This is a genomic window from Nocardioides sp. B-3 (assembly GCF_024703895.1).
Classification (GTDB): domain Bacteria; phylum Actinomycetota; class Actinomycetes; order Propionibacteriales; family Nocardioidaceae; genus Nocardioides.
The window spans coordinates 4,105,616-4,157,143 of record NZ_CP087968.1; the positions used below are offsets into that span (position 1 = coordinate 4,105,616).

A 51,528-nucleotide genomic window follows, 5' to 3' on the forward strand; every position below is an offset into this window, starting at 1 on the left:
GCCGCCCGCGTTGCCGCGGTGGGCGACGGCGCGCGCTTGCAGCGGTAGCCCCGGTCGACCCGACCCGACGCGTAGTCGATCGCGGGCACGCGGCCCCGGATGTCGGTCTCGGGGCGCGACCCCTTGCCGCACTCGGCGCGGGGCACCGGCTGCGGCTCCCGGCCACCTTGCGCCTGCCCGGTCATCGTGAGCGTGCCGACCATCACCACGGCGGCGGTCAGCACCGTCATGATCAGGCGGGCTCGTACGCGCGTGCGGTTCTGTTCCGTCATGTCACTCGCTCCCATGGTTCGGACAACGTCGACGTGTCCGCCGGGCTACGGAGCGTCCGGGTCGGCGGCGATCCCCGCGGCGCGTGCGGCTGCCTGCTCGAAACCGGCGACCGGGTCGGCCATCACGGTGGCGACCGGCCGGACCTCATTCATCGAGCCGACGATCTGGCCGACGGGCATCGACACCACGTCGGGGTCGCCGTGCGCGCTCATCCGACTGTGCGCATCGGAGACCAGCAGGTTCTGCAACGGCATCGGCAGCGGGGTCGGGGCGTCCTCCGACTCCCATGCACGGGTCCACTTCGTCTTCAGCAGGCGGGCCGGCTTGCCGGTGTAGATCCGCGTGCGGACGGTGTCGGCGCTGGTGGCACGCAGGAACGCATCGGTCATGCCGCGGTTGCTGTTGAGCTGTTGGTACTCCTCGGACGTCAGCCACACCGACCCGGTCCACACGCCCTGTGCCCCGAGCGCCGGGGAGGCGGCGACCTGCCGTCCCGTCCCGATGCCTCCTGCGCCCAGCACGGGCACGTCCGGACCGACGGCGTCGACGATCTCGGGGGTGAGCACCATGCTGGCGATCTCACCGGTGTGCCCGCCCGCCTCGTAACCCCGGGCGATGATGATGTCGACGCCGTTGGCGACGTGCGAGAGCGCATGCTTGGCGGCACCGGCAAGAGCAGCCACCTTCACACCCCTCGCGTGCGCCTGCTCGATCACGTCGACCGGCGGGGAGCCGAGGGCGTTGGCGATCAGCACCGGCCGGTGCGCCGGGGCGATGTCGACGTGCGACCGCGCGACCGAGTGCAGCCAGCCGAGCACGCCCTCGCGGCCCTCACCCTCCGGCAGCGGCGGGACGCCGAGCTGCTGGAGCGTGCGATCCACGAAGGACACGTGGTCCGGCGGGATCATCGAGGCCAGTCGACGCTGGTCCCCTCGGTCGGCACCTCCATCGGCATGACCACGTCCACGCCGTAGGGCCTGCCGTCGGTGTTGTCGTCGAGCCACGTCAGCGTGCGGTCGAGCTCGGCCGGGTCGTTGAAGCGTACGGCGCCGAGCACCCCGAGCCCCCCGGCGCGCGACACCGCGGCGGCGACGTGCTCCGAGGGCGTGAACGCGAAGATCGGGACGTCGATCCCGAAGAGGTCGCACAGCGCCGTACGCATCAGGCGTGAGCCCCCGGGGCCTGCATCGCGAGCTCCTTGGCCCGCGGGTAGTTGGCCTTGCCGGTGGCGCTGCGCGGGATCTCGTCGACGAAGGAGACCGAGCGCGGCAGCTTGTAGCCCGAGAGCTGGCCGCGGAGGAACTCGCGCAGCCCTTCGAGCGTGGGTGCCGTCCCCTCGCGCGCCCGGACGACGGCGCTGACCGACTGACCGTAGCTCTCGTCGGCGACGCCCACCACCGGGGCGTCGTAGACGTCGGGGTGGCCCTTGAGCGCCATCTCGACCTCTTCGGGGTAGACCTTCTCCCCGCCGGTGTTGATGCAGTTGGAGCCGCGGCCGAGCAGGGTGACCTTGCCGCCCTCCTCGATCCGGGCGAAGTCGCCGGGCACGGAGTAGCGCGTCCCGTCGACGGTGATGAACGTCTTGGCGGACTTCGCCTCGTCCCGGTAGTAGCCGAGCGGCACGCTGCCGGCGCGCGAGACGCCCGATCTGGCCGACGCTGGTCGCGGGGTCCAGCACTGGTTGGTCTCGTCGAGGACGACCGACTCGAGGCCGAGCGCGATCTGCGGCCCCTCGCCCTTGATGTTCTCCGAGTCCTGCAGGCCGGTGCCCCGGAAGCCGGTCTCGCTGGAGCCGACCGAGTCGGTGAAGAAGGTGTTGGGGAAGGCCGCCATCCAGCGTTCCTTCACCGGACGACTGAAGATCGCGGCGCTGCTGGAGACGGCGATCAGCTGGTCTGCCCGGTAGTCGCCGCGCTCTGTACTCCTCGATCAGCGGCCGTGCCATCGCGTCGCCGGTCATGAAGATCAGCTGCACGCCGTTCTTCTCGATGGTGCGCCAGACCTCCACCGGGTCGAACTTCGGCGCGAGGATCGTGCGGTGGCCGGCGAAGAGGTGCATCAGCATCGCCGCCTGCGCGCCGCCGTGCATCAGCGGGCTCAGCGGGAACGTCACCATCGGCTCACTGCTCGCCGCCGTCCTCGACTGGTCGAACTCCTCGAGCCGGTTGCCGGTCATGAAGTCGATGCCGCCTCCCAGCACCCGCCAGAAGTCGGCCTGCCGCCACATCACGCCCTTCGGCTGCCCGGTCGTGCCACCGGTGTAGATGATGTAGACGTCGTCGTCGGAGCGGGGCTCGAAGTCGCGGTCGGGGCTCTGATCGGCCAGTGCGTCGGCCCAGTCGATCCCGCCGTACGGCGATATGTCGGCGTCCGAACCGGGCTCGGCCGGGTCCGGGATCGCCACGATCGTCTGCAGCTTGGCGTGCTTGGGCGCGGTGGCCGCGACCAGCGGCGCGTAGGGGCGCTCGTGCAGCAGCGCGACGATGTCGGAGTTGTCGAAGAGGTAGTCGAGCTCGCCCTCGACGTAGCGGTAGTTCACGTTGATCACGACCGCGCGGATCTTGAAGATCGCCAGCAACGCGACGACGTGCTCGACGCTGTTCTTCGCGTAGATGCCCACGTGGTCGCCGGGTTGCACCCCGCGCGACTGCAGGAAGTGCGCGAGCTTGTTGGCGTCGGCCTCCAGCTCGGCGTACGACACGATGCGGTCGGCGACTCGGATGATGCCGCGGTCGGGGACGACGTCGACGGCGTGCTCGAAGAGATCGGCAATGTTGAGGGCCATGCTCGGAGACTAGAACACGTTCTTGTTTCTGACTAGGATCCCTCGCATGACGGACGAAGAACCGCACTGCTCAGTCTCGCAGGACGGTCATGTCCTGACCGTCACCATGAACCGGCCGGCGAAGAAGAACGCCCTCTCCAGCGAGATGCTGCAGCTGATGAGCGAGGCCCTGGGACCCGGCCAACTCCTCGGATTCGGTGCGGGTCGTGATCCTCACCGGGGCGGGTGGTGCGTTCTGTGCCGGCGCGGACCTGTCGGCGATGTCTGCCTCCCTCGCCCTCCACGAAGTTCGCGTCCGGGCGAGTTCGACCCAGCGGTGATCAAGCCGTTGCTGAAGGGCTTCCGCCTCACCAAGCCGCTGATCGCCGCGGTCGAGGGGCCGGCGATCGCGGGCGGGACCGAGATCCTGCAGGCCACCGACATCCGGGTCGCGGGTGAGTCCGCCCGGTTCAGGGGTGTCCGAGGTGAAGTGGGGGCTCTATCCGCTCGGCGGGTCCGCGGTCCGGCTCCCCCGCCAGATCCCCTACACCGTGGCCGCCGACCTCCTGCTCACCGGACGCCACATCACCGCGGCCGAGGCGCTGTCCTACGGCCTTGTCGGGCACGTCGTCCACGACGGCACGGCGCTGGCCAAGGCGCGGTCGCTGGCAGATCTCATCTGCGCCAACGGCCCCGCTCGCCGTCCAGTCCGTGCTCGCGACCATCCGCGCTTCGGAGGGCAAGCACGAGGACGAGTGCTGGGCCGAGGACGCGCGGCTCGGCGCGGCGGTGTTCGCCTCCGACGACGCCCGCGAGGGGCCGAGGGCGTTCGTCGAGAAGCGCGCCCCGGAGTTCACCGGGAACTGACGCTCACGACACCGCGAACCAGCGGTAGGGCAGAGATTGTTCGGACACCTCGAGTTCCAGCAACCCGAGAGATCGCACCGCGCTCGCGGTCTCGCTCTCGGCGTCCGAGGAACCGAAGCACCGCAGGCGCTGCGCCCCACTCCGCCACCCAGTCACGCAGGTGCCCGAGGATCACCACCCCGGGCGGTCGGCTGCCGGTGTCGTCGATCGCCCAGAAGGTGAGGATGGCGCTGTCCGCGTGAGCCTCTGCAAGCAGAGTGCCGGTGCGTGCCGCGTAGGCGGACATCGGGCGCAGGTAGGCGCAACCTAGCTCCCTGCTCGCGTCCGGCGACAGCAGTGAGCACGCGAAGGCTGCCCCGGATGCGTGTTCCCGCTCGTGCTCGGACAACAACGGCAAGTTGTCCTCCTCCGTGAAGCCGTCGGTCCGCCACAGTTCGGCGCTGTGTGCCTCGATCGCTCGAGGGCTCGACACAAAGGCCTCCGTGTCGCGCGCCAGCAGGTCCATCGTGAGCGGGACGACCGACAGGTCTGGAGTGTGGAACTCGCGCGGCAGCGGCCACGGGTGGGGGTTCACCCTGCCTATCTTCAGGCAGTGGGAGGTCATCCGCACCTTCGGGTGCTCCGAGTGCCCGACGCTGCCCCCGCCGTCAGGCTGCGGGGAGCAGCCGAGCCAGCAACCGCTCAGCTGGACTCAATGCGGCCGTTGCCCTCTCGACCCGCCTGACCTTCGCCTCGTGGATCGATGGTGCCCTCGAGACGTAGCGATGTCCCGTCGGGGTGACCATCTCGACGGTGTGGACCGGCCCGGGTCTCGGCCGGGCCTGCCAGCCGATGGCCTCCTTGGCGTAGTTGCACGCCTCGCAGAGTCCCTGCGCGTTGGCCGCGCTGGTGAGGCCGCCGTGCGCGGCCTTGACGATGTGGTCACGGTGGCGGACCGGGGCGTCGCACCGGGGAGTGCGGCACTGCTGGTCTCGCAACTCGATGAAGTCCGCGAGGTTGCCGTCGAAGGTGCGCTTCGTTGACTCCATGGCCACCAGCGCGCCGGTCCCGGGCTCCGCGAAGAGTCGCCTCAGACTGACTTCAACGCCGGCGTCCAGACCGTCGCGGATCCACTCACGCAGCAGGTCGGTCGGGATCGGACCGTAGCCCGGGATCGTGGCGGGCTCGTCACTTTCGCCCAGCAGCGTGTCGACGCCGACGACGACGTTGATGGCGAGTGCAGGAACGTTCGCGCCGCCCTCGCTCTGACCCGGGACGCGGGCGACCAAGGTGTCCGCCATGATCTGGCCGCGGCTGCGATCGTCGCCGTCGGCGACGAGTCGAGCGGCTTCGTGCTTCAGGGCCGCGAAGACGGCCACCCCGTCACGAACCGGTAGGGATGCCGTCAGCCGTGTCATGGTGTCGGGCGCGGGTCGCACGGTGACCGTGCGCTCACTCTCCGCACGACGTCGTCGCTCGGCCACGGATGCAGGGTCGAGACGAGACGCCAGCTTGCTGGCCGCTCGCTCCGTTTCGCGATCGCCCATCGCCGACAGACGGTCAACATCGGCCGCCAACTCCTCGTCGATCTCCCGGCGATGCTCGATGTCGAGGCACGCCGTCTCGCGAGCGAGGATCGTGGCACGCCATTCGGTGATGTGACCGCCGCGCAGCGTTCATGGTGTGCGGCATCTCGTTGGTGAGGACCTTGGCCAGCCCGAGGTGCCGGCTGCCTCGTTGCGGGGACACGCGCCTCGCGAGAGCGATCTGGTGGCCGATCCCCTCACCCTGCTTCTCCGGTCTGACTCCCCTGTCGGCGGCCCTTCGCCGCTGGGAAGAGTCGAAGGCAACGGCGATCGCGGCCTGCGCACCCTCGACCGCGCACTTGAGCTGCTCCAGCCCACGGAGCACGTCGATCCGCGTGGCGTCGTCGGTCGGGAGCGCGGTGGTCGTCACCTTTGCGAGCATCAGATCGACCTCGGCAGGCGCGAGCGCCGGGGGCGCGATGTGGCCTCTGGTGCTCGGCTTGTCCGTCGTCTCGATCATGTTTTCGACACTAGACGTGACCACCGACATTTGGATCTGCTGCGAGTTCTGGGGCCGACTCCCGGCCAGTGTTGATCTCGACCCAACCTCTCTGACTACTGTTCTCAGATGCTTGACACAGCAACGGGGCGCCCTTCGTCCGTCGTGTTCTTCGACATCGACGGCACCCTCGTTGCAGGGAACCAGTTCTGGCTCCTTTCTCGCTCAACGGTTGGGCCACGCGATCGAGGTTGACGCCGCAGAGAGTGCATACGCCGCCGGGACAATCGACAACCACGAGGTCTGCGCAATAGACGCGCGGGGTGGGCTGGAGCCGACGAGTCAGACGTCAGCCGGTGGCTCGGAGACCTCCCGCTCATCGCTGGGATCGACGAGACCCTCGCTTGGTGTCGGTCGCGTCGTGTCGTTCCAGTGCTCGCCTCACTCGCATGGGATCCCGTCGGCGCACACCGGCCAAGACGTTCGGATTCGTTACCCACTGTGGGCCTCGACTTCAGACCCGTGACGGCCGTTATACCGGGGAGGTCAGCCACCCCTTCGACGAGTTGGACAAGCGGGACTTCGCCCTCAGTTTCTGCCGCGAATTCGGTGCGGATCCAGCCGACTGCGTGGCCATCGGCGACAGCCGATCCGACCTGCCGCTGTTCCGATCTGTTGGATACAGCATCGCGTTCAACGCATCGTCAGAGGCCCGAGCGACAGCAACGGTTGCCGTGGACTCAAACTCCATGACAGATGCGATTCCGTGGCTTGACTCTTGGTTGGGTGTCGCCTCCGACGGTGCCGCCAGCACAGTTGACGAGGTGGACTCCGCCCATGGATGACGAGACGCTCGCGGGTGCGCTGCCGTCGCTGCTCGCCGATGTCTGGGGCATCGACAACCTCCGCGCACGGCCGCTGGGTGGCGGAATGAACTCCGCCACCGCCCTCGTCGAAACGAGTGATGGAGCGCGCTACGTCGCGAAGTGGTCGAGCGACATCGAGTCCCTGCAAGCAGGGTGCTCGACGGCGGCCGACCTTGCCGCGGGCGGAGTCCGCACGGGTGAGCCCGTCCCCTCCGAGGTCGGCGACTTGACCACGCCCTTGTCGGAGGGGGCGCTGGCGCTTCTTTGCCACGTTCCCCGGTCGCGAGCTGACCGGCGAATCGGCACATGAGCAGCTACTGATCGGAACAACGCTCGCCAAGGTCCACAACGGGGGTGCGCCGAGCACCTCACGTGGTCCGTTCATGAGCGAGTGGCTGTCCCCATCGAACGACGTGCTCGCGGTCGCGCACTGGCTCCCGACTGCACTCGCCGAGGTGAGGAGTGAGTACGACGCACTGCCGCCGCTCACCCGGACCCTGTTGCACACCGACCCCACGCCCGAGGCCTTCATCCATGAAGACGGCACCGGCGTCACCGGCTTGATCGACTGGGCGGGCAGCCGTCGAGGTCCGGCGCTCTACGACATCGCTTCGGCCGTGATGTACCCGGGCGGCCGGGAAGCGTCGCACCAGTTCCTGTCGTACGCCGCCTGTCAACGGCCCTCTCGAAGAGACAGAACTCGCGTGGCTGGACCCGTTCCGCCGGCTGCGTTGGGCGATCCGGGCCAGCTACTTCGCGAACCGCATCGTGGCAGACGACCAGACCGGGATCGCCGATGACCCGGAGCGCAATCACGAGTCCCCGGCGCGGGCACTGAGTGGTCTCGAGCACACCTGACCACCGACAACGGCGCTTGGGTGAAGCGTCAGCCCCCTCAGCCCACGCGAATTCCTTGGCCGGCGAGGAACGCTCGCGCGCGCCCCAGCTGGCGATCAGTGGAGAAGGCGTACCACTGATCGGCGAGGCCGTCGTCGTGGACCCGGTCGCGGAACCGCCGAAAGGCGCCCTTGCCTCCGATCGCCCGCAACAGCCGCTCCTGCAGCGCCTCGTCGCGCTGCCTCTCGGCAAACAGCTCCATGTCGCGCCATCCGTCTCGCGAACCAGTGCGGTGAAGGTAGATCCAACGGTCGGGCTCTTCCTCCACGTCGATCGCGGCGTCCTCCCCGACCATTGCTGCGTCAGCGGCGGATTCGCCGTAGACCACTCCCGTGTCGAGGTCGAGGTAGCCCCCGGACGACACGCTCACATCGCCCTCCAGTTCGGAGCTGAGCATGTCGAGGTCGACCGGCACGACTCGACCGACGAGCGGCTCACTGCGCAAGCAGGCCGGGAGATCCTCCGCCAGCACATCGTCACCGGTCCAGCCGCGCATGGTGAGCCGGTTGATCAGCGACAGCGACACGGGCTCGGCCTTCTTCCGATGCTGAGCCAGCGCCATCGGGACACCTGCCGCCAACTGTTGCAGCGCATCGTCCACGTCACGCCCGCTCACCGCGACCGGGGAAACGGGCCGCCTCTCCTGTCGCAATGGCTCCGCGCACCTCGGTCATGTCCAGCGCAGGCACCTGCGCCTGACCGGGCCACGCGTGCATCAGCATCGGGTCCGGCTGCGGGGGCCTCGGCGGTAGTGGGCTCTGCCCGTCGTCGTCCTCCCAGCGCCGCCCGTATTGGTCCGGGATGCCGCCCCAGCCCCAGTAGGGCAGGGGTTCGTCCGGACGGATGCCGAGCACCTCCATAGGGTCGACCTTCTCCGGACCGACGACACACCTGTGGACCCAGTCGTCACCGAGGTCGAACGTGAACTGGAACTCGTTTCCCGGCTGCAGCGTCCGGACGACCTTGGCCGACCTGATGTCCGTGTACACAGCCAACGGCCCGCCGGGCGATGCTGCGAGCTCCCTTCCGGTCTCCTCGTCGGTGACGACCCGCCCGTCAGCAAGGGTGAACATCGACAGGTGCGAGCGGTCCCACCGAGCGAAAGCGGCATTGACTGCGTCCGCAAGATCCATGAACGTGTGCGCTGGTCCCACCGCGAAGACGCGACCCGGCGGCGGCCACGCTTCCTCGCCGCGGCCACCGAGCAGCTCCACCGTCACCGACAACCGGGTTCGCGCCATCCCCCGAGGATGCCACCGCAAGGCAACGCTCGGCGAGGGGCCCACGTACGCTGAATCCCATGAGTACGCGTGAGCTGACCGCTGATTCCTTCGAGCAGACCATCTCCGGCGACGGCATCGTCCTCGTCGACTTCTGGGCCGAGTGGTGTGGCCCGTGCAAGCAGTTCGGGCCTGTCTTCGAGGCGGCCGCGGAGGCCAACCCGGACATCACCTTCGGCAAGGTCGACACCGAGGCCGAGCAGCAGCTCGCGGGCCGGGCGGGGATCCGTTCGATCCCGACGCTGATGCTTTTCCGCGACGGGATCCTGCTGTTCAACCGAGGCCGGTGCGCTCCCGCCCCGGGCCCTCGGCGACATCATCAAGCAGGCGCGCGAGCTGGACATGGACGAGGTACGGCGCCGGGCCGGCGCCGCTGAGGAAGCCGCCGATGCCGGCGAGGTCGGCCTCGACGACTTCGCGGCAGCGCACGCGGGTGGGGCCTTTGTGCTGGACGTCCGCGAGGACCACGAGTTCACCGCCGGCCACGTGCCCGGCGCCGTGCACGTGCCCATGAACGACCTCCCCGACGCGGGTCGCCGAGCTGCCGACCGACCAGCCGGTGTTCGTGATCTGCGCCGTCGGCGGTCGCAGCCGCCGGGTCGTCGACCACCTTCGCGCGCAGGGCCTCAGCGCGTTCAACGTCAGCGACGGCACCAACGGCTGGGCCCAGCGCGGTTGGCCGCTCGAGCGCTGACGGACCTCAGGAGTACCGGGCTCGCAGGGCCTTCTTGTCCGGCTTGCCGAGCCCGGTGAGCGGGATCGCGTCGACCGCGATCACCTGCTTGGGCGCATGCAGTGACCCCTTGCGCTCCTTCACCAGCGCGATGATCGAGGCGACATCGACCTCCGACAACGGAGGAACGCGGGGGCAACACGAGGGCAGTCACCGCTTCGCCGTACCTCTCGTGCGGGGTGCCGATCACCGCGACACGGGCAACGGCGGGGTGGGTCGCGACGACGTCCTCGACCTCGCGCGGGAAGACGTTGAAGCCGCCGGTCACGATCATGTCCTTGGTGCGATCGACGATGTACCAGAACCCGTCCTCGTCCTCGCGCGGACGTCGCCGGTGTGCAGCCAGCCGTCGCGAAACGTCTCTGCCGTCTCCTCGGGCAGCTTCCAGTAGCCACCCGCGAGCAGCGGTCCGGCCACGCAGATCTCCCCCGGTTCACCGACGGCGACCGGCCTGCCGTCCTCGCCGAGCAACGCCGTACGCACGAAGGCGCTCGGCCGTCCGCAGGAGGCGAGCCGCTCGGGGGTGTGGTCGCCCTTCGCGAGGTAGGTGATCGCCATCGGCGCCTCCGACTGGCCGTAGTACTGCGCGAAGATCGGCCCGAACCGGTCGATCGCCTCCTGCAGCCGCGTCGGGTTGATCGCGGAGGCGCCGTAGTAGACGGTCTCCAGCGACGACAGGTCGCGGGTGTGGCTGTCGGGATGGTCGAGCAGCGCGTAGAGCATCGACGGCACCAGCATCGTCGCCGTTATCCTGTCGCGCTCGATCGCCTCGAGCACGAGCCCCGGATCGAACCTCAGGGAGCACGAACAGCGACCCGCCCCTGATCACCGTCGGCACGAAGAACGCGGCGCCGGCGTGCGACAGCGGCGTGCACATCAGGAAGCGCGGTTCGCGGGGCCACTCCCACTCGGCGAGCTGGATCTGGCTCATCGTGTTCATCGCCTGCGCGGTGCCGATGACGCCCTTCGGCCTGCCCGTCGTCCCACCGGTGTAGGCGATCGAGACGACGTGGTCGGGCGGGAGATCCCTCGCGGTGAGGGGACGAGCGTCGTACGCCGCAGCACGAGCCACGAGGTCCACGCCGACGTGCGCCGGGGCCGGCGGGACGGGGCCGATCGTCAGCACCTGCCGCAGCTCGGGGCAGAGCTCGAGCAGGCCGACCGCCCGCTCCGCGAAGATGGGGTCGACGATCAGGGTCGTGATCTCGGCGTCGTTGATGACGTAGGCGTGGTCCTCGAGGCTGCCGAGCGGGTGCAGGCTGGTGCGCCGGTAGCCCTGCGTCTGGCCGGCACCGAGGATGAACAGCACCTCGGGCCGGTTGGGCGATAGCACCGCCGCGCCCCCACCATCACCGAGGGCATCGAAGGCCCGGACGTAACGACTGATCTCGTCGGCCGTCTGGCCACCGGTGAGGGTCACGTCGCCGAGGTGCATGACCGGCTTGTCGCGGTGCCGCTTGAGCGCGGCCACCATCAGGTGACCGTTGTGGATCGGCTCTCGCAGGGAAGTCACACCCCGCACACTAGAACAGGTTCTAATGTGCGGCCAGCCACTCGATCACGTAGGCCGTGATCTCGTCGCGGTTGGTCTCGTTGAAGATCTCGTGGCGCGCGCCGTCGTAGGTCTTGACGGTCACGTCCCGGACGCCGGCGTCGCGGTAGCGGTGCCCCGGGGGCTCGGACCAGCTCCCCGCCACCGGCCAGCGGGTCGGCGAGGCCGGACACGATGAGGATCGGCAGGTCGGAGCGGATGACGGAGAGCGCCTTCTTGTCCGCCAGCGTCGCCGCCGCGCCGAACAGTGCGGGCACCGTCTCGTCGGGCAGGTCGAAGCCGCACAGCGGGTCGGCGACGTAGGCATCGACCTCGGCCGTGTCGCGGGAGAGCCACTCGTAGCCCGTGCGGTGCTCGAACCCGGCGTTGAACGCCTCGAGCCCGACCGGTCCTTCCGAGGCGGCCAGCCCGGCGGCCAGCAGGTCGAGCGCCGTGGAGCCGGAGAGCACGACACCGGCATACAGGTCGGAGTGCTCCAGCAGCACCGACTGCGCGGCGAACGAGCCCATCGAGTGGGCGATCAGGAAGAGCGGCAGGTCGGGGCGGTCCTCGCGGAGCGTGGCGCCGTACGCCGCAGTGTCGGCGATCAGACCGTCGAACCCGACCTTGCCGAAGTCGCCGGGGCGGCCGGAGATGGACTTGCCGTGACCGCGGTGGTCGTGGGCGTGCACGAGGTAGCCGGCGCCGTTGAGCGCCCGGGCGAGCCGGTCGTAGCGAGCCGCGTGCTCGGCCGAGCCGTGCGCGATCTGGACGGCGGCGACGGGCTTGAAGAGGTTGTCCCACTCATAGGTGGCGAGGATCGTCGCATCGGCCGGCGACGTGAAGGTCGAGCCCTTGGCTGTCATGTCGTCACGCTAGGCCTAGGCGAGCAAATCGGCGATGGTTCGCACTTCATCGGCGGTTCGGCACGACAGCAGCAGGGTCGTGACGCCCGTGGACTCCCACTCGGCGACGCGTTCCTTGACGTAGCCGGCGTCGCCGACGATGTGCATGTCGTGCACGAGCTCGTCGGGGACCAGCGCGGTCGCCTCGTCCTTGCGACCCTCGAGGTAGAGCCGCTGGACCTCGTCGGACAGGGCCCGGTGGCCCATCCGCTCGAAGACCTGCTTGTGGAAGTTGGCGTCCTTCGCACCCATGCCGCCCATGTAGAGCGAGATCACGCCCTTCAGGGCGTCGACCACTGCGGCCCGCTCGGCGTCCGAGGCGGTGATCTGGAGGTGGCAGGTGGCGGCGATCTCGAAGTCGTCCCGGGTGCGCCGGGCGCCGGTGCGGGCGAAGCCCTCGTCCAGCCACGGCTGGTACATCGCGGCCGAGCCGGGCGTGTAGAAGATCGGGATCCACCCGTCCGCTATCTCCGCGGTCAGCGCGACGTTCTTCGGGCCCTCCGCGCCGAGCCAGATCGGGATGTCGGCGCGCAACGGGTGCACGATCGACTTGAGGGGCTTGCCCAGACCGGTGGCGCCCTCGCCGGCATACGGGAGCGGGTGGTGCGGGCCGTCGTTGGTGACCGGCGCTTCGCGTGCGAGCACTCGGCGGATCACGTCGACGACCTCACGCGTGCGCGCCGGGGGCTTGGAGAACGGGGCGCCGTACCACCCCTCCACGACCTGCGGACCGCTCACGCCCATGCCGAGGACGACGCGGCCACCGCTGAGGTGGTCGAGGGGTCAGCGCGTGCATCGCGATCGACGTGGGCGCGCGCCCGGACATCTGCACGATGGAGGTGCCGAGCCGCACGCGCGACGTCTCGCGGCCCCCACCGGGCCAACGGCGTGAAGGCATCGGAACCCCACGCCTCAGCGGTGAAGATCGCGTCGAACCCGGATTCCTCCGCCGCCATGACGAGGTCGGCGACGCCGATGGGCGGCTGCGCGCCCCAGTAGCCCAGTTGCAGTCCCAGCTTCATGGACTCACTCTCGCAGATCCCTTGTCGGCAAAACTAGAACGTGTTTCACTCTGGTCATGTCGCGCACGCTCTCGCAACCCGTGACCGTGGCCTTCGACTACACGCGCTCGACGGGTCCGGTGATCGGTCGCTTCCTCACCGGGCTGCGCGACGGCGTCGTGCTCGGAGGTCGTACGGCGAACGGTCGGACACTCGTCCCGCCGCCGGAGTTCGACCCGGAGACCCACGAGGCCGTCACCGACTTCGTGCCGGTCGGGCCGGGCGGCGTCGTCACGAGCTGGACGTGGGTCCCCGAGCCGGTGGCCGGGCAACCGTTCGACCGGCCGTTCTCGTGGGCGCTGGTGACGTTCGACGGTGCTGACTGCCCGATGCTGCTCGCCCTCGACGCGCCGCGCGAGGAGATCCGGACCGGGATGCGGGTCGCCGTCCGCTGGGCTCCGGAGCGGGTCGGCGCGATCACCGACATCGGCTGCGTCACTCCGGAGGCCCTTGGTTTCGACACGCTCGCTGCGCTCGCTGCTCAACCAGCGAGGGGTGCCGACGTCACCGGCATCGTCTCCCCTGTCTCGCTCGACTACCTCTACGCCGCGTCGCCTGAGGAGTCGGCCTTCTTCGCCGGCCTCGCGGAGGGCCGGATCATCGGGCAACGCTGCCCCGTCTGCCACAAGGTCTACGTCCCACCACGCGGCGCGTGCCCGGTCGACGGGGTGCCGACGACCGACGAGGTGCAGCTCCCGGACACCGGCACCATCACCACCTTCTGCATCGTCAACGTCCCGTTCCCGGGGCAGAAGATCACCCCGCCCTACGTCAGCGCCTACGTCCTGCTCGACGGCGCGGACATCGCGATCCAGCACCTGATCCCGGAGGTCCCGGCCGACGAGGTGCGGATGGGCATGCGGGTCGAGGCGGTGTGGCGACCTCGCGAGGAATGGGGCACGACGATCGAGAACATCGCGCACTTCCGCCCGACCGGCGAGCCCGATGCGGACTACGAGAACTACCGGATGCACCTGTGAGGGCCGAAGCTTGAGGGATTGTGCGGTCGTCGCCTTCGCGCAGCGGCAGATGCGGGAGTTCGACGGCTCCCCCACGTGCGTCGAGCTGCTGGTGCCGATCTTCGCCGAGTGCTACGAGCAGACCGGCTTCACCCGCCGGGACATCGGCTTCTGGTGCTCGGGCTCGAGCGACTACCTCGCCGGCCGCTCGTTCTCCTTCGTCAGCGCGGTCGACGCGATCGGCGCGCTGCCGCCGGTCAACGAGTCCCACGTCGAGATGGACGCGGCCCTGGGCGCTCTACGAGGCCCGGCTGAAGATCCAGACCGGCGAGGTCGACACCGCGCTGGTCTACGGGTTCAGGCAAGTCCAGTGCGGGCACGCTGCGCCGTACCCTCGCGCTCCAGCTCGACCCCTACACGATGACGCCGTTGTGGCCCGACACCGTCTCCATCGCCGCGCTGCAGGCGCGGCTCGGGCTCGACGCGGGGCTGTGGGACGAGGCCGCCCTCGCCGCCGTGGCGCAACGATCACTGACCAACGCCGAGTCCAACGAGTGGGCGATCCGCAGCGGCGGCTCGAGCATCGAGGACCTGCTCGCTCGTTCCCTGTACGCCGATCCGCTGCGCAAGCACGACATCGCCCCGGTCTCCGACGGCGCCTCCGCGATCGTGCTCGCCGCCGGCGACCGGGCGCGCGAGGCGTGCGAGCGGCCGGCGTGGATCACGCACATCGCGCACCACATCGACCCGTTGCACCTCGGGGCGCGCGACCTGACGACGTCCCCGTCGACCGGACGGTCCCGCTCCGACCACGCGGGTCGACGTCGCCGAGCTGCACGCGCCGTTCTCGCACCGGGGAGCTGATCCTCAGGCGCGAGCTCGGCCCGGCCGACGATGTGGTGATCAGCCCGTCCGGCGGCGCGCTCACCGCCAACCCGATGTTCAGCGCCGGCCTCAACCGGATCGGTGAGGCGGCCTCCCGGATCCGGGACGGCTCGGCGGGATCTGCTCTCGGGCACGCCACCAGCGGACCGGCCCTGCAGCAGAACCTCGTGTGCACGATGGGAGCAACGCCGTGACGAAACAGCCCGCAGCCGTCGTCGGCATCGGCCAGACCCATCACCGCGCCAAGCGCGAGGACGTCTCGATGGCGGGCCTGTGCCGCGAGGCGATCGACCGGGCGCTGCTCGACGCCGGCATGTCCTTCGACGACATCGACGCGGTCGTCGTCGGCAAGGCTCCCGACCTGTTCGAGGGCGTGATGATGCCCGAGCTGTTCCTCGCCGAGTCGATCGGCGCCGCCGGCAAGCCGCTGCTGCGGGTGCACACGGCCGGCTCCGTCGGCGGCTCGACCGCGATCGTGGCCGCGTCGCTGGTCCAGTCGGGCGTGCACAAGCGCGTGCTCACGGTCGCCTTCGAGAAACAGTCGGAGTCCAACGCGATGTGGGCGCTCAGCGTCCCGGTCCCGTTCGTGATGCCCGTCCACGCAGGTGCCGGCGGCTACTTCGCCCCGCACGTCCGCTCCTACATCCGACGCTCGGGAGCACCCAGCCACATCGGCGCGATCGTAGCGGCCAAGGACCGGCAGAACGCACTGCTCAACCCCTACGCCCACCTCAAGAACCCCGACATCACCGTCGAGTCGGTCCTCGCCAGCCAGATGCTGTGGGACCCGATCCGGTACGACGAGACGTGCCCGTCCTCGGACGGCGCCTGCGCCCTCGTCATCGCCGACGCCGACACCGCGGCCTCCATCACCGACCCGGCCTCGGATCCACGGCACCGTCATGCGCAGCGAGCCGACGACCGCGGCCGAGCGCGACCAGGGTCAACCCGCTGGCCGGTCGCGCCGCCGCGGCCGCCCTCTGGAAGCAGGCGGGGATCACCAACCCGCTCGAGGAGATCGACGCCGCCGAGATCTACGTGCCGTTCTCGTGGTTCGAGCCGATGTGGCTGGAGAACCTCGGCTTCGCCGCAGAGGGCACCGGCTGGCAGCTGACCGAGGCCGGGGACACCGCCCTCGACGGCCGGCTGCCCGTCAACGCGTCCGGTGGCGTGCTGTCGTCCAACCCGATCGGTGCCTCCGGCATGTTGCGGTTCGCCGAGGCCGCCCTGCAGGTCCGTGGGCAGGCCGGCGAGCATCAGGTCGACGGCGTACGCCGAGCGCTGGGCCACGCCTACGGCGGCGGATCGCAGTTCTTCGCGATGTGGGTGGTCGGCGCGGAGAAGCCGGCCTGACCCGCAACGTCATGAGGACTGCTCGTTCGAACGAGCAGTCCTCATGACATCCGCTGCGAGCTGGCCTCGAGTCGGTCAGGTCGCGTAGCGGACCGGGAGCTCCTTGATCCCGTTGATCCACCCCGACCGCAGGCGCCGCTCGGGCCCGGCGGCCGCGATGTCGGGCATCCGGTCGGCGATCACGTTGAACATGATCTCGACCTCGAGCCGGGCCGAGGTTGGCGCCGATGCAGTAGTGCGCACCGTGGCCGCCGAAGGCGACGTGCGGGTTGGGGTCGCGGGTGACGTCGAAGGTGTCGGGGTCGGTGAAGACCTCGTCGTCGTGGTTGGCGCTGGCGTAGAAGATCCCGACCCGCTGGCCGGCCTTGATCTGCTGGCCGCTGACCTCGGTGTCGATCGTCGCCGTACGCTGGAAGACCGTCACCGGCGTGGCCCAGCGGATGATCTCGTCGACCGTCGTCTGCGGACGCTCCTTCTTGAACAGCTCCCACTGGTCGGGGTGGTCGAAGAAGGCCTTCATGCCGTGCGTGATCGCGTTGCGAGTCGTCTCGTTGCCGGCGACCGCGAGCAGGATCACGAAGTAGCCGAACTCGTCGTCACCGAGGTGTCCGTGGCCGTCGATGTCGGCGGTGACGAGCTTGGTGATGATGTCGTCGCGCGGGGTTGGCGCGGCGGTCCTCGGCCATGCCCATCGCGCAGCCCGGGATCTCGGCAGCGGCGACGGCCGGGTCGACGTCGTAGTCGGGGTCGTCATAGGCGAGCATCTGGTTGGACCAGTCGAAGAGCTTGCGGCGGTCGTCCTGCGGCACACCGAGGAGCTCGGCGATCGCCTGCAGCGGCAGCTCGGCGGCGACGTCCTCGACGAAGTCGCCCGAGCCCTTCGCGATCGCGTCGTCGACGATCTTCTCGGCCCACTCCTGCAGCGTGCCGTGCAGGGCACCGATCGCGCGCGGCGTGAAGCCACGGCTGATGATCTGGCGGCTCTTGGTGTGGTCCGGCGGGTCCCGGTTGATCAGCATGACTCGCTGGAGCTCGACCTCCTCGCGGGTGATCTCGGAGTTGAGCCGGATGATCGCGGTGTTCTCGCTCGTCACGAAGTCCTTGGACTTCGACACCAGCGAGACGTCCTCGTGACGACTGATCGCCCAGTAGCCGGTGCCGCCCTCCATGCCGGCCCGCGCCTCCGGCGGCTGCTCGACCCAGAAGACCGGTGCGTGCTTGCGCAGCGCGAGGAACTCCGCGTGCGGGACGCCGATCTCGTTGATGGCCGGGTCGGTGGGGTCGAAGCCCTCAGGCAGGTTCTCGAGCTGTGCAGTCACGTGAGACAGACTCCCACGAGGCTTGTCGAATAACAAGAACGTGTTCTAGTTTTGGCACATGGGCACCCCTGTGATCGTCGAAGCCGTCCGTACGCCGCTGGGCAAGCGCCGAGGCTGGCTGGCCGGCCTCCATGCGGCCGAGCTGCTGGGCGCCTCCATGACCGAGGTCGTTCGCCGCTCCGGGGTCGATCCTGCTCTCGTCGGCCGGGTCATCGGCGGCTGCGTGACGCAGGCGGGCGAGCAGTCCAACAACATGGTGCGCCGCGCCCGGATGCACGCTGGACTGCCCAACGACGTGGCTTCCACCGTGATCGACGCCCAGTGCTCGAGCGCCCAGCAGGCGACCCACCTGATCAACGCGATGATCGCGGGGGGCGCCATCACGGCCGGCATCGCCTGCGGTGTCGAGTCGATGTCGCGCATCGGGCTCGGCGCCAACGTGCCGCCCGGGACCGGTGACCCACGACCGCCGTCGTGGGACATCGACCTGCCCAACCAGTTCGAGGGCGCCGACCGGATCGTGCGGGACCGTGGGTTCTCGCGCGCGGCCGTCGACGAGTTCGGTCTCTGGTCCCAGCAGAAGGCGCGAGTCGCCCCGGGACGAGGGCCGGTTCAAGCGGGAGACCTTCGCGGTGTCGGCGCCCACGCTGCTCGAGGACGGCAGTGTCGGCGAGACCACGACGGTCGACACCGACCGGGGCGTGCAGGACACCTCGCTCGACGCCCCGGCCGCCCTCAAGCCGGTGCTCGAGGGCGGCATCCACACGGCGGGCACGTCGTCGCAGATCTCCGACGGCTCGTCGGCGCTGCTGCTGATGGACTCCTCCCTCGCGGAGTCGCTGGGCCCTGACGCCCCGGGCGCGGATCGTGGCGTCCTGCCTCGTCGGGGCCGATCCCTACTACCACCTCGACGGGCCGGTCCAGGGCCACGGAACGCGTGCTCGCGGACTCCGGCATGGGCATCGGCGACATCGACATCTGCGAGGTCAACGAAGCCTTCGCGGGGGTCGTGATGTCGTGGGCCCACGTGCACGCCGTACCCCCGGAGAAGATCAACGTCAACGGCGGCGCCATCGCCCTCGGCCACCCCGTCGGCTCGACCGGGACGCGGCTGCTCACGACTGCCTTGCACGAGCTGGAGCGCCGCGACGCGTCGACCGCGTTGGTCTCGATGTGCGCCGGTGGCGCGCAAGCCTCTGCGACCATCATCCAGCGGCTCTGACTCGGCGGATCCCCCTCGTGGCCGCGGCGATCGACACACCCGGGCGGCTGAGAGGTTCAACCAGATGCGGGCAATCCTGATCAGCAGCGGGCTCGCGGTGGTCTTCTCGCTGCTCGGGACCCGCCTCGCCATCCGCTGGTTCACCGAGCACGGCTTCGGCCAGCCGATCAGGGACGACGGCCCCACGACACACCACGTCAAGCAGGGCGTCCCGACCATGGGCGGGCTGGTGATCTCGGCGAGCGCCACGGCGGCCTACCCGGCGGCCACGCTGCTGACCGGTGGACGCCCCAGTGCCAGCGCCCGGCTGCTGCTCCTGCTCTTCCTCGGCTGCGGGATCGTGGGGTTCCTCGACGACTTCATCAAGGTCTACGCCCAGCACAACCAGGGGGACTCACCAGCCGCGCCAAGATGGCCGGGCAGACGGTCGTCGCCCCGGCCTTCGGCCTCCCGGCCACGCAGTTCTTCGCCGACGAACGAGGGGTCAGGCCCGCGTCGCAGCACATCTCCCTCACCCACGACTGGGGGATCAAGCTGCCCCCGGTGGTGGTCCTGCTCGTGATCTGGTTCATCGTGACCGCGACCTCCAACGGAGCCAACCTCGGCTGACGGCGCCGACGGCCTGCTGGCCGGCACGTCGGCGATGATCTTCGGCGCCTACACGGTCGTGAACTTCTGGCAGAACAACCACCGCTGCGGGTCCCTACGGCCCTCCGTGCTCGAGTCGCAGTGCTACGAGGCGCGCGACCCCCTCGACCTCGCGGTGTTCGCAGCCGCCATCGCCACGGCCTGTGTCGGCTTCCTGTGGTGGAACGCCAAGCCGGCGCGGATCATCATGGGCGACGTCGGCTCCCTCGCCATCGGCGGCGCGCTGGCCGGTCTGGCCATCATGTCCAGGACCGAGATCCTGATGGCCGTCATCGCCGGACTGTTCGTCCTCGAGACGATGTCGGTGATCCTGCAGATGAGCTACTTCAAGCTCACCGGGCGGATCACCGGCACCGGACGCCGCATCTTCCGGATCGCCCCCATCCACCACCACTTCGAACACCCGGGATGGGACGAGGTCACCGTTGTCATCCGCTTCTGGATCATCGCCGGCCTGTTCGTGGTGTCGGGCCCGGGGATCTTCTACGCCGACTGGCTCGGCTGACCCCTCCGGTCAGTCCGTGTGCGAGATCGGGATCCGCACCTCGAAGACGGTGTGGCCGGGCTCGGAGTGGATCAGGATCTCCCCGCCGTGCCGCTCCACCACGATCCGGCGGGCGATGTCGAGCCCGAGGCCGGTGCCCCGACCCACGTCCTTGGTCGTGAAGAACGCCTCGAAGGCGCGTGCGGCGACCTCGTCGCTCAGCCCCGGACCGGTGTCGCACACCTCGATGACCACCCGGTCCTCGTCGAGCCGGGTCACCACGCGTAGGACTCCGGTGTCCCCCATCGCGTCGAGGGCGTTGTCGATCAGGTTGGTCCACACCCGGTTGAGCTCTCCGGGGAAGGCGTCCACCACCGGCAGGTCCGGGTCGTACGCCCGCACGACCTCCACTCCGTCGGGCACCTTGTGCCCCAGCATCACCAGGGGTGCTGTCGATTCCTTCAGTGACCGTGGTCGGCTGGCGCGATCCGCGATCCATCTGCGAGTAGGACCTGACCGCCGTGACCAGCTCGGAGACGCGCCGGGTCGACTCGCGGATCTCACCCAGCGTGGTGGACAGCGAGGTCGTCGCGGCCACCCAGCCGAGCCCGGCCGACACGGCGGGTCCGAGCAGGGCGTCGGTGCGCTCGCACCACTCGATGTCGGCCGCCGCGGCGGCCGGGGCGGGCGCGATCTCCCACCCGCGCTCGACACCGCGGCTCTCCAGCCAGCCGTCGAGGCGTTCCTCGGCGTCGGCTAGCTGCAGTGCGTCGAGGGATCGCGGCCGCTCGCCCAGCTCGCGTCGCAGCTCGTCGAGGCTGGCGAACTGCTCGGCCGAGATCCGCTGCTGGGCGAGCTCGCCCAGCGACGTCAACAGCGAGGTGCTGTCCGTCTCGAGGGCGGACACGGCGCGCACGGCCGCGGCGGCGGGGTTGTTCAGCTCGTGCGCGAGTCCGGCCGCGAGCCGGCCCGGGGTCACCGGGGGAGTCGCGCTGGCGGGCCGTCGCCTCGATCCGCCGCGCCGTACCGAAGATGCCGTTGACGATGTGGACGCCGAACGGGAACCACTCGTCCAGCAGCGCCCGCAGGGACGCTGACGGCAGGCGGAACATCCGGCCCGGCTCCACCCCGCGGGCGGTCGCGAGGTAGACGCCCTGCTCGTCCCGGGCCCGGAAGCCGCCCGCCCACAGCCCGGCCTTCGCCATCCGCCCGACCACGACGTCCTCACGGCCGACGTGGCGCACCAGCTCGATCGCGCCGTCGACCAGCACCCACCAGAAGTCCGCGTGCTCTCCCTCGCGGAACAGCTCGACGCCGTCGACGATCGCGACGTCCTCACCGGCCGCGAGCAGCTCGTCGAGCTGGGCGTCGTCGAGGCCGTCGAACAGCGCGATCGGCCGCAGGTCGTCGCGGCGCATCAGATCGTCACGAGGTAGCGGTGCACGTGGTAGATCGTCATCGCGCCCTCCCCGACCGCTGACGCCACCCGCTTCATCGAGTCCAGTCGCACGTCACCGGCGGCGAAGACCCCCCGGCACGCTGGTCTCGAGGGAGTACGGCGCCCGCTCGAGCGGCCAGCCCTCGCGCACGTCCGGCCCGGTGACGACGAAGCCGTGGCCGTCCCGACGGACCGCCTCCCCCAGCCAGTCCGTGCGAGGTTCGGCGCCGATGAAGACGAAGAGCCAGCTGGCGTACACGACCTCGACGGCACCGGTGATGCGGTCGGCGATGGTGAGGCACTCGAGGTGCCCGGCGCCGCCGACCGCCGCCACCTCGCTGGACGTGCGGACCTCGATGGTCGGGGCGGACGTGATCCGGTCGACGAGGTACTGCGACATGGTGGCCTCGATCGAGGGCCCGCGCACCAGCAGGACGACGCGCTTGGCGTGCTTCGCGAGGTTGAGTGCAGCCCGGCCCGCGGAGTTCGCGGCGCCCACGAGGTAGACGTCGTCGCCGTTGCACTGCGCGGCCTCGGTCGCGTCCGCGCCGTAGTAGACCCCGCGTCCGGTCAGGGCGTCGACGCCGTCCGCGGCCAGCCGCCGGTAGGACACTCCCGTGGCGACGATGACCGAGCGGGCCTCGATGGCGGCCGTCTCGCCGGCCTCCTCGTAGAGCACCGCCCGCGCCGGTCCACGCGTCTCCAGCCCCGTGACCTCGCGCGCCAGCACCAGCTCGGCACCGAAGCGGGTCACCTGTGCGAGTGCGCGGTGGGTGAGGTCGGCACCGCTGAGGCCACGCGGGAAGCCGAGGTAGTTCTCGATTGCCGCGCTCTGCCCGGCCTGCCCACCCGCGGCCTCCCGCTCGACGATCACGGTGCTGAGGCCCTCGGATGCGGCGTACACCGCGGCGGCGAGCCCGGCGGGCCCGGCCCCGACGATGCAGACGTCATAGACCTGCTGCTGCGCGGTGGTGCGCAGCCCGAGGGCTCGGGCCACGTCCAAGGGGTGTGGGCTGACCAGCGGATCGCTGTCCGGGACGAGCACGAGCGGCAGGTCGCTCGGGTCCACGCCCGCAGCGCTGCGCAGCCGCTCGCCCTCAGGGTCGACCTCGACATCGAGCCACTTGTAGGGCACGTGGTTGCGGGTGAGGAACTGCCGGAGCTCGTGTGCACCCTCGGACCACCGGTGGCCGACGACCCGGACCGCGACGGTGCTCTCCGGGTTCTCGGCACGCCAGTCCGCGAGCAGGTCGTCGATGACGGGATAGAGCCGGTCCTCGGGCGGGTCCCGGGGCTTGAGGAGGTAGTAGTCGAGGCCGATGTCGTTGATCGCCCGGATGGCCACCTCGGTGTCGGCATAGGCGGTGAGCAACAGGAACTTCGCACTGGCGGCGTGCACACGGGCGCCGGCCAGCATCTCGATGCCCGTCATCATCGGCATCCGCTGGTCGGCGGCGATCAACGCCACCGGCTGGTTGCGCAGGCTCAGCCGCTCGAGCAGGTCGAGTGCCTCCGCCCCCGGAGGTCGCGCGCACGATCCGGAAGTCCTTGCCATACCTGCCACGCAGGTCGCGGCTGATGGCAGCCGACACTCCCGGATCGTCGTCGACGGTCAGGATCGCGGGCTTGACGGAGTCCATCGCGGCGAGGCTAGGGCCGACGTGGCGGCGACCGGCCGGGATCGCACCGTCTTCCCCAATCCGGGTGAGGCGCTTGCTCGGCCTGCATCGGCCCTACTTGGGCAGCGTCAGGATCTCCCGCGCCGTCGTCGGTGATCGCGATCGTGTGCTCGCTGTGGGCCGTGCGGCAGCCGGTCACGCTGCGCAGCGTCCACCCGTCGTCGTCGGTCACGAGCTGGTCGGTGTCGACCATCACCCGGGGTTCGAGGGCCAGCAGGAGCCCCAGGGCGCAGCTTGTAGCCGCGGCCGGGCCGTCCGGCGTTCGAGATGTGAGGTTCCCGGTGCATCGTCGAGCCGATGCCGTGACCGCCGAACTCGGTGTTGATCGGATAGCCCGCCTCCGCGAGCACGGTGCCGATCGCGTGGGACAGGTCGCCGATCCGGGATCCGGGTCCAGCGGCCGCGATGCCGGCTGCGAGCGCTCGTTCGGTGGCCTCGATCATCGCGACGCTCTCCGGCGAACTGCTGTCGCCGACGACGAAGCTGATGGCCGAGTCGGCCGCGATGCCGTCCTTGAGCACGGCGAGGTCGAGGGTCAGCAGGTCGCCGTCGGCCAGCGCGTAGTCGTGGGGCAGACCGTGGAGCACCGCGTCGTTGACGGACGTGCAGATGTAGTGGCCGAACGGTCCCCGGCCGAAGGACGGCTCGTAGTCGACGTAGCAGGACTGTGCGCCGGCCTTGACGATCATCGCCTTGGTCCAGCCATCGATGTCCGGGAGGTTGGTGCCGACCTTCGCGCGGTCCCTCATCGTCTGCAGGATGTCGGCGACGAGCGCACCCGACTCCCGCGCCGGGGCCACCCGGGCCGGGTTCAAGATCTCGATCATCCGACGACCACCTTTCCTTCGTCGACCTGCCAGCGCTGGTCGAGCCTCACGTTGGCGAGGAGCCGACGGTCGTGCGAGACGAGCAGCAGCGTTCCGGCGTACGACTCGAGGGCCTGCTCCAGCTGCTCGATGGCGGGCAGGTCGAGGTGGTTGGTGGGTTCGTCGAGGACGAGCAGGTTGACGCCGCGGGCCTGCAGGAGCGCCATCGCGGCGCGGGTGCGCTCGCCGGGAGAGAGTCGCTCGACGAGGCTCGCGACCTGATCGGCCTTGAGCCCGAACTTGGCCAGCAGCGTCCGCACCTCCGCGGCCGTCATGGCGGGTACGGCGAGCTCGAACGCGTCACCGAGCGCCGGGTCCTCAGCGAGCGACGTCCGGGCTCAGTCGATCTCGCCGATGGCGACACTGGCACCTCTCGACGCACGCCCCTCGTCTGGCTCGGTGTGCCCGAGGACGAGCCGCAGCAGCGTCGTCTTGCCGGCCCCCGTTGGGCCCGGTGATCGCGACCCGGTCCCCGGCGGTGACCCGGAGGGAGACGGGTCCGAGCACGAAGTCGCCCGAGCGCTTGGTGGCACCGTCGAGGGTGGCGACGACGCTCGAGCCCCGCGGAGCCGCGGCGATGTCGAACTGGAGCACCCACTCCTTGCGGGGCTCTTCGACCTCCTCGAGGCGCGCGATCCGCGACTCCATCTGGCGCACCTTCTGCCCCTGCTTCTCCGACGACTCGGTCTGCGCCTTGCGCCGGATCTTGTCGTTGTCGGGCGACTTCTTCATCGCGTTGCGCACGCCCTGCGAGCTCCACTCGCGCTGGACCCGCGCCCGCGACACGAGGTCGGCCTTCTTGTCGGCGAACTCGTCATAGGCCTCTCGGGCGTGCCGCCGGGCGACGGCTCGCTCCTCCGGGGAAGGCGTCATATCCGCCGTCGTAGACGGCGACCCGGGTGCTGGGCGAGGTCGAGCTCGACGATGCGGGTGACGCAGCGCGCGAGAAACTCGCGGTCGTGCGAGACGAGCACGACGCCCGCGCGGAGGCCGCGCACGAACGACTCGAGCCGCTCGAGCCCGTCGAGGTCGAGGTCGTTGGTCGGCTCGTCGAGCAGCACGATGTCGAAGCGGCTGAGCAGCAGCGCGGCGAGGGCGACGCGGGCGGCCCGGCCACCGGAGAGGGAGGTCATCTCCGTGTCGAGGCCGATCTTGAGGCCCAGCTCGGCCAGCGTGGCGGGCGCGCGGTCCTCGAGGTCCGGCGCGCCGGTGGCGAGCCAGTGGTCGAGGGCTTGCGCATACGCGTCCCCTGCGTCAGGGGTCGTCCGACTCGAGGGCTGCGGCAGTGCGCTCCATCGCCTCGGTGGCGTCCGCCGCACCTGTACGGCGACCCGGGTAGCCCGCCACGGTCTCCCCGCGATCCGCTCGTGCTCCCGGGGGCAGCCATCCGACGAACGCGTCGGACGGCGCGGTGGACACGGTGCCGGCCATCGGCGTCGACTCCCCCGCGAGCAGTCGCAGCAGCGTGGACTTGCCCGCGCCGTTCGCGCCGACGACGCCGACCACGTCGCCGGGCGCGACCGTCAGGTCAAGGGACTCGAAGAGGGTGCGGTGACCGTGGCCGCCGGCCGGGTCCTTCGCTACCGGGGGTGCCGCTCACGGGGTGAGCCTAGGCGCCGGCAAGCGGCCCGAACTTTCCCGGTCGTTGTTCGAGGTGTCATCAGCCCGTCGCCAGTGGTGGGTGCACTCGAGGAACACATCCCGGAGACGTCCCCGCCAACCCCGCCTTCGGCTACCAGTACTTCGGCGAAGTCACCATCGACGCGAGCTCGCGGGTGATGAGCGTCAACCTGCGCGACATCGACGGTGTCGTGCTGCACACCACTCAGCTGCAACCCGCTGGCTGAGCGTCGACGGCGTCAGTGACGCGGATGCTGCCGTTGATCCGCGTCACTGCGTCGCCGGAGACCCAGACCCCGGTCGGTGCGGACTCGATGTGGACGCGACCGTTGCGACCGATGACCGACCCCTGCCGCGCGACATAGTTGTCGGGCAGGACGCCACTTCCGATGAGCCACTGAGCGACCGCGGCGTTGGCGCTGCCCGTGACCGGATCCTCGCCGAAGTCGCGGCCGTCGGCATAGAAGGCGCGCACCTCGACGTCGGCCCCGAGTTCGGCCGCGACCGCGTCGTCCCACCGACCGACGATCGCCACCTTCAGATCGGTGAAAGCCGCGATGTCGGGAACCACGCCGACGACCGCAGCGGCCGACCCGAGGTCGACGCCCACCCAACCCGGCCCGTTGTCGGCCCACGCCATGCCAAGGACCGCGGACTCGTCGACGGCGAGCGCCCTCACGATGCGCGCGCGCAGCTCGGGCTCCACCTCACCCGAGCGGCGCAGCGGCGGCGCGACGAAGCCGAGGCGCGGCTCTCGCCGGACCCGGACGAGCCCGAATCCGCACTCCTGCACGATCACGTCATCGCGAGGGGTGCCGCCGGCTTCCAGCCATGCGTGTGCGCTGCCGATCGTGGGGTGACCGGCGAAGGGCAGCTCTCCACTCGTGGTCCAGATGCGCACGCGGTAGTCGGCTGTCGGGTCCGTCGGGGCACACAGGAAGGTCGTCTCGGACAGGTTCGTCCAGCGGGCGATCGCCGCCATCTGCTCGTCACTGAGGCCGTCGGCGTCGTGGATGACGGCCAGCGGGTTGCCCAGCCACGGCTCGGCGGAGAAGACATCGACCTGTCGAAAGGGCAGCATGGCTCCACCCAATCACCACTCTGTTCGCCGGCAGCGAACTTCTCCACACACTGCTGTCAGGGCCTTCCCCAGGCGCTCGAACGGGCGTACGATTGCACTAGCAAACGGCCCAAAGCGGACCAGATCAGCGGGTGAGCAAACTGCGACTCATCCCGTCAGGGAACTGCTGATCGAACCACCACCCGGACAAGGCGCCCCGGACCCCGAGTCACTCGACTTTGGGGTTGGTTCGAGCCGATCCGGGGGGTGCCGATGTCGATCGATGAGGATTGGCGTGCACCCGGTGCCTCGGCTGTGCCGTCACCGGTCCTGACCTCTGTGCTGACGCGGTTGGAGACGGCGTATGACGATGTGGGCTCGATCCCGGTCACGACCCTGACTGACGAGGACCTCACTCGGCTGGTCGATGCGGCCACCCGGCTCGTGGACCGCTCCACGGGTGTGGTGATGGCTGCGGTCGGGGAGGCCGATCGCCGCCGTCTCGGCGACAGCATTGGTGCCCGGCACACGGGGCAGTGGTGGGCGCAGCGCTCGTTGCTGACCCGTCCGGAGGCGAACCGGCTGACCCATCTGGGTCGGCGGTTGTCCGAGGAGCTCTATTCACCGGTGCAGGCCGCGTTGGCCGCGGGTGGGGTGCATGTGGACCGGGCGTGGGTGATCGTGAAGGCCGTCGATGCGGTCCCGGCCGAACACGGCGACGTGAAGCCCGCGGCGGTCGATCACCTGCTGATCCCGGCGAAGGACCACGACGCCAAGGCCCTCAAGGTCCCGGGGCGGCGGATCCCGGACACGGTGGCCCCGGAGGTGGGCGAGGCCGCCGAGGCGAAGGCCCTCGCTGATGAGGAGGCCGCCGCGGCCCGCAAGGTCACCCTCACGCTGCGCGACCATCCCAACGGCACCACCACCGGCAAGTTCACGCTGCCCACCGCCGGCGCCGGAGAGATGCTCCGCAAGCAGCTGATGGCGATCGCCGCCCCCCAGCACCAGAACGCCACCCGGGACCCGGACCCCAAGGCCGAACGGGATGCGCGGCCGCTGCACGAGCGCCTCGGGTGGGCCTTCATCGAGTGGATCGAGCGCTACGCCGCGGACCGTCTTCCCACCAGCGGTGGGGTGTCGGCGACCGTCGTGGTGACGATGGGCCCGGGCACGCTGATGGGTGGCACGGCCGCCGCGTCGCTCGGACACCGGTGGCCGGATCAGCGCCGGACAGGCCCGGCGGCTCGCGTGCGAGGCCGGGATCATCCCGGCCGTGCTCGGCGGGGCCTCGGAGGTCCTCAACCTCGGCCGCACCCGTCGGTTCCACACCAAGGCTCAGCGGGTCGCGATCGCGCACCGTGATGGTGGCTGCACCGCCGAGGGGTGTGACCTGCCGCCCGCGGCGTGCCATGTCCATCACGACCTGCCGTGGTCCCGGGGCGGACCCACCGACACCACCACCGGCCGGTTGTTGTGCCACCGCCACCACCGCGTGATCCACGACGACCGCTACGAGACGACGCGCCTGTCCAACGGCAAGGTCAGCTTCCACCGGAGGACGTAGGCCGGCGAAAGGCGTTACAGGATCTCTGGGCTCGTGAAGGCCCAGTCGAGGCCGTCCTCCCCCCGGCAGTCCATCGCCGCATCGCGTTGTAGTCCGGCCTTCAGGGCCACGTTCTGGCTGAAGCGGTTGTCTGGTCGCACGCGCGACGATCGTCTCCGCCGGCATCTCGTCCAAGGCCCTCGACACAACGGCCGCGGCGGCCTCGGTGGCGAGTCCCCGTCCCCACACCTCCGGCACGAAGCGATAGACCCGGGTTCAACACTGGGCGTCCGTATATCAGCATCCGCTTCACGCCGGCATAGCCGATGATGGGGTTCGAACCGGACTCGCGGACGCACCAATAGCCGAAGCCGTGCTCGTCCCAGTGGCGGACCCACCGGGCCACCAGCTCAGCCGCCTCGCCCCGATCCTCGAGCCTGTCGGACGGGTTGTGCTCAACGGTTCGCGGGTCTCCGAGAATTGCGAACACTCCCGCCGAGTCGGTCGCGACGGGCCGGGTCAACCTCAACCGCTCGGTCCTCATCTCCCGGGCACCCACGGCTGGATGTTCCCACGCGCAGCCACGGACACACCGAGCGATCAACTCCTCCGCGCAAGGCCCGGCACGGATCGGAATCTCACGCGCGTGCCGCGAACCGCGCGCTCATGCCGATGAGCGGACCTGTGATGTCAAGACAATGCATGATGAAGGAACGGCTCAGGGAGGTAGGCATGCGACGGAGCGTTGCGGTTGGCGTCGTGTTGACCGCCGCCATCATGGGTTGTGGCGTGGCACCGACACCGACTGCAACTCTTGTCGGGCAGGTGAGCGAGCGCGACAAGTCAGTTACGTGCGTCGCTGCTCCGGAAGGAACGGGGCAGTGCTTCACTACGGACGACGTCACGTCCTCGCTGCGGGTCAACGGCTGCGTGGAGGTGACGTATGAAGACCCGAGGGACGCGTCGCTCGGTCCTTTCGTGGCGCGGAGCGTGCGGGAACTCGATGCGGGGTCGTACATAGAGGAGTGCTCCCAGCCATAACCGCCCGGATCTGCCGCTGATGGTGCGCGGATCTGCCGATGAGCGGACGGCAGGTCATCTGCTTTCGAGCGACGATGGCCGGTGGCCGAAGTAGGCCGGCGGCTGGGCAAGGAACGCTTGTAGAGCCGGTTCGACCCTTCGCGAGAGGAAGTCGGCCCAGATGGCCGCGTCGGTCTCGTCGTAGTAGGCGAACCACACATCGGTTGGGTCGACAGTCTGCGTAGTCGCGGCGAAGGAGCGGAGATAGTGCTCGCGCACATCTTCGGGCAACTCGCGCAAGAAACCCTCGTCTGGAGGAGGCAAGGTCTGGGCGCGGAGAACCTTGACCAGATGGGTGGACCGGAATGCATCTGAACGGGGCTCACGGCGGCTGAAATCGTTGCGGTCGCGCCCAAGGAATCCCACGGGGCTAACGCTATGCCTCCGTTGGCTCTCGGCGATCCATCTTCCATGAAACACGTCCGGAACTGCCGCACTCCGCGCGGGTTCCCGGGGGACGTTCAGGCTGCCAGTCGGAGGCGTTTGCTTGGATGGCGACATGACCAACTCGCTGCTGGCCCCGTCGACGCTGCCGTTCGACCTCCCCGACTACGCCCACGTGACCGATGCCGACTTCCGCGAGGCGATCGAGGCAGGGCATGGCCGCGCACCTCCCGGAGCTGGACGAGATCGCCAAGGACACGGCGCCCGCGATCGTCGCCAACACGCTCGAGGCGTGGGAGCGCAGCGGCAGCCTGCTGACCCCGTGCGATGAACGCGTTCTGGGTCGCCAAGGCGGCCGACACCAACGACGAGCGCGACGCGATCGAGGGAGGACATCGCGCCCGGGCTGGCCCAGCACGAGGACGCGATCCTGCTCAACGCCGCGCTCTACGCACGGCTGACCGACCTCCGCGACCGCCGCGAAGCCGGCGAGGTCACCCTCGACGCCCGGGAGGCGCACCTCCTCAGCGAGCGCCTGAAGGACTTCGAGCGCGGCGGCATCGCGCTGGCCGAGGAGCAGCAGTCGCGACTGCGCGAGCTCAACACGGAGCTGGCGACGTTGGCGACCGGGTTCGACCAGCTGCTCGTGGCCGGCCGCAACGCCGCCGGTGTCCACGTCACCGACGAGGCCGAGCTCGACGGCCCGGACGAGGGCGAGAAGGCGGCGGCGAAGGAAGCCGCCGAGGAGGCCGGCAAGGACGGCTGGCTGCTCACCATCACCAACACCACCGGCCAGCCCGTGCTCGCCGACCTCACCAACCGAGACGTCCGTCAGCGGGTGCACCTCGCCAGCGTCGAGCGCGGCCCGGTCGCGGGCGAGCACGACACCCGCGGCGTGCTGCTCACGATGGCCAAGCTCCGCGACGAGCGCGCGTCTGCTGGGCTACCCCCACCACGCGGCCTACGCCGCCGAGGACGGCTGTGCCGGCAGCACCGACGCGGTCAACGAGATCCTCGGGCGCCTCGGCCCCGCGGCCTACGACATCGTCCGGGCTCGCGGCGAGCAGCTCCGGGCACACCGGCGGAGCTCGAGCCCGGCGCCACCCTCGAGGCCCGGGACTGGGCGTACGTCGACGCCCGGCTGCGGCAGCAGGAGGCCGAGCTCGACCGGGGCGCGCTCCGCCCCTACCTCGAGTTCGACCGGGTGCTGGAGCACGGCGTGTTCGCCGCCGCCACCGCGCTCTACGGCATCACCTTCCTCCGCCGCGAGGACCTCGTCGGCTACACCGCGGACGCCCGCGTCTACGAGGTCCGGGAGGCGAACGGCGACCACACGGGAGTCGCCGTCATCGACCCCTACACCCGCTCGACCAAGCAGGGTGGCGCCCGGATGACGAGCATCGTCGACCAGAGCCAGCTCCTCGACGACTCCCCGGTCGTGACCAACACCTGCAACTTCCCGCCGCCCGCGCCCGGCAGCCCGAGCCTGCTGTCGTGGGACAACGTGATCACGCTCTTCCACGAGTTCGGCCACGACCTGCACGGCCTGCTCTCGGACGTCCGCTTCCCGAGCCGCAGCGGCACGTCGGTGCCGCGCGACTTCGTCGAGTTCCCCAGCCGGGTCAACGAGATCTGGGCGCGTGAGCCCGGCCTGCTCGCGGCGTACGCCCGCCACCACGAGACCGGCGAGCCGCTGCCGGCCGAGATGCTGGCCCGGGTGATGGAGACGGCCGGCAAGGAGACCTACCGCTACGCCGAGCTGCTGGCCGCGGCGATCCTCGACCGGGCGTGGTACCAGACCCCGGCCGCCGACCTGCCCGCAGATCCCGAGGGCGTCGAGGCGTTCGAGCTCGCGGCCCCGGACAAGGCCGGAGTCGGCTACGCGCCGGTCCCGCCGCGTTACCGGTCGACGTACTTCCACCACATCTTCGGCGGTGGCTACTCCGCGGCCTACTACGCCTACCTCTGGTCCGAGATCATGGACGCCGACACCGTCGCGTGGTTCGAGGGCCGGGGCGGCATGACCCGCGAGGCCGGCGAGCACTTCCGCCGCACGCTGCTCGGGCCGGGCGGATCGGTCGACGCGATGGACTCCTACCGGACGTTCCCGCGGGAGCGACCCCCGACCTCTCCCACCTGCTGAAGCGCATCGGGGCCGAGTAGGTGCTGGTCTCCGACGAACGCCGGATGCTGTTCGTCCACATCCCCAAGACGGGCGGGGCGTCGGTCGAGCAGCTGTTGCGCGAGATGTGCCCGGACGCGCGCTCGGTCGGCAAGCAACGGCACGCACGGCTGCGGCGGATCCTCGCCCAGCACCCCGAGCTCGAGGGCTACTGGTCGTTCGGGTTCGTGCGCAACCCGTGGGCCCGGATGGTGTCGTGGTACGCCATGATCGAGACGTGGGACCGGCGCTGGGGCCCGGCCTCCGGGCGCCCGCAGGACGGACAGTGGGGCTCGACCCGCGACGGCAATCCGCTGTGGCGCACGGTCGCGGCCTACGCCGACTTCGAGGAGTTCATCCTGCGCGGCACCGCCGAGGTCGACCGCCTCGCGATGCCCCGGGTCGACTACCTCGTCGACGGCGACCAGCGCGCCGACTTCATCGGTCGCACCGAGTCCCCGGCGGCCGACATGGCGACCGTCCAGCGCGAGCTCGGGATCGAGGTCACCGAGATCCCGCGCCGCAACACCACCGCGCACGGGTCCTACCGCGACTACTACTCCCCCGCGGCGCTGACCGCATCGGCGAGGTCTACGCGAAGGACGTCGAGGCGTTCGGCTACGACTTCTGAGCGGGCAGGTGCTTCGTCTTCTCGGGTCGCGTGGGTACGGCGAGGGCCGTGCCCTGCGCCCCGGACCACTGCCCGGTCTCCTGCAACCGTGAGTGGACGGCGTACTCCGGCGCGAAGTAGTCCTCGAGCGAAGCCCGCATCGTGTCAGACAGCTCCGGCACGACGTTCCGAGGAGACGTTGCGACGCTCGACGCTGATGTCGGCGCCGAGCCGCTGGCCGAACCACGCCTGCCACACGTCGGGGGCGTTCGACGGCGAACACCCGGTCCACCTCGACGACACCGTCGACCGTGAGGAACTGTCCCGGACGACCGCGCGGCGTCAGGGGCCGTCGGGTCGCCGTCCACGTACATCCTCGCGAACTCCTCGAAGCCCGGGTCGTGGGTGGAGTTGTCCACTGCGTCGTCGAGCCGGGCGCGGTAGCGCCACCACGACTCGAGCCGGGCGATCGGGTCACGGAACATCGTCACCAGCTCATAGCTGGACCGCGGGTGCCCCTCCGCGGCCGGGCCCGGCTCGATCCGCTTGGCGAACCCAGCGCAGCCGAGGTGCTTGCGGCTGGGCGGCCGGTCGATGACGAGCGAGGCGTAGGGCGCCAGCGCGGACTCGATCGAGGTCGACGCGCACTTCGGCATGGCCAGCAGCACGAAGCCGTGCACGGGGAAGGCCATCATGGCGACCGATCATGTCAGAGCCACCACCTCCTCAGAGTTAGGGTTCGGCTCGTGTCCCGCTTGTCCGCCCTCACCGTCGTCCCGTTCCTGCTGGCCGGACTGGTGCTGTCGGGCTGCTCCATCGTCCGGGACGACAACCCCGACCCCACGCCTCCTCCGTCCACGTCAGGTGTCACGGTCGGCGACCGGCCCAACATCGTGCTGATCACCTCCGACGACCAGACCAAGCTCGAGCTCAAGTGGATGCCGCAGACCCGGCAGCTGCTGGGCAGGGCCGGGCTGACCTTCAACAACATGATCGCGCCGCACCCCAACTGCTGCCCGGCGCGGGCGCAGATCCTCACCGGGGAGTATGCCCACAACAACGGCGTACGCACGAACTCACCGCCGTGGGGCGGTCACGAGGGTTTCAGCCCGACGACGGCGCTGCCGCTGTGGCTGCAGGCAGCGGGCTACCGCACGGGCTTCATCGGCAAGTACATGCACGGCTACGACGAGACCGACGGCATCGAGCCCGGCTGGGACCAGTGGAAGCCGATCGTCGGCATCCTGTCCGACTACCGCGCGTTCCTGCAGTACGACAACGGGCAGCTCGTGCGCTTCACCGAGGCCGACTACTACACCGACGTCGTGGCCCAGCAGGCCGCCGACCCGGTCACCGACTTCAGCGCCTCCGGCGAGCCCTTCTTCCTGTGGTCCAGCTTCATCGCCCCGCACGGCACCTGCCGGGCAACACCGAGGCCGACTGCTCCGGCCCGCCACCCGCGGCAGACCGGCATGCAGGCGTGCTCGGCGACGTGGCCCTCCCCTCACTGACGGCGCGCTCCTTCAACGAGGAGGACCTCAGCGACAAGCCCAAGGACGTCAACGCGCTGCCGCTGGTGGACCCGGCCACCCAGCAGACACTGTTCACGCAGCGGCTGCGCGCGCTGGCCGCGCTGGACGAGGCCGTGGCCGGCATCGTCGCCTCCCTCGAGGCGGCGGGCACGCTCGACGACACCGTCATCATGTTCACCAGCGACAACGGCTACCTCTTCGGCGAGCACCGGCTGGTCGGCAAGAACGTGCCCTACGAGGAGTCCATCCGGGTACCGCTGGTGATGCGCGGTCCCGAGATCCCCGTCGGGGAGCGGCGCAAGCAGATCGTGGCCATGGTCGACTGGCACCGACCATCGCCGAGCTGGCGGGCGCCGAGCCGATGGTCGAGATCGACGGTCGCAGCCTGTTGGGGTACGCCGTCAAGGACCGCCACCAGCGCGACCGCGGCCTGCTCATCCGGGCCGGCTCGAAGGGCAAGGACAAGAAGACGGCCCGGCGCTGGCGCGGCGTGCGCACCAAGCGCTACACCCTCGTCCGCTGGCAGGGCCCGCGGTTCGTCGAGCTCTACGACCGCACCATCGACCCCGACCAGCTGACCAACCCGGCGCTGGAGCCGGCCTACCGTCGCGTGCGCCGCGCGCTCGCGGACTACCTCGACACCCTCGAGGACTGCAAGGACTCGACGTGCCAGAACGCTGGTGCCAAAGCTGCCCGAGCCGTCCTCCGCCGCTGGTTGAGCAGCGACGAGCGCAGCGAGGAGCGTGTCGAAACCAAGGCTCCTTGATTTCGACACGGCGCTGGCGCGCGTGCTCAATCGGCGGACATGGCGGCGCTGGCGCGCCTGCTCAATCAGCGGAGGAAGCGATGCCCTCCAGCAGGATCGAGAGGTACTGGTCGGCCACATCGCCGTGACTGAGATCGCCGCCGGGGCGGTACCAGCGCACCGCGACCCAGACGGTGTCGCGGATGAAGCGGTAGACGAGGTGCACGTCGAGGTCGGGGCGGAGCGCTCCGGTCTCGACGCCCTCGTTGAGCAGGCTGAGCCAGATGTCTCGCGACTGGACGCCGCGCTCGGCGAGGTAGCCGAACCGCTCGAAGGATCCCGGGTGGTCGGCGTCGTTCTGGAAGATCGCCACCTCGGCCGGATGCTGGTCGATCGCCTCGAAGGACAGCCGCACGACCCGCTCGAGCTTGGCGCGGGCGTCGTCGTCGGAGGCCAGCACGTCGCCGTACGCCGCGAACAGCTGGGCTCGGAAGGTCGAGAGGATCTCGTCGACCATCGACTCCTTGGAGTCGAAGTGGTGGTAGAGGCTGCCGCTGAGGATGCCGGCGGCCTCGGCGATGTCGCGCACGGTCGTGTTCTTGAAGCCCTTCTCGGCGAAGAGCGTGGCGGCGATCCGCAGCAGCTCGCCGCGCCGGTCAGTGGTGGCGGTCATCCGCGGGACTCCTTGGGCAGGCCGAGCACGCGCTCGGCGAGGATGTTGCGCTGGATCTCGTCGCTGCCGCCGTAGATCGTGTCGGCGCGGGAGAAGAGGAAGAGACGCTGCCGGGCGTCGAGATGGTAGTCGGGTCCGGCCGTGAGCGCGGCCGGGCCGGAGATCGCCATGGCGAGCTCGCCGAGGTCGCGGTGCCAGTTGGCCCAGACGAGCTTGGCGATGGAGTCGGATCCGGGGACGGGATCGGTGAGCGTGCGCACGGCGTTGGCCTTCATCACCGCAAGCCCGACCTTCGCCTGCGCGAGCCGGTCACGCAGGACCGGGTCGTCGAAGGTGCCGTTGTCCCAGGCGAGGCTCACCGGGTCGGCCAGCTCGCGCTCGAAGCCGACCTGCTGGGCCAGCGTCGACACCCCGCGCTCGAAGCCGAGCAGGTCCATCGCGACCCGCCAGCCCTGACCGGGATCGCCGACCACGAGGTCGGCGCGCGTGCGGGCGTCGGTGAAGAAGACCTCGTTGAACTCCGAGCCGCCGGTCAGCTGGTCGATCGGGCGGACCTCGATGCCCGGCTGGTCGAGCGGGACGAGCAGGAACGACAACCCGCGGTGGCGCTGCGAGCCGGGCTCGGTGCGGGCCACGACGAAGATCCAGTCGGACTCGTGGGCGTTGGAGGTCCAGATCTTCTGCCCGTCGATGCTCCACTCGTCGTCGACCAGCCGGGCCGATGTCCGCACGTTGGCGAGGTCGGAGCCGGCGTCCGGCTCGGGTAGCCCCGGCACCACAGCTCGGTGACGTCCGCGATCCGCGGCAGGAAGCGCGCCTGCTGCTCCGCCGACCCGTGGGCGATCAGCGTCGGCCCGAGGAGCTCCTCACCGAGATGGTTGACCCGCGCGGGCGCCCGGGCGAGGGCATATTCCTCGTGGAAGATCACCTGCTGCGCCGGGCTCAAGCCGCGACCGCCGTGCTCGACCGGCCACCCCACGCAGGTCCAGCCGTGGGCGGCCAGGTGCCGGTTCCGGGCGAGGCGCTCGGCATGCGCCTCGTGCTCGCGCCCGGGGCCGCCGAGTCCCATGTACGCCGCCCACTCGCCGCTCAGGTTGGCAGCGAGCCAGCCCCGGATCTCGGTCCGGAACTCCTCGTCGGTGGGGGCGGTCATGCTGCTACCCTACCAAGCAATTGCTTGGTTTGAGGAGAAGGTCATGACGCGCACCGAGGAACAGGTCGAGCTGGCCGCTGTCGTCCGGTCCCTGCTGGACAAGCGCGCGGACAGTGCGTCCGTGCGGACCGCGATGACGTCGGAGTCCGGCTTCGACGAGGCCCTGTGGCAGACACTGTGCGAGATCGGCGTGACCGACCCCGACTTCACCGTGGCCGAGACCTGCGTGGTGCTCGAGGAGCTCGGGCGCTCACTCGCCCCCACTCCCCTGCTCCCCACCGCCCTCGCCGCGGCCGCGCTGGCGGCCGACGGCGACCCTGCCGGCCTGCTCCCGCGCATCGCCGCCGGCGAGATCGCCACCATCGCGACGCCCGACCACGTCCTGTTCGGCGCCCGGGCGCACATCGTCCCGGCGTACGTCGACGGCCGCCTCACCGAGGTCACCGAGGCGCCGGCGAGGGTGCCCGCGATGGACCCGACCACGCAGCTCGCGAGCCTCCGGCAGCGCGTCGACCCGCTCCCCCGACCACGTCCGCGACGTCGCGCTCGTGCTGACCGCCGCCCTCCGAGGTCGGTGGCACGCAGCGCGCCCTCGACGACACCGTCGCCTACAGCCTCCAGCGGGTGCAGTTCGGGCGGCCGATCGGCTCCTTCCGGGCCGTCAAGCACCGGCTGGCCGACCTGCTCGTCGAGCTCGAGCTGGCTCGATCGGCGATGCTGCACGCGGTCGACGGCCCGGTGTCCGGTGCGGCCGATGCGCCCGAGAGGGCGGCCGTCGCCGCGGCGTACTGCACCGAGGCCTTCAGCCACGCCGCCGGCGAGATGATCCAGCTGCACGGCGGCATCGCGATCACGTGGGAGCACGACGCCCACCCGGTGTTCAAGCGGGCGCACGCGCTCGGCGCGCTGTGGGGCCAGCCGCACACGCATCGTGCGCGACTGGCCCTCTGAGGCGACAGGTCAGCCGTTGCCGCCGGCGCGGTACTCCACCCAGCCGTCGCTCATGCGGGCGGACTGGCCGGCCGTGAACATGTTCATGCAGGAGTCCTGCGTGTAGTCCATGAAGTTGTGGATCGGATCCAGCCCGGGTGCCGCGCAGGTGTCGGCACCAACTGGGCAGTCGAACTGCGGGTGCGCCTCTGCCGGGGTGTCGTCGACGCCGTCGCCCTTGACCGAGCAGCCTCCGGCGAAGGTGTGCTCGAGCATCAGCCAGTGGCCGACCTCGTGCGTGAGGGTGTCGCCGAGGGAGTACTTCCCGGCGGTGCCGCCGGGCATCGACTCGTCGAGGATGACCACACCGTCCTTGATGGCACCGGCGCCGCCGTTGTAGGTCTGCGGGAAGTAGGCCCAGCCCAGCAGGCCGCCGCCGATGTTGGCGGAGTAGACGTTGAGCGTCTCGGAATCACCCTCGTGCAGGGCGGACTTCATGTCGGTCTCCACCCGACCGGGGGTGACCGTGGACCACTCGGCGTTGACCGTGTAGGTCGTCCCGGCCGAGGTTGAAGCGGAACGGCGTGTCGGCCGCATCGGGGGCGGTGAGGCCGGCATAGGCGTCGTTCAGGACCTGCATCTGGTCCTCGACCATGGTGTTCGTGCGGCGAAGCTCCTGCCGCGTCAGGGTGTGGTCGGAGATCACGTGGAAGACCGTGTCGACGGTGACCGACCCGGGCGCCAACTGAGCGGCATCGGCGAGCTGGGCGAACTCACCGGCCTTGGCTGCGGGGTAGAGCGCCGGCTCCTGCGCCTTCGCGCCCTTGGCGACGCGTGCGCCGGAGGTGTGCTCGTCGGCGCACTCTCCGGGCGAGGAGTCGCCCGCGGGAATCGCCGAGAAGACCGGGGTGACCGCCGGGGGTGAGCGGCGAGAGGGCAAGGACGCCGGCGACGGCAGCCGCGCGGGCAAAGCGTGTGGGACGCATGGGTGGTGATCCCTTCAGGGTGACAGGACTGATCCCGTCAACCTAGGCCCACGAGATCAGGTGCGGTAGGCCCCGCGGTAGTAGAGCAACGGATCGTCCGCGTCGCCGACGGCGAGGTCGACGACCTTGCCGATCACGAGGAAGTGGTCGCCGGCCTCGTGCACCGCGTGCACGGTGCAGTCGACGTGCCCCACGATCCGGGCGAGCAGCGGCGAGCCGGTGCCTGCCGTGGCCGTCCACTCCACACCGTCGAACTTGTCGTCGCGGCTCGAGGCGAACTGGTTGGACAGGTCGGCCTGCCCGTCGCTGAGGAAGTTGACGCAGAAGGTGCCGGCGCGCCGGATCGCAGCGAAGGCCCGCGACTGCCCGGTCGGCAGGAACGCGACCAGCGGCGGGTCGAGGGAGACGCTGGTGAAGGACTGGCAGGTCATCCCGGTCGGCTGGCCGCCCGCCATGGTGGTGACGACGGTGACGCCCGAGGCGTAGCGGCCGAGGACGTCGCGGAAGAGCCGCGCCCGGGTCTGAGCCTCCTCGCCGTCGACCTCGATCGTCTCGCCCGGACGCCACTCGAAGTCGTGCGGGAAGTTGCCCGGGAAGGAGTCGATCAGCTCCCGCGGCGGCCACGAGGCGTGGGCGTCGTCGGCCATGCCTTCGGGGAGGTTGTTCACCCGCACAGTCTCGCCCATGTCGATCAGCCGCCGAACTGGTGACCCCAGTAGGAGACGGCGGTGCTCTCCCGGGCCACCCAGCGTGAGTCGTCGACCTGCAGGCCCTCGGTGCCGAACTCGATGTCGAAGCCGGCCGGGCTCCTCACGTAGAACGACACCATCTCGTCATTCATGTGGCGCCCCAGCGTCGCCGACAGCGGTGCCCGGTGCTTGCGCACGCGCTCGAGCGCGCGGCCGACGTCGTCGAGCTTGTCCACCTCGAGCATGATGTGGACGCACTTCGACGGGTTGGGCATCGGCAGGAACGCCAGCGAGTGGTGCCGCGGGTTGATCCCGAGGAACCGCAGCCACACCTTCGTGCCCGGCTCGTTGCCGACGAACTCACCCGGCATCGACATCGAGTCCCGCAGCCGGAAGCCGAGCACGTCGCGGTAGAACCGCAGCGCCTCGACGTCGTCGCTGACCGGGACCACGATGTGGCCCATGCCCCGGTCGCCGGTGACGAACCTTGCGGCGTACGGCGTGACCACGGGCCGTGATTCGTAGGTGATGCCGTGGAAGAGCTCGAAGACGTTGTCGAACGGGTCGCGGAAACGGATCAGCTCCTGCACCCGTCGCTCGGCCAGCTCGTCGGCGGTGCCCTCGTCGAAGTCGACTCCGGCCTTCTGCAGGTGCTCGCGTGCCTGCTGGAGCGCGTCGTGGTCGGCCAGCTCCCACCCGGTCGCCGACAGCTCGTCGACGTCGCTCGGGGAAGACCACGAGCCGGGCGGACACCTCGTCGATGCGGTAGTAGAGGTTGTCGGGACTGGGCCCGCGGCCGGCGGCGAGGCCGAGCACCTTCTCGGCGAAGCTGCGCCACGCGTCGAGGTCGGTGGAGGCGACGCGGACGTAGCCCATGGACTTGATGTCGATCATGCCTTCGGCCTTTCGACGTGGCGGTTCAAGAAGTTGACCGCGACCTCGCGGAACTCGTCCGCGGCCTCGATCTGGGCCCAGTGGCCACAGTTGGGGAACACGTGCAGCTGCGCCTTCGAGATCAGCTTGAGCGCCACCATCGCGCCGTCGAGAGGGTTGACGCGGTCCTCGCGGCCCCGGGTGAGCAGCGTGTGCTGGCGCAGGCGGTGGGCCTCGCGCCAGAGCATCCCGTCCTCGTAGGTGTCGGGGTTCCAGAACGACATGCCCATGGAGCGCATCGCCTCGCGCGCCCCGGGCGCGGTGGCGTCGGTGAAGCGCTCCTCGACCAGCTCGTCGGTGACGAGGTCCCGGTTGACCACCATCGTGCTGATGAAGGCGCGCAGCGCCTCGCGCGTCGGGTCGGCACCGAAGTCCATCAACCGCTGAACGCCCTCCGTGGGGTCGGCGTGGAACAGGTTGAGCGACAGCCCGCCCGGTCCCATCAGCACCAGCCGCGCGACCCGCTTCGGGTGCTCGAGGGCCAGCCTCATCGCCGTACCGCCTCCGAGGCTGTTGCCCGGGACGTGGAACCGGTCGATGCCGAGGTGGTCGAGCACGCCGATGACGTGCTCGGCGGCGTGGCGGTAGTAGTTGCCGACGACCTCGGGCTTGCCGGAGGCGCCGAAGCCGGGCTGGTCGACGAGGGTCGTGCGGAAGTGCTCGGCGAAGCCCGGCAACGCAGCGCCGAAGTTGGACCACGAGGACGCACCGGGGCCGCCGCCGTGGAGCATCACCAGCGGGAACCCTGCTCCGCTCTCGTAGTAGGCGATCTCGGTGCCCTTGACCTCGACGGTCTGCAGCAGGTCGTCCCCGGAGCTCAAGTCAGTACATCCCCGGGTCGATCTTGTGGCCGAACTCGAGCTCGCCGAACATCTTCAGCGCGCTCGGGGTCGTTGGCGGCGTGCACCCGGCCGGCGTGGGCATCACGCCGGGCCCCGCTGGAGGTAGGTCCCCTCGGCGAGCGCCCGCCCACCCGACGCCTCGAACAGCGCGTCGATCGCGTCGATCGCGCGCTGGGTGCCGAGCACTGGTCGCGGCGCACCTTGAGCCGGAGCTGGAGGGGGATCTTGTCCCCGCGGGCGACGCAGGCCTGCTCCTCGCGGATGTTGGCCATCAGCAGCGCCCGGGCCGCGTCGATCTCGCTGCCGGCGCGGGCGATCCGCACGGCCGCGAACGGGTCGGAGGACGCCTTCTCGCCGAGGTAGGCAGCCCGGACCCGCTGCTGCTGCATCTCGACGTGCTCGGCATAGGCACCCGTGGCCATCCCCACGATCGGACTGGTGATCGTGCTGGTGAACAGCGAGTGGAAGGGCAGCTTGTAGAGGTCGCTCGGGTTCTGCTCCTGACCCGGACCGAAGCACCGACCGGTGTCGCTCATCGACAGCGTGAACGCCTCGGGCACGAAGACATCGGTGACGACGATGTCGTTGGAGCCGGTGCCGCGCAGGCCGACGACGTTCCAGACGTCGAGGATCTCGTAGTCCCTGCGCGGGATCATGAAGGTCTTGAAGTCGACGACGTTGCCGTCCTCGTTGAAGACCAGACCGCCCAGCAGCACCCGGGCGGCATGGGCCGAGCCGGACGAGAAGGACCACTTGCCGCTGAGCGTGTAGCCGCCGTCGGCGAGCACCGCCTTGCCGGTCGGGGCGTACGACGAGCTGAGCCGGGTGCTCGTGTCGGACCCCCACACGGCTTGCTGCGCCTCGTCGGCGAACAACGCCACCTGCCACGGGTGCACACCGAGCACACTGGAGATCCAGCCGGTCGAGCCGTCGGCCGAGGCGATCAGCCGGACCGCGGTGAAGAAGTCGACCGGGTCGGACTCGAGTCCGTCGAAGCGCGCGGGCTGCAGCATCCGGAAGAAGCCGGTCTCCTCGAGCTCCTTGACCGACTGCTCGGGCACCTGACGCAGGCGCTCCGACTCGTCGGCACGCTCACGAAAGCCGGGCAGCAGGTCTCGGATCGAGTCGAGAACAGGTGAAGGCGTCGTCATGTCGCCATACTAGAACCTGTTACAGTTTTGCGCCATGAGCACCCCTCTCCCGGAGCAGGTCGACGTCGTCGTGGTGGGCGCCGGCGGGGCCGGAATGGCCGCCGCACTGGCCGCCGCGTCGAAGCACGGCCTGCGCACGATCGTCGTCGAGAGCAGCGAGACCTTCGGCGGGTCGACGGCCCCGCTCCGGCGGCGGAGTCTGGATCCCGGGCAACTACGCGCTGCGCGACGCCGGTCAGGTCGACGCCGGTGACCTCGACGCCGCCAAGCTCTACCTCGACTCGATCGTCGGCGACACGGTGCCGAAGGTCCGCCGCGACACCTTCCTCGACCGTGGACCCGAGGTGATGGACTTCCTCCGGGAGCAGACGCCGACGCGCTTCGCGTGGGTCCCGGAGTACGCCGACTACCTGCCCGAGCAACCCGGCGGGCGCGTGCGAGGACGCAGCGTGGAGCCGGTGCCGATGGACGCGTCGTTCCTCGACGACGAGCTCGGGCGGCTGACGAAGCCCTACACCAAGGCGCCCGCCAACCTGATCGTCACGCAGGCCGACTTCCGCAAGATCAGCCCGGGCCTGCGCACGCTGCGCGGCCCGGTCACGATGGTCAGGGTGCTGGTGAAGCGGATCATCAGCGGGCTGCGCCGGCAGCGGATGTACGCGATGGGCAACGCGATCGTCATCGGGCTCCGGCAGGGCCTCATCGACCACGGTGTCGACGTCCACTACGGCACGCCCCCGGTCGGGCTGGTCACCGAGGAGGGCCGCGTGGTCGGCGTGTCGGTGATGCGCGACGGGGTCCGCTCGACGATCCGCGCGACGCGCGGCGTGATCCTCGGATCGGGTGGGTTCGAGAGCAACCGGGAGCTGCGCGAGAAGTTCCTGCCGCAGCCCACCGACGCGTCGTGGACGACGGGCGCCGCGAGCAACACCGGCGGCGGGCACGAGGCCGGGATCGCGATCGGCGCGGCCACCGACCTGATGGACGACGCACGGGTGGGGACCGACGATCCCGCTGCCCAGCGGACCGTGGTTCTGCTCGGCCGAGCGCAACCTGCCGGGCTCGATCATCGTCAACGCCGGCGGCCAGCGGTTCATGAACGAGGCGCTGCCCTACGTCGAGGCCACCAAGGAGATCTACGCGGCCCATGCGACGGGGCCCAGCGCCGTACCCGCCTCGGATGGTGATCGACCAGCGCTACCGCAACCGCTACCTCTTCGCCGGGCTCACGCCGCGCACGCCGTTCCCCGGCCGCTGGTACAAGTTCGGCACGATCAGGAAGGGCACGACCCCGGCCGACCTCGCCGCCGAGATCGAGGTCCCGCCCGGTGCGCTGGAAGAGACGGTTGCGCGTTTCAACGGCTTCGCGCAGAGCGGCATCGACGAGGACTTCCACCGCGGCGAGAGCGCCTACGACAAGTACTACTCCGACCCGCGGGTCAAGCCGAACCCGTCGCTGCACGCCATCGACGAGGGCCCGTTCTACGCCGTGAAGATCGTCCCCGGCGACCTCGGCACCAAGGGCGGGCTCGTCACCGACGAGCGCGCCCGGGTGCTGCGGCCCGACGGCACCGCGATCGAGGGCCTGTACGCCGCCGGCAACGTGTCCTGCAGCCGTCATGGGCCACACCTATGCCGGCCCGGGCGCGACCATCGGTCCCGCCCCGGTGTTCAGGCTACCTCGCCGCGGAGGACATCGCCCATGCCCATTGATCCCCACGTCGCCATCGGCGCGCAGCTCCCCGACCGCACGTTCTCGTGGTCGGAAACGGACGTGCAGCTCTACGCACTGGCCGTCGGCGCCACCGATCTTCGGCACACCCCCGGAGACCCACGGGCTCCGGGCGCTACCGAGCTTCGGGATCGTGGCGCCGTCCTTCCACGAGACCGCTCCCCCGCCGCTGGACCTGCCCGGCTGCGAGCTCGACCTCGCGCAGGTCGTGCACGGCGCCCAGTCGATCTCGGTGACCGGGCCGATCCCGACCTCGGGCACCGCGACGCTCTCCACCCGGATCTCCGACGTCTGGGACAAGGGCAAGGCGGCCGTCATCTGGCAGGAGGGCGTGGCACGCTCGGCGTCCGGCGAGGAGCTGTGGACCGTCCGGTCGTCGATCTTCGCCCGCGGCGAGGGTGGCTTCGGCGGGTCCCGCGGCTCGTCCACCACGGTGGCGGTCCCCGACCGGGTGCCGGATGCGAGCTCGACGTACGACGTGACGGCGCAGCAGGCGCTGCTCTATCGGCTCTGCGGCGACCGCAACCCGTTGCACGTCGATCCGGAGTTCGCCGCCTCGGCCGGCTTCCCGGCGCCGATCCTGCACGGCCTGTGCACCTACAGGATCGTGCTCCGCGAGGTCACCGAGCTGCTCCTCGACGGGGATTCCTCGCGGACCGCGTCGTTCGGGGGCACGCTTCGCGGGCGTGGTGTTCCCCGGCGAGACGATCCACGTCGACGCCCGGCAGGACGCCGATCGAATCGTCGTCGACGCGACCGTGGGTGCCGACCGGCGGCCCGCTCTCGCGGACTGCCCGGTCACCACCCGATAGGTCAGCTCAGCTCGAGACCGGGGTAGAGCGGGTGCTTGACGAGCAGCTCGTCGGCGCCGGCTCCTGGACCCCGCTCCGCGACACCGTCGGCCGGGACGTAGGACGCCTTGCTGGGGTCGCCCGCCTTGGTGGTGCCCGGCTGGGTGTTCGAGAGCACCTCGACGATCAGCTCGGCGACCCGGTCGAACTCGTCGTGACCGAAGCCGCGAGTCGTGAGCGCGGGCGTGCCCAGCCGGACGCCGGTGGTGTACCGGGGCGCCGTTGGGGTCGTTGGGGACCGAGTTGCGGTTGGTCACGACGCCGGAGTCGAGCAGCGCCGACTCCGCCCGGCGGCCGGTGAGGCCGTACTTCGCGACGTCGAGCAGCACGATGTGGTTGTCGGTGCCGCCGGTGACGAGCTTGGCGTCACGGGACAGGAAGCCCTCGGCGAGCGACTTCGCGTTGTCCGCGATCGCCTGCGCGTAGGTCTGGAACTCGGGCTGGCGCGCCTCGGCGAGCGCGACTGCCTTGGCGGCCATCACGTGCGACAGGGGGCCGCCGAGCACCATCGGGCAGCCGCGGTCGACGTCGGCCGCGAACTCCTCCTGCGCCAGCACCATGCCGCCGCGCGGGCCGCGCAGGGACTTGTGGGTCGTGGTCGTGGTGACGTGCGCGAACGGCACGGGGTTCTCGTCGCCGGTGAACACCTTGCCCGCCACCGGGCCCGCGAAGTGCGCCATGTCGACCATCAGCACGGCACCGACCTCGTCGGCGATCTCGCGCATCTTGGCGAAGTTCACGCGACGCGGGTAGGCGGAGTAGCCGGCCACCAGCACGAGCGGCTTGAACTCCCGCGCCTTCGCCGCGACCACGTCGTAGTCGAGCAGGCCGGTCTCGGGGTCGGTGCCGTACTGCTGCTGGTGGAACATCTTGCCGCTGATGTTGGGACGGAAGCCGTGCGTCAGGTGGCCGCCCGAGTCGAGCGACATGCCGAGCAGGCGCTGGTTGCCGAACTCGTGGCGCAGGGACTCCCAGTCGGCCTCGGTCAGCTCGTTGACGTTCTTCGCGCCCGGGCAGCTTGAGCGCGGGCGTCTCGATGCGGTTGGCCGGGGATCGACCAGAAGGCGACGAGGTTGGCGTCGATGCCCGAGTGCGGCTGCACATAGGCGTACGGCGCCCCGAACAGCTCACGCGCGTGCTCCGCCGCCAGCGACTCGACGGTGTCGACGTTCTGGCAGGCGGCGTAGAAGCGGTGCCCGACCGTGCCCTCGGCGTACTTGTCGCTGAACCAGGTGCCCATCGTGAGCAGGACGGCCGGGGAGGCGTAGTTCTCCGATGCGATCAGCTTGAGCGAACCTCGCTGGTCGGCCAGCTCCCGGCGAGTCGCGGCCGCGATGCGCGGCTCCACCGACTCGATGACCTTGAGGGCCTGTTCGTAGGCGCCCGTCGTCAATTGGGAGAGCGTGAGCTGGGACAGGGAGGCATCCGTCATGGGCGTCAGCCTAGATGTAGCCACGATCGGTCAACGCACGACGTCCAGAGCAGATAACCTCCGAACGACCGAAGGGACGTACCGATGCGCGATCTCTCCACGGCTCTCCCGGGCGCCGTGTGCGTCGGTTCCGCGCTCCTCCCGGTCGCCTTGGGCGCGGGTACGCCGCAGGCAGCCCGTGCCGCCGTCTCCCCCTCGATCTCCGTGGCGGGTGCGTCCCGGCTCTACCCGGCCTTCGACCCGGCGGTCTCCCGCTACGCGGTGCACGCCCAACCCGACGGAACCGTGGGCGTGAACGTGTCGGATGCCCCGTCCGTGTGGTTCAACGGCGTGCCGGACGCCGACGGGTCGGCCACGTTCACCGACGCGCAGCCCGGTGACGAGATCTCCGTCTTCATCGGCGACGGCACCGAGCGGCGGGCCTACGCGCTGTACGTCCTGCAACCGTCCTTCCCGAAGCTCTCGGCCACGACGACCGGCGCCGCACTGCAGGCGGGCAACATCGCACTGACGATCGACCGGTTCGACCGCCCACCCCGCTACGAGACGATCGTCGACCGGAACGGCGTCCCCACCTACACCCGTGAGCACACGGAGCGGGTGCTCGACCTCAAGCTCGCTCGCAGTGGCCGGTTCACGGTGCGCCGGCCGACCACCACTCTCGGCCGGACCGGCGGCGCCCCTCGTCGTGCTCGACGACCAGTTCCACGAGATCCGACGGATCGAGACGATGGGCCTCGTCAACACCGACGACCACGACTCCGTGCTGGAGGCCGACGGGTCACGCTGGCTGACGGCCTACGAGCCCGACCCGGACACCGGCCCGGTCGACTCGGTCGTGCAGCACGTCACCGCGGACGGCGTCGTGGACTTCGAGTGGTCGAGCGCTGCTCACGCCGACGAGACGATGGCGCCCGGCGACGCGGACTACGCCCACCTGAACTCGATCGACGTCCAGCCGAACGGCGACGTGCTGGTGTCCTTCCGCCACCTCAGCTCGGTCTTCCTGATCGCCAGCCGGGCCCACGACGGGCACGAGTCGGGTGACGTCATCTGGAAGCTGGGCGGTCGGGACAGCAGCTTCAGGTTCCCCTGACGGCGAGGGCGGGCCCTGCGCCCAGCACTCGGCCTCACTGCTGCCCAACGGCAACGTCCCGGTGTACGACAACGGCTCGATCCCGTTCTTCGGCAACTACTGCGTCGACCCCGCAGCCCCCGACGGCCCGGCCGTCGCGCGACCCTCGACCCGGATCGTGGAGTTCGCACTGACCGGCACCGAGGCGACCGTCGCCCGCACCTACGGCCCTGCCGACCGGTTCACTGGTTCATGGGTTCGGCCGCCCGACTCCCCGACGGGCACGTCCTCATCGGCTGGTCGGCGGACACCGCCGCCATCTCGTCGGAGACGGATTCGAGCGGCACGACGCTGTGGTCCCTGTCCGACGAACGGTGGGCGCAGGACGACCCACAACCGTCGGCCTACTTCAGCTATCGCGCCGCACTGGTGCCGAACCGCGACGGCTTCGACCCCCGGGTCACCGTCGACGGGCCTGCGGACGGCGTGACCGTTGCCCGGGGTGTCGACGTTGCCGTGTCGTTCTCGTGCCGGGACACCGGCGGCTCCACCCTCCAGTCGTGCGACGGCCCCGTCGGGGAGCGACTCGACACCACCACCGCTGGCGCGCACACTGGCAGGTTACGGCGCGCGACGGGTCGGGGCGGCAGACCACCGTCACGCGCACCTACACCGTGACGCCGGCGCCGGTGCCGACCAGCACTGCCACGGCGACGCCGTCGACCACCGCGACGAGTGCACCACCGGTCGCCACTCCTCCGCAGGTGGTCGCCGCGCCTCGCCCCGACCTCGCCGTCCGAACGACCCCCGGCTCCCGGGTCGGCGCCGGTGAGCTCTCCCCCGACATCCCAGACGGCGATCCTTCGTCTGCGCAGCGCCGTCGGCGTCTTCCGGGTCCGCCTCACCAACACCGGGACCGCATCGGGCCGGATGACGTTCCACGCCCCGAGCGGGAGGGGCCGCGGCGCGGTTGCCATCACCTATCGCTCCGGCGGCGAGGGACCGGACGAACGCCGTGTCCCGGGGGTGGCGCACGCCCCGCCTCGCCCCCGGACAGAGCATCCGGGTCTGGGTGCGGGTCGCGCTCCGCCGTACGGACTCGCAGAAGTGGCGGCTGCCGCTGCGCGCGACCGGCGGCAGGGCGATCGACCGGGTCGTGGTCGACATCCGACGCTGACCTCGGTGTGACGTGCGCCGCACGACCGGGGTGAATCCCGCATGAACATCACACGCGTGTCTCATCATGTGGCGCGGCGTCTCTCATCATGAGATTTCGCCTTGTCGGGAGGGTGTCCGACCGTTGAGACTCCTTGACATGACTCTTGCTGTGACGTCCAAGTTCCTCGTGGTCCGACGCCACGTGGACTTCAGGCGCACCCGCAGCTCGATGTGTTGGCATCGCTGATTCGCCGCCAGTCACCCGCACTTCCGCGCTCACCGTCGCGCGCGGCCCTCAGCGAACAGGATCACCCCCTCCATGCCTGATCTGCGATTCAAGCCAGAGCCTGCCCAGCACACCGAGATCCCGCGCCCCAAGCGCGCGGAGGGTCAGTGGGCGCTCGGCTACACCGAGCCGTTGAACAAGAACGAGCAGTCCAAGAAGGACGACGACCCGCTCAACGTCCTCAACCGGATCCTCTACACCTACTCCAAGCGCGGCTTCGACTCGATCGACCCGGCCGACCTGCGCGGTCGCTTCCGCTGGATGGGCCTCTACACGCAGCGCGCTCCCGGCTTCGACGGCGGGAAGACCGCGCAGCTGGAGGAGGAAGAGCTCGACGACCGCTTCTTCATGATGCGCGTGCGCACCGACGGCCAGATCCTCGATGCCGATGCCCTGCGTGCCCTCGGCGAGTCCTCGACGACCTACGCCCGCAACACCGCGGACATCACCGACCGCAACAACATCCAGTACCACTGGATCGACATCGTCGACGTGCCCGCCATCTGGGAGCGCCTCGAGTCGGCCGGCCTCACCACGATCGAGGCGTGCGGCGACGGCCCGCGCCCCTTCCCCGGGCTCGCCGGTCGCCGGGATCGCCAAGGACGAGATCATCGACGGCTCCGAGGCGCTCGCCGAGATCAAGCGTCGCGCGCTGAACAACCCCGCCTTCTCCAACCTGCCGCGCAAGTTCAAGACGGCGCTGACCGGGCACCCCAGCCACGACGTCGCGCCCGAGATCAACGACGTGTCGTTCGTCGGCACCGTCCACCCCGAGCACGGCCCGGGCTTCGACCTGTGGGTCGGCGGCGGACTGTCGACCAACCCCGATGCTCGCGCACAAGCTGGGCGTGTGGATCCCGCTCGACGAGGTCGCCGACGCGTGGGAGGGCGTGGCCGGCATCTTCCGCGACTACGGCTACCGCCGCCTGCGCTCAAAGGCCCGGCTGAAGTTCCTGCTGGCCGACTGGGGCAAGGAGAAGTTCCGCGAGGTGCTCGAGAACGAATACCTCCATCGCGCCCTCGTCGACTGCCCCTCGCCGGTCGCCCCCGTGCACCGGGGGTGACCACGTCGGGATCCACGAGCAGAAGGACGGCAAGTACTTCATCGGCGCGACGCCCGTCGTGGGTCGCATCGACGGCACGACGCTCACCGCACTGGGCGACCTCGTCGAGCAGTACGGCGCCGCGGGCGCCCGCCTCACGGCGTACCAGAAGCTCGTGGTGATCGGGGTCGACGGTGCCGACACCGAGGCCTTCGCCGACGGCCCGGAGAAGATCGGCCTGACCGCTCGCCCCAGCAACTGGCGTCGCCGCACGATGGCGTGCACCGGCATCGAGTTCTGCAAGCTCGCGATCGTGGACACCAAGGAGCGGGCCCCGCTCGCTGGTCACCGAGCTCGAGAAGCGGTTCCCCGAGCTGGACACACCGATCTCGGTCAACGTCAACGGCTGCCCCAACGCCTGCGCCCGCACCCGGGTCGCCGACATCGGCCTCAAGGGCATGCTGGTGCTCGACGACGACGGCAACCGGGTCGAGGGCTTCCCGGGTGCACCTCGGTGGCGCGCTCGGACTGAGCTCCACGCTCGGCCGCAAGCTGCGTGCGCACAAGATCACCAGCGCCGGCCTCGACGACTACGTCACCAACGTCGTGCAGGCCTACCTCGCCGATCGCTCGCCGGACGAGCTGTTCGCCGACTGGGTCGGCCGGGCCGACGAAGTCCACCTGCGCGGCGAGTCCGTCGTGGAAGCCGTCTGACATGAGTGAGCGAGCGGCCACCAACCACTGCCCGTACTGCGGGGAGACGACGCTGTGGCCGCGCGAGGACGGGTGGGAGTGCCGCTCCTGCCTCCGAGCCTTTTCCGTCACGTATCTCGGCATGATCCCCAGAGGAGGTGAGCAACGATGAGTCTCTCCACCCGAGGCTGCCCGCGACTTCAAGGGCACCCACACCGCCGGCCGCACGCCGGAGGAGCTCCGCGAGCTCGTCTCCCACGTCGGCGCCGAGCTCGAGCTCGCGCCCGCGGAGAACATCATCGAGTGGGCGGTGGCCACCTTCGGCGAGCGCTTCTGCGTCACCTCGTCCATGGGTGACGCCGTCCTCGCGCACCTCGCGTCCAAGGTCGCGCCCGGCCCGGACGTCGTGTTCCTCGACACCGGCTACCACTTCGTCGAGACCATCGGCACGCGTGACGCCGTCGAGGCAACGCTGCCGGTCAACCTCATCACCATCGAGCCCGTGCAGACCGTGGCCGAGCAGGATGCGGCGTACGGCAAGGACCTCTACAAGACCGATCCGGACCTGTGCTGCAAGCTGCGCAAGGTCCAGCCGCTGGCCGATTCCCTCGCGGGCTACGACGCGTGGGCGACCGGGCTGCGGCGCGCGGAGACCCACAACCGCGTGATCGCTCCGGTCGTCGGCTGGGACGCCCGCAAGGGCAAGGTCAAGGTCTCCCCCTCGCGCGCTGGAGCGACGAGCAGATGGAGGCCTACATCGCCGAGAACGGCGTGCTGGTCAACCCGCTGGTCTACGACAACTACCCGAGCATCGGTTGCTGGCCGTGCACGCGGCGCGTGGCGCCCGGCGACGACCCGCGCAGCGGCCGGTGGGCGGGCACCAACAAGACCGAGTGCGGGATCCACTCATGAACTTCACCCTCCGCAACGAAACATCAAGCGACAACGGCGTCGATTCGTTCACCACCACCCGAGATGGGAGGCCCAGCTGATGGCCGCTCCTGCACTGGTAGCCCCGGCTCACGGAAGCCGCGACCCGCGCTCCGCCGCGACGATCAAGGCCCTCGTGGCCGAGGTCAAGAAGATGCGTCCCGACCTGCGCATCGAGACGGCATTCCTCGACCTGTCCAAG

68 protein-coding genes and 19 pseudogenes (2 of these 87 only partly in view) are annotated in these 51,528 nt (G+C 70.1%); 44 read left to right on the forward strand and 43 right to left on the reverse strand.

The window, feature by feature from the left end; all coding sequences use genetic code 11:
- The 4 genes and pseudogenes from LP418_RS27140 to LP418_RS27155 all read right to left on the reverse strand — a co-directional run.
- Positions 1-272, reverse strand: partial view of a hypothetical protein gene (locus tag LP418_RS27140; RefSeq protein ID WP_257954390.1) — the 5' portion only. 94 nt of this gene lie to the left of the window's left edge; only the first 272 of its 366 coding nucleotides appear in the window; the start codon lies at positions 270-272; its stop codon lies beyond the left edge, outside the window.
- A 45-nt stretch (positions 273-317) separates the two neighbouring features.
- On the reverse strand, positions 318-1,154 hold the full coding sequence (locus tag LP418_RS27145) for an NAD(P)H-dependent flavin oxidoreductase (protein WP_257954391.1): 837 nt from the start codon (positions 1,152-1,154) through the stop codon (positions 318-320).
- 280 nt (positions 1,155-1,434) lie between these two features.
- Positions 1,435-2,106, reverse strand: coding sequence for an AMP-binding enzyme (locus LP418_RS31785; protein WP_336276146.1), 672 nt, complete (start codon positions 2,104-2,106; stop codon positions 1,435-1,437).
- A 163-nt stretch (positions 2,107-2,269) separates the two neighbouring features.
- Positions 2,270-3,058, reverse strand: a pseudogene (locus tag LP418_RS27155) (AMP-binding protein); the annotation flags it as partial.
- Between the two features lie 206 nt (positions 3,059-3,264).
- On the opposite strand from LP418_RS27155, the gene LP418_RS27160 reads away from it, so the two are divergent.
- The 4 genes and pseudogenes from LP418_RS27160 to LP418_RS27175 all read left to right on the forward strand — a co-directional run bounded on the left by LP418_RS27160 (position 3,265) and on the right by LP418_RS27175 (position 3,904).
- Entirely contained in the window at positions 3,265-3,378 is a 114-nt protein-coding gene (locus tag LP418_RS27160; RefSeq protein ID WP_257954392.1) for a hypothetical protein, read from the forward strand.
- Positions 3,375-3,452, forward strand: a pseudogene (locus LP418_RS27165) (hypothetical protein); the annotation flags it as partial. The gene LP418_RS27160 and the pseudogene LP418_RS27165, both read left to right, overlap by 4 nt.
- Positions 3,453-3,522: 70 nt before the next feature.
- Positions 3,523-3,672 (forward strand): annotated as a pseudogene (locus LP418_RS27170) (enoyl-CoA hydratase-related protein); the annotation flags it as partial.
- 76 nt (positions 3,673-3,748) lie between these two features.
- The gene (locus tag LP418_RS27175; RefSeq protein ID WP_257957287.1) at positions 3,749-3,904 is read left to right on the forward strand and encodes a hypothetical protein; all 156 of its coding nucleotides are present in this window, start codon (positions 3,749-3,751) and stop codon (positions 3,902-3,904) included.
- Here LP418_RS27175 and LP418_RS27180 read toward each other — a convergent pair.
- Genes LP418_RS27180 through LP418_RS27190 form a run of 3 tightly spaced genes read right to left on the reverse strand, consistent with a single transcriptional unit; the run spans position 3,891 to position 5,929 of the window.
- The gene (locus LP418_RS27180; protein WP_257957288.1) at positions 3,891-4,508 is read right to left on the reverse strand and encodes a hypothetical protein; all 618 of its coding nucleotides are present in this window, start codon (positions 4,506-4,508) and stop codon (positions 3,891-3,893) included. The two genes, LP418_RS27175 and LP418_RS27180, sit on opposite strands and share 14 nt — an antisense overlap.
- Positions 4,509-4,551: 43 nt before the next feature.
- Positions 4,552-5,556 carry an HNH endonuclease gene (locus LP418_RS27185; protein WP_336276147.1) on the reverse strand — a complete coding sequence of 335 codons (1,005 nt, stop codon included), beginning with the start codon at positions 5,554-5,556 and terminating at the stop codon, positions 4,552-4,554.
- Entirely contained in the window at positions 5,444-5,929 is a 486-nt protein-coding gene (locus tag LP418_RS27190) for a hypothetical protein (RefSeq protein ID WP_257954393.1), read from the reverse strand. The genes LP418_RS27185 and LP418_RS27190 overlap by 113 nt, the downstream gene beginning before the upstream one ends.
- Positions 5,930-6,474: 545 nt before the next feature.
- Between LP418_RS27190 and LP418_RS27195 the strand changes: the two genes are divergently transcribed.
- The 3 genes from LP418_RS27195 to LP418_RS27205 are packed head-to-tail and all read left to right on the forward strand — an operon-like array spanning position 6,475 to position 7,574.
- The gene (locus tag LP418_RS27195; RefSeq protein WP_257954394.1) at positions 6,475-6,753 is read left to right on the forward strand and encodes an HAD hydrolase family protein; all 279 of its coding nucleotides are present in this window, start codon (positions 6,475-6,477) and stop codon (positions 6,751-6,753) included.
- The gene (locus LP418_RS27200; RefSeq protein WP_257954395.1) at positions 6,746-7,084 is read left to right on the forward strand and encodes a hypothetical protein; all 339 of its coding nucleotides are present in this window, start codon (positions 6,746-6,748) and stop codon (positions 7,082-7,084) included. Before LP418_RS27195 ends, LP418_RS27200 begins: the two co-directional genes overlap by 8 nt.
- 10 nt (positions 7,085-7,094) lie before the next feature.
- Complete coding sequence (locus LP418_RS27205; RefSeq protein WP_336276148.1) at positions 7,095-7,574, forward strand: phosphotransferase; 480 nt, start codon at positions 7,095-7,097, stop codon at positions 7,572-7,574.
- A 95-nt stretch (positions 7,575-7,669) separates the two neighbouring features.
- Here the strand turns inward: LP418_RS27205 and LP418_RS27210 are convergent, their stop codons facing one another.
- Together LP418_RS27210 and LP418_RS27215 are read right to left on the reverse strand one after the other, a co-directional pair.
- Positions 7,670-8,272 carry a UPF0158 family protein gene (locus tag LP418_RS27210; RefSeq protein ID WP_257954396.1) on the reverse strand — a complete coding sequence of 201 codons (603 nt, stop codon included), beginning with the start codon at positions 8,270-8,272 and terminating at the stop codon, positions 7,670-7,672.
- Position 8,273: 1 nt separating this feature from the next.
- The gene (locus tag LP418_RS27215; RefSeq protein WP_257954397.1) at positions 8,274-8,912 is read right to left on the reverse strand and encodes a plasmid pRiA4b ORF-3 family protein; all 639 of its coding nucleotides are present in this window, start codon (positions 8,910-8,912) and stop codon (positions 8,274-8,276) included.
- 59 nt (positions 8,913-8,971) lie between these two features.
- Here LP418_RS27215 and LP418_RS29995 point away from each other — a divergent pair, with 59 nt between their 5' ends.
- Both LP418_RS29995 and LP418_RS34815 read left to right on the forward strand, forming a co-directional pair.
- Entirely contained in the window at positions 8,972-9,328 is a 357-nt protein-coding gene (locus LP418_RS29995) for a thioredoxin family protein (protein WP_336275841.1), read from the forward strand.
- Positions 9,294-9,645 (forward strand): annotated as a pseudogene (locus LP418_RS34815) (rhodanese-like domain-containing protein). Before LP418_RS29995 ends, LP418_RS34815 begins: the two are co-directional and overlap by 35 nt.
- A 6-nt stretch (positions 9,646-9,651) precedes the next feature.
- Here LP418_RS34815 and LP418_RS27230 read toward each other — a convergent pair.
- The 8 genes and pseudogenes from LP418_RS27230 to LP418_RS27260 all read right to left on the reverse strand — a co-directional run bounded on the left by LP418_RS27230 (position 9,652) and on the right by LP418_RS27260 (position 13,142).
- Positions 9,652-9,804, reverse strand: coding sequence for a hypothetical protein (locus LP418_RS27230; RefSeq protein WP_257957290.1), 153 nt, complete (start codon positions 9,802-9,804; stop codon positions 9,652-9,654).
- Positions 9,805-9,865: 61 nt separating this feature from the next.
- Positions 9,866-9,958 (reverse strand): annotated as a pseudogene (locus LP418_RS27235) (hypothetical protein); the annotation flags it as partial.
- Positions 9,955-10,101 (reverse strand): hypothetical protein, encoded by a 147-nt coding sequence (locus tag LP418_RS31790; protein WP_336276166.1) that lies wholly within the window; start codon positions 10,099-10,101, stop codon positions 9,955-9,957. The gene LP418_RS31790 and the pseudogene LP418_RS27235, both read right to left, overlap by 4 nt.
- Before the next feature lie 27 nt (positions 10,102-10,128).
- A pseudogene (locus LP418_RS31795) lies at positions 10,129-10,422 on the reverse strand (AMP-binding protein); the annotation flags it as partial.
- Between the two features lie 115 nt (positions 10,423-10,537).
- Positions 10,538-11,158 (reverse strand): annotated as a pseudogene (locus tag LP418_RS27245) (AMP-binding protein); the annotation flags it as partial.
- A 35-nt stretch (positions 11,159-11,193) separates the two neighbouring features.
- A complete protein-coding gene (locus LP418_RS27250; RefSeq protein WP_257954399.1) occupies positions 11,194-12,081 on the reverse strand; it encodes a lysophospholipase in 888 nt (295 codons plus the stop codon).
- Between the two features lie 15 nt (positions 12,082-12,096).
- Entirely contained in the window at positions 12,097-12,864 is a 768-nt protein-coding gene (locus LP418_RS27255; RefSeq protein WP_257954400.1) for an LLM class F420-dependent oxidoreductase, read from the reverse strand.
- The gene (locus tag LP418_RS27260) at positions 12,855-13,142 is read right to left on the reverse strand and encodes a hypothetical protein (protein WP_257954401.1); all 288 of its coding nucleotides are present in this window, start codon (positions 13,140-13,142) and stop codon (positions 12,855-12,857) included. The genes LP418_RS27255 and LP418_RS27260 overlap by 10 nt, the downstream gene beginning before the upstream one ends.
- 56 nt (positions 13,143-13,198) lie before the next feature.
- Between LP418_RS27260 and LP418_RS27265 the strand changes: the two genes are divergently transcribed.
- The 6 genes from LP418_RS27265 to LP418_RS34820 are packed head-to-tail and all read left to right on the forward strand — an operon-like array spanning position 13,199 to position 16,378.
- Positions 13,199-14,161, forward strand: a complete 963-nt coding sequence (locus LP418_RS27265) for a Zn-ribbon domain-containing OB-fold protein (protein WP_257954402.1) — start codon at positions 13,199-13,201, stop codon at positions 14,159-14,161.
- 49 nt (positions 14,162-14,210) lie between these two features.
- Positions 14,211-14,564 (forward strand): hypothetical protein, encoded by a 354-nt coding sequence (locus LP418_RS27270; RefSeq protein ID WP_257954403.1) that lies wholly within the window; start codon positions 14,211-14,213, stop codon positions 14,562-14,564.
- A gap of 5 nt (positions 14,565-14,569) precedes the next feature.
- Positions 14,570-15,004, forward strand: coding sequence for a hypothetical protein (locus LP418_RS27275; protein WP_257954404.1), 435 nt, complete (start codon positions 14,570-14,572; stop codon positions 15,002-15,004).
- A 35-nt stretch (positions 15,005-15,039) separates the two neighbouring features.
- The gene (locus LP418_RS27280) at positions 15,040-15,219 is read left to right on the forward strand and encodes a hypothetical protein (RefSeq protein WP_257954405.1); all 180 of its coding nucleotides are present in this window, start codon (positions 15,040-15,042) and stop codon (positions 15,217-15,219) included.
- Positions 15,216-16,139, forward strand: coding sequence for a hypothetical protein (locus tag LP418_RS27285; RefSeq protein ID WP_257954406.1), 924 nt, complete (start codon positions 15,216-15,218; stop codon positions 16,137-16,139). The genes LP418_RS27280 and LP418_RS27285 overlap by 4 nt, the downstream gene beginning before the upstream one ends.
- Positions 16,022-16,378, forward strand: coding sequence for a thiolase C-terminal domain-containing protein (locus tag LP418_RS34820; protein WP_442940333.1), 357 nt, complete (start codon positions 16,022-16,024; stop codon positions 16,376-16,378). Before LP418_RS27285 ends, LP418_RS34820 begins: the two co-directional genes overlap by 118 nt.
- Positions 16,379-16,649: 271 nt before the next feature.
- Here LP418_RS34820 and LP418_RS34825 read toward each other — a convergent pair.
- Positions 16,650-16,898 (reverse strand): annotated as a pseudogene (locus LP418_RS34825) (cytochrome P450); the annotation flags it as partial.
- Between the two features lie 76 nt (positions 16,899-16,974).
- Complete coding sequence (locus tag LP418_RS30005) at positions 16,975-17,697, reverse strand: hypothetical protein (protein ID WP_272496293.1); 723 nt, start codon at positions 17,695-17,697, stop codon at positions 16,975-16,977.
- 58 nt (positions 17,698-17,755) lie between these two features.
- Between LP418_RS30005 and LP418_RS27300 the strand changes: the two are divergent.
- From LP418_RS27300 to mraY, 4 genes and pseudogenes are all read left to right on the forward strand, one after another.
- Positions 17,756-18,280, forward strand: a pseudogene (locus LP418_RS27300) (steroid 3-ketoacyl-CoA thiolase); the annotation flags it as partial.
- Between the two features lie 49 nt (positions 18,281-18,329).
- Positions 18,330-18,461 (forward strand): annotated as a pseudogene (locus LP418_RS27305) (steroid 3-ketoacyl-CoA thiolase); the annotation flags it as partial.
- Positions 18,462-18,589: 128 nt separating this feature from the next.
- Entirely contained in the window at positions 18,590-18,919 is a 330-nt protein-coding gene (locus LP418_RS27310) for a hypothetical protein (RefSeq protein ID WP_257957211.1), read from the forward strand.
- 64 nt (positions 18,920-18,983) lie between these two features.
- Positions 18,984-20,072: pseudogene (gene mraY / locus LP418_RS31800) on the forward strand (phospho-N-acetylmuramoyl-pentapeptide-transferase).
- 9 nt (positions 20,073-20,081) lie between these two features.
- Here mraY and LP418_RS27325 read toward each other — a convergent pair.
- The 9 genes from LP418_RS27325 to LP418_RS27365 form a co-directional block, all read right to left on the reverse strand.
- The gene (locus LP418_RS27325) at positions 20,082-20,489 is read right to left on the reverse strand and encodes a sensor histidine kinase (RefSeq protein ID WP_257954409.1); all 408 of its coding nucleotides are present in this window, start codon (positions 20,487-20,489) and stop codon (positions 20,082-20,084) included.
- A 122-nt stretch (positions 20,490-20,611) separates the two neighbouring features.
- A complete protein-coding gene (locus LP418_RS27330; protein ID WP_257954410.1) occupies positions 20,612-21,469 on the reverse strand; it encodes a cyclic nucleotide-binding domain-containing protein in 858 nt (285 codons plus the stop codon).
- Positions 21,470-21,562: 93 nt separating this feature from the next.
- On the reverse strand, positions 21,563-23,044 hold the full coding sequence (locus tag LP418_RS27335; protein ID WP_257954411.1) for an FAD-dependent oxidoreductase: 1,482 nt from the start codon (positions 23,042-23,044) through the stop codon (positions 21,563-21,565).
- Positions 23,045-23,236: 192 nt separating this feature from the next.
- Complete coding sequence (locus tag LP418_RS27340; RefSeq protein WP_336275842.1) at positions 23,237-23,995, reverse strand: M24 family metallopeptidase; 759 nt, start codon at positions 23,993-23,995, stop codon at positions 23,237-23,239.
- Positions 23,992-24,309 carry an ATP-binding cassette domain-containing protein gene (locus LP418_RS27345; protein WP_257954412.1) on the reverse strand — a complete coding sequence of 106 codons (318 nt, stop codon included), beginning with the start codon at positions 24,307-24,309 and terminating at the stop codon, positions 23,992-23,994. The genes LP418_RS27340 and LP418_RS27345 overlap by 4 nt, the downstream gene beginning before the upstream one ends.
- 43 nt (positions 24,310-24,352) lie before the next feature.
- Positions 24,353-24,907: a hypothetical protein gene (locus tag LP418_RS27350; RefSeq protein WP_257954413.1), complete on the reverse strand. Its 555-nt coding sequence runs from the start codon at positions 24,905-24,907 to the stop codon at positions 24,353-24,355.
- Entirely contained in the window at positions 24,904-25,353 is a 450-nt protein-coding gene (locus LP418_RS27355) for an ATP-binding cassette domain-containing protein (protein ID WP_272496294.1), read from the reverse strand. Before LP418_RS27355 ends, LP418_RS27350 begins: the two co-directional genes overlap by 4 nt.
- Positions 25,289-25,540, reverse strand: a complete 252-nt coding sequence (locus tag LP418_RS30010) for an ATP-binding cassette domain-containing protein (protein WP_272496295.1) — start codon at positions 25,538-25,540, stop codon at positions 25,289-25,291. Before LP418_RS30010 ends, LP418_RS27355 begins: the two co-directional genes overlap by 65 nt.
- Before the next feature lie 319 nt (positions 25,541-25,859).
- Positions 25,860-26,735 (reverse strand): PhzF family phenazine biosynthesis protein, encoded by an 876-nt coding sequence (locus LP418_RS27365; protein WP_257954414.1) that lies wholly within the window; start codon positions 26,733-26,735, stop codon positions 25,860-25,862.
- 318 nt (positions 26,736-27,053) lie between these two features.
- Between LP418_RS27365 and LP418_RS27370 the strand changes: the two genes are divergently transcribed.
- Together LP418_RS27370 and LP418_RS34830 are read left to right on the forward strand one after the other, a co-directional pair.
- Positions 27,054-28,076 carry a 13E12 repeat family protein gene (locus LP418_RS27370; RefSeq protein ID WP_257954415.1) on the forward strand — a complete coding sequence of 341 codons (1,023 nt, stop codon included), beginning with the start codon at positions 27,054-27,056 and terminating at the stop codon, positions 28,074-28,076.
- Positions 27,979-28,278 (forward strand): HNH endonuclease signature motif containing protein, encoded by a 300-nt coding sequence (locus LP418_RS34830; RefSeq protein ID WP_442940334.1) that lies wholly within the window; start codon positions 27,979-27,981, stop codon positions 28,276-28,278. Before LP418_RS27370 ends, LP418_RS34830 begins: the two co-directional genes overlap by 98 nt.
- A gap of 14 nt (positions 28,279-28,292) precedes the next feature.
- Here the strand turns inward: LP418_RS34830 and LP418_RS27375 are convergent, their stop codons facing one another.
- The 3 genes from LP418_RS27375 to LP418_RS27380 all read right to left on the reverse strand — a co-directional run bounded on the left by LP418_RS27375 (position 28,293) and on the right by LP418_RS27380 (position 29,577).
- The gene (locus LP418_RS27375) at positions 28,293-28,418 is read right to left on the reverse strand and encodes a hypothetical protein (RefSeq protein WP_257954416.1); all 126 of its coding nucleotides are present in this window, start codon (positions 28,416-28,418) and stop codon (positions 28,293-28,295) included.
- On the reverse strand, positions 28,379-28,801 hold the full coding sequence (locus tag LP418_RS34835; protein ID WP_442940335.1) for a GNAT family N-acetyltransferase: 423 nt from the start codon (positions 28,799-28,801) through the stop codon (positions 28,379-28,381). Before LP418_RS34835 ends, LP418_RS27375 begins: the two co-directional genes overlap by 40 nt.
- A 551-nt stretch (positions 28,802-29,352) precedes the next feature.
- Positions 29,353-29,577 carry a hypothetical protein gene (locus LP418_RS27380; RefSeq protein ID WP_257954417.1) on the reverse strand — a complete coding sequence of 75 codons (225 nt, stop codon included), beginning with the start codon at positions 29,575-29,577 and terminating at the stop codon, positions 29,353-29,355.
- A gap of 259 nt (positions 29,578-29,836) precedes the next feature.
- Between LP418_RS27380 and LP418_RS27385 the strand changes: the two genes are divergently transcribed.
- The 3 genes and pseudogenes from LP418_RS27385 to LP418_RS34840 form a co-directional block, all read left to right on the forward strand.
- The gene (locus tag LP418_RS27385; RefSeq protein WP_257954418.1) at positions 29,837-30,052 is read left to right on the forward strand and encodes a hypothetical protein; all 216 of its coding nucleotides are present in this window, start codon (positions 29,837-29,839) and stop codon (positions 30,050-30,052) included.
- A 288-nt stretch (positions 30,053-30,340) separates the two neighbouring features.
- On the forward strand, positions 30,341-31,864 hold the full coding sequence (locus tag LP418_RS27390) for a M3 family metallopeptidase (protein ID WP_257954419.1): 1,524 nt from the start codon (positions 30,341-30,343) through the stop codon (positions 31,862-31,864).
- A gap of 44 nt (positions 31,865-31,908) precedes the next feature.
- Positions 31,909-32,358: pseudogene (locus LP418_RS34840) on the forward strand (sulfotransferase family 2 domain-containing protein); the annotation flags it as partial.
- A gap of 142 nt (positions 32,359-32,500) precedes the next feature.
- Here LP418_RS34840 and LP418_RS27400 read toward each other — a convergent pair.
- Positions 32,501-33,187 (reverse strand): sulfotransferase family protein, encoded by a 687-nt coding sequence (locus LP418_RS27400; protein WP_257954421.1) that lies wholly within the window; start codon positions 33,185-33,187, stop codon positions 32,501-32,503.
- 51 nt (positions 33,188-33,238) lie between these two features.
- Between LP418_RS27400 and LP418_RS27405 the strand changes: the two genes are divergently transcribed.
- From LP418_RS27405 to LP418_RS27415, 3 genes and pseudogenes are all read left to right on the forward strand, one after another.
- Positions 33,239-34,003, forward strand: a complete 765-nt coding sequence (locus LP418_RS27405; protein WP_257954422.1) for a sulfatase-like hydrolase/transferase — start codon at positions 33,239-33,241, stop codon at positions 34,001-34,003.
- 65 nt (positions 34,004-34,068) lie between these two features.
- Positions 34,069-34,338 (forward strand): annotated as a pseudogene (locus tag LP418_RS31805) (sulfatase-like hydrolase/transferase); the annotation flags it as partial.
- Positions 34,339-34,385: 47 nt separating this feature from the next.
- The gene (locus LP418_RS27415) at positions 34,386-34,790 is read left to right on the forward strand and encodes a sulfatase/phosphatase domain-containing protein (RefSeq protein WP_336275843.1); all 405 of its coding nucleotides are present in this window, start codon (positions 34,386-34,388) and stop codon (positions 34,788-34,790) included.
- Positions 34,791-34,851: 61 nt separating this feature from the next.
- Here LP418_RS27415 and LP418_RS27420 read toward each other — a convergent pair whose 3' ends face one another.
- The 3 genes and pseudogenes from LP418_RS27420 to LP418_RS27430 form a co-directional block, all read right to left on the reverse strand.
- On the reverse strand, positions 34,852-35,442 hold the full coding sequence (locus LP418_RS27420; RefSeq protein ID WP_257954425.1) for a TetR/AcrR family transcriptional regulator: 591 nt from the start codon (positions 35,440-35,442) through the stop codon (positions 34,852-34,854).
- Positions 35,439-36,221, reverse strand: a complete 783-nt coding sequence (locus tag LP418_RS27425; RefSeq protein ID WP_336275844.1) for an acyl-CoA dehydrogenase family protein — start codon at positions 36,219-36,221, stop codon at positions 35,439-35,441. The genes LP418_RS27420 and LP418_RS27425 overlap by 4 nt, the downstream gene beginning before the upstream one ends.
- Before the next feature lie 71 nt (positions 36,222-36,292).
- Positions 36,293-36,595 (reverse strand): annotated as a pseudogene (locus tag LP418_RS27430) (acyl-CoA dehydrogenase family protein); the annotation flags it as partial.
- Between the two features lie 165 nt (positions 36,596-36,760).
- Between LP418_RS27430 and LP418_RS27435 the strand changes: the two are divergent.
- Positions 36,761-37,150, forward strand: a complete 390-nt coding sequence (locus LP418_RS27435; protein ID WP_257954427.1) for a hypothetical protein — start codon at positions 36,761-36,763, stop codon at positions 37,148-37,150.
- A 69-nt stretch (positions 37,151-37,219) separates the two neighbouring features.
- A complete protein-coding gene (locus tag LP418_RS27440; RefSeq protein ID WP_257954428.1) occupies positions 37,220-37,546 on the forward strand; it encodes an acyl-CoA dehydrogenase family protein in 327 nt (108 codons plus the stop codon).
- Positions 37,547-37,555: 9 nt separating this feature from the next.
- Here the strand turns inward: LP418_RS27440 and LP418_RS27445 are convergent, their stop codons facing one another.
- From LP418_RS27445 to hsaA, 7 genes are all read right to left on the reverse strand, one after another.
- Positions 37,556-38,023: a zinc metalloprotease gene (locus LP418_RS27445; RefSeq protein ID WP_257954429.1), complete on the reverse strand. Its 468-nt coding sequence runs from the start codon at positions 38,021-38,023 to the stop codon at positions 37,556-37,558.
- Entirely contained in the window at positions 37,998-38,465 is a 468-nt protein-coding gene (locus LP418_RS27450; RefSeq protein WP_257954430.1) for a hypothetical protein, read from the reverse strand. Before LP418_RS27450 ends, LP418_RS27445 begins: the two co-directional genes overlap by 26 nt.
- Positions 38,466-38,567: 102 nt before the next feature.
- Positions 38,568-39,197 (reverse strand): flavin reductase family protein, encoded by a 630-nt coding sequence (locus LP418_RS27455; RefSeq protein ID WP_257954431.1) that lies wholly within the window; start codon positions 39,195-39,197, stop codon positions 38,568-38,570.
- Positions 39,198-39,202: 5 nt separating this feature from the next.
- Positions 39,203-39,664, reverse strand: coding sequence for a VOC family protein (locus LP418_RS30015; protein ID WP_272496296.1), 462 nt, complete (start codon positions 39,662-39,664; stop codon positions 39,203-39,205).
- Positions 39,561-40,094 carry a hypothetical protein gene (locus LP418_RS30020; RefSeq protein ID WP_272496297.1) on the reverse strand — a complete coding sequence of 178 codons (534 nt, stop codon included), beginning with the start codon at positions 40,092-40,094 and terminating at the stop codon, positions 39,561-39,563. The genes LP418_RS30015 and LP418_RS30020 overlap by 104 nt, the downstream gene beginning before the upstream one ends.
- On the reverse strand, positions 40,091-40,954 hold the full coding sequence (hsaD, locus tag LP418_RS27465) for a 4,5:9,10-diseco-3-hydroxy-5,9,17-trioxoandrosta-1(10),2-diene-4-oate hydrolase (protein WP_257954432.1): 864 nt from the start codon (positions 40,952-40,954) through the stop codon (positions 40,091-40,093). The genes LP418_RS30020 and hsaD overlap by 4 nt, the downstream gene beginning before the upstream one ends.
- Entirely contained in the window at positions 40,951-42,126 is a 1,176-nt protein-coding gene (gene hsaA / locus LP418_RS27470; RefSeq protein ID WP_257954433.1) for a 3-hydroxy-9,10-secoandrosta-1,3,5(10)-triene-9,17-dione monooxygenase oxygenase subunit, read from the reverse strand. Before hsaA ends, hsaD begins: the two co-directional genes overlap by 4 nt.
- 34 nt (positions 42,127-42,160) lie before the next feature.
- On the opposite strand from hsaA, the gene LP418_RS27475 reads away from it, so the two are divergent.
- From LP418_RS27475 to LP418_RS27490, 4 genes and pseudogenes are all read left to right on the forward strand, one after another.
- Entirely contained in the window at positions 42,161-42,379 is a 219-nt protein-coding gene (locus tag LP418_RS27475) for an FAD-dependent oxidoreductase (protein WP_257954434.1), read from the forward strand.
- On the forward strand, positions 42,348-43,313 hold the full coding sequence (locus LP418_RS27480) for an FAD-binding protein (protein WP_257957212.1): 966 nt from the start codon (positions 42,348-42,350) through the stop codon (positions 43,311-43,313). Before LP418_RS27475 ends, LP418_RS27480 begins: the two co-directional genes overlap by 32 nt.
- Positions 43,307-43,684 (forward strand): annotated as a pseudogene (locus tag LP418_RS27485) (FAD-binding protein); the annotation flags it as partial. The gene LP418_RS27480 and the pseudogene LP418_RS27485, both read left to right, overlap by 7 nt.
- A 61-nt stretch (positions 43,685-43,745) precedes the next feature.
- Positions 43,746-44,696 (forward strand): MaoC/PaaZ C-terminal domain-containing protein, encoded by a 951-nt coding sequence (locus LP418_RS27490; protein WP_257954435.1) that lies wholly within the window; start codon positions 43,746-43,748, stop codon positions 44,694-44,696.
- Here LP418_RS27490 and LP418_RS27495 read toward each other — a convergent pair.
- Positions 44,672-46,141: pseudogene (locus LP418_RS27495) on the reverse strand (glycine hydroxymethyltransferase). The gene LP418_RS27490 and the pseudogene LP418_RS27495 overlap by 25 nt on opposite strands.
- Before the next feature lie 730 nt (positions 46,142-46,871).
- Between LP418_RS27495 and LP418_RS34845 the strand changes: the two are divergent.
- From LP418_RS34845 to LP418_RS27540, 11 genes and pseudogenes are all read left to right on the forward strand, one after another.
- Positions 46,872-47,237, forward strand: coding sequence for an arylsulfotransferase family protein (locus LP418_RS34845; RefSeq protein WP_442940336.1), 366 nt, complete (start codon positions 46,872-46,874; stop codon positions 47,235-47,237).
- 231 nt (positions 47,238-47,468) lie between these two features.
- A complete protein-coding gene (locus LP418_RS27505; RefSeq protein ID WP_257954437.1) occupies positions 47,469-47,894 on the forward strand; it encodes a hypothetical protein in 426 nt (141 codons plus the stop codon).
- Positions 47,895-48,044: 150 nt separating this feature from the next.
- The gene (locus LP418_RS27510; RefSeq protein ID WP_257954438.1) at positions 48,045-48,404 is read left to right on the forward strand and encodes a hypothetical protein; all 360 of its coding nucleotides are present in this window, start codon (positions 48,045-48,047) and stop codon (positions 48,402-48,404) included.
- 517 nt (positions 48,405-48,921) lie between these two features.
- Positions 48,922-49,122, forward strand: a pseudogene (locus LP418_RS31810) (nitrite/sulfite reductase); the annotation flags it as partial.
- Positions 49,049-49,423, forward strand: a pseudogene (locus LP418_RS34850) (hypothetical protein); the annotation flags it as partial. The pseudogenes LP418_RS31810 and LP418_RS34850, both read left to right, overlap by 74 nt.
- A gap of 64 nt (positions 49,424-49,487) precedes the next feature.
- The gene (locus LP418_RS34855) at positions 49,488-49,724 is read left to right on the forward strand and encodes a hypothetical protein (protein WP_442940043.1); all 237 of its coding nucleotides are present in this window, start codon (positions 49,488-49,490) and stop codon (positions 49,722-49,724) included.
- A 58-nt stretch (positions 49,725-49,782) separates the two neighbouring features.
- Complete coding sequence (locus LP418_RS27525) at positions 49,783-50,235, forward strand: hypothetical protein (RefSeq protein ID WP_257954439.1); 453 nt, start codon at positions 49,783-49,785, stop codon at positions 50,233-50,235.
- On the forward strand, positions 50,208-50,417 hold the full coding sequence (locus LP418_RS27530) for a hypothetical protein (protein ID WP_257954440.1): 210 nt from the start codon (positions 50,208-50,210) through the stop codon (positions 50,415-50,417). The genes LP418_RS27525 and LP418_RS27530 overlap by 28 nt, the downstream gene beginning before the upstream one ends.
- Positions 50,418-50,564: 147 nt before the next feature.
- On the forward strand, positions 50,565-50,753 hold the full coding sequence (locus LP418_RS31820; RefSeq protein WP_336275845.1) for a hypothetical protein: 189 nt from the start codon (positions 50,565-50,567) through the stop codon (positions 50,751-50,753).
- Positions 50,746-51,308 (forward strand): annotated as a pseudogene (locus LP418_RS27535) (phosphoadenylyl-sulfate reductase). The gene LP418_RS31820 and the pseudogene LP418_RS27535 overlap by 8 nt, the downstream one beginning before the upstream one ends.
- Positions 51,309-51,387: 79 nt before the next feature.
- Positions 51,388-51,528, forward strand: the beginning of a protein-coding gene (locus LP418_RS27540) for a sirohydrochlorin chelatase (RefSeq protein WP_257954441.1). It continues 699 nt past the right edge of the window; only the first 141 of its 840 coding nucleotides appear in the window; its start codon is at positions 51,388-51,390; its stop codon lies beyond the right edge, outside the window.

Coding starts and splice junctions, on each gene's coding strand:
- LP418_RS31785 (WP_336276146.1), bottom strand. CDS start 2,106: ATGGCGGCCTTCCCCAACACCTTCTTCACCGACTCGGTCGGCTCCAGC.
- LP418_RS27180 (WP_257957288.1), bottom strand. CDS start 4,508: ATGACCTCCCACTGCCTGAAGATAGGCAGGGTGAACCCCCACCCGTGG.
- LP418_RS27190 (WP_257954393.1), bottom strand. CDS start 5,929: ATGATCGAGACGACGGACAAGCCGAGCACCAGAGGCCACATCGCGCCC.
- LP418_RS27200 (WP_257954395.1), top strand. CDS start 6,746: ATGGATGACGAGACGCTCGCGGGTGCGCTGCCGTCGCTGCTCGCCGAT.
- LP418_RS27215 (WP_257954397.1), bottom strand. CDS start 8,912: ATGGCGCGAACCCGGTTGTCGGTGACGGTGGAGCTGCTCGGTGGCCGC.
- LP418_RS29995 (WP_336275841.1), top strand. CDS start 8,972: ATGAGTACGCGTGAGCTGACCGCTGATTCCTTCGAGCAGACCATCTCC.
- LP418_RS27250 (WP_257954399.1), bottom strand. CDS start 12,081: ATGACAGCCAAGGGCTCGACCTTCACGTCGCCGGCCGATGCGACGATC.
- LP418_RS27255 (WP_257954400.1), bottom strand. CDS start 12,864: ATGGGCGTGAGCGGTCCGCAGGTCGTGGAGGGGTGGTACGGCGCCCCG.
- LP418_RS27260 (WP_257954401.1), bottom strand. CDS start 13,142: ATGAAGCTGGGACTGCAACTGGGCTACTGGGGCGCGCAGCCGCCCATC.
- LP418_RS27265 (WP_257954402.1), top strand. CDS start 13,199: ATGTCGCGCACGCTCTCGCAACCCGTGACCGTGGCCTTCGACTACACG.
- LP418_RS27270 (WP_257954403.1), top strand. CDS start 14,211: ATGCGGGAGTTCGACGGCTCCCCCACGTGCGTCGAGCTGCTGGTGCCG.
- LP418_RS27325 (WP_257954409.1), bottom strand. CDS start 20,489: ATGCTGGGGCACAAGGTGCCCGACGGAGTGGAGGTCGTGCGGGCGTAC.
- LP418_RS27330 (WP_257954410.1), bottom strand. CDS start 21,469: ATGCGCCGCGACGACCTGCGGCCGATCGCGCTGTTCGACGGCCTCGAC.
- LP418_RS27335 (WP_257954411.1), bottom strand. CDS start 23,044: ATGGCAAGGACTTCCGGATCGTGCGCGCGACCTCCGGGGGCGGAGGCA.
- LP418_RS27340 (WP_336275842.1), bottom strand. CDS start 23,995: ATGATCGAGATCTTGAACCCGGCCCGGGTGGCCCCGGCGCGGGAGTCG.
- LP418_RS27345 (WP_257954412.1), bottom strand. CDS start 24,309: ATGACGGCCGCGGAGGTGCGGACGCTGCTGGCCAAGTTCGGGCTCAAG.
- LP418_RS27350 (WP_257954413.1), bottom strand. CDS start 24,907: ATGACGCCTTCCCCGGAGGAGCGAGCCGTCGCCCGGCGGCACGCCCGA.
- LP418_RS27365 (WP_257954414.1), bottom strand. CDS start 26,735: ATGCTGCCCTTTCGACAGGTCGATGTCTTCTCCGCCGAGCCGTGGCTG.
- LP418_RS34835 (WP_442940335.1), bottom strand. CDS start 28,801: ATGAGGACCGAGCGGTTGAGGTTGACCCGGCCCGTCGCGACCGACTCG.
- LP418_RS27385 (WP_257954418.1), top strand. CDS start 29,837: ATGACCAACTCGCTGCTGGCCCCGTCGACGCTGCCGTTCGACCTCCCC.
- LP418_RS27400 (WP_257954421.1), bottom strand. CDS start 33,187: ATGATGGCCTTCCCCGTGCACGGCTTCGTGCTGCTGGCCATGCCGAAG.
- LP418_RS27415 (WP_336275843.1), top strand. CDS start 34,386: ATGGTCGAGATCGACGGTCGCAGCCTGTTGGGGTACGCCGTCAAGGAC.
- LP418_RS27420 (WP_257954425.1), bottom strand. CDS start 35,442: ATGACCGCCACCACTGACCGGCGCGGCGAGCTGCTGCGGATCGCCGCC.
- LP418_RS27445 (WP_257954429.1), bottom strand. CDS start 38,023: ATGAAGTCCGCCCTGCACGAGGGTGATTCCGAGACGCTCAACGTCTAC.
- LP418_RS27455 (WP_257954431.1), bottom strand. CDS start 39,197: ATGGGCGAGACTGTGCGGGTGAACAACCTCCCCGAAGGCATGGCCGAC.
- LP418_RS30015 (WP_272496296.1), bottom strand. CDS start 39,664: ATGGGCCACATCGTGGTCCCGGTCAGCGACGACGTCGAGGCGCTGCGG.
- LP418_RS30020 (WP_272496297.1), bottom strand. CDS start 40,094: ATGATCGACATCAAGTCCATGGGCTACGTCCGCGTCGCCTCCACCGAC.
- hsaA (WP_257954433.1), bottom strand. CDS start 42,126: ATGACGACGCCTTCACCTGTTCTCGACTCGATCCGAGACCTGCTGCCC.
- LP418_RS27475 (WP_257954434.1), top strand. CDS start 42,161: ATGAGCACCCCTCTCCCGGAGCAGGTCGACGTCGTCGTGGTGGGCGCC.
- LP418_RS27490 (WP_257954435.1), top strand. CDS start 43,746: ATGGGCCACACCTATGCCGGCCCGGGCGCGACCATCGGTCCCGCCCCG.
- LP418_RS34845 (WP_442940336.1), top strand. CDS start 46,872: ATGGGCCTCGTCAACACCGACGACCACGACTCCGTGCTGGAGGCCGAC.
- LP418_RS27505 (WP_257954437.1), top strand. CDS start 47,469: ATGGGTTCGGCCGCCCGACTCCCCGACGGGCACGTCCTCATCGGCTGG.
- LP418_RS34855 (WP_442940043.1), top strand. CDS start 49,488: ATGCTCGCGCACAAGCTGGGCGTGTGGATCCCGCTCGACGAGGTCGCC.
- LP418_RS31820 (WP_336275845.1), top strand. CDS start 50,565: ATGAGTCTCTCCACCCGAGGCTGCCCGCGACTTCAAGGGCACCCACAC.